We start from the raw sequence: 57469 nt of genomic DNA, 5'->3' as shown, positions 1-57469 counted from the left end.
GTCCTGGGCTATGATCCCTATCTCGACGCCACGGCCATGCGCGAAGCCGGCATCGAGAAGGTCGAGGCGCTTCACGACCTGTTGGCCGCGAGCGATTTCGTCTCGATTCATAGCGTCCTCACCCAGAGCACGCGGGGCATGATCGGCTCGGCGGAGCTCGCCTGCATGAGGCCGAACGCCGTCCTGATCAATGTGTCGCGCGGCGCGCTGATCGACGAAGCCGCCCTGGTCGATGCCGTCGTCGGAGGGCGCCTGGGCGGTGTTGGCCTGGACACCTATTCGCTCGAACCTCTGCGCAAGGCCGGCCATCCGATGAGCCCGCTCTACAGTCATGACAACGTCATCCTCCTTCCGCATCTTGCTTTTTTCACGGTCGAAGCCATGCAGCGCCTGGAGGCGGACACCTTGGCCCGCTGCAAGGAAATCTTTCAGGGCCGGCCGGTGACGGTTCGTTCCAACGACCCCCGCCTGCGAGCACAGCGCGTCGGCATTCGTTTTGCCTGAAGCGTTTTGCGATCTGGCGGCAATCACAAGGACATGTCGAAACAAGGAGTTGGGGCAGAGAACGCTCCTGATTGAGCATGCTTTGGTCCTTGAACTGCGCAACGCCGACGCCCTAGTTACCCTATAAGCAAAATCGTTCATTTCATAAGATAAATAGATTTTACTTATCGGACGCTTGAAAACACATTTCAGCAAGGCGTTCGGCTCAGGCCACGGCAAAACACAGGCAAAAACAAGAAAGCCGCCAAACGCTCACATCCGTCCCGAGAGGAGAACGTCATGAAATCCAGGTTCGCCCTGATTGCAGCCCTGATGTTAGCCGGCATGGCCGTACCGGCCCATGCCGATGGCGTGGTCACCATCTATAGCGCCGATGGGTTGCACGACGGCACGCCGAGTTGGTTCGGCGATCAGTTCGAGGCCTTCACCAAGGCGACCGGCATCGAGGTCCAGTATGTCGAGGCCGGTTCAAGCGGCGTGGTCGATCGCCTGGCGAAGGAGAAGTCCAACACCCAGGCCGATGTCCTGGTGACACTGCCTCCCTTCATGCAGAAAGCTGCGGCCGACAGTCTCGTCGAAGCCTACAACCCGGCCGGAGCCGACAAGATCGAGGCCCGCGACAAGGATGCCGAGGGACGTTTCTATGCCCTGGTGAACAACTACCCCAACTTCATCTACAACGCCGAGGTCCTCAAGCAGCCCCCGGCGAAATACGAGGATCTCCTCGATCCCAAATTCAAGCAGAAGCTGCAATATTCAACGCCTGGACAGGCCGGTGACGGCACGGCTTTCATGCTGCAGACCTTCCACGCCTTTGGCAGCAAGGAGAAGGGGCTCGACTTTCTCAAAAAGCTCCAGGCCAACAATCTCGGGCCTTCCGCCTCGACCGGCAAGTTAACCGCGCTGGTCAACAAGGGCGAGCTCTATGTCGCCAATGGCGACATGCAGATGAACCTGTCCCAGCAGGCCGACAACCCCAACATCCAGATCTTCGTGCCGGCAGGGCCAGACGGCAAGAAGACGCTATTCGCCCTGCCCTACTACATTGCCCTGGTCAAGGGCGCCCCCAACTCCGAAAATGGCAAGAAACTCATCGACTTCCTGCTTTCCGCCGATGCTCAGAAGCAGGTCAGCGTCGTCGCCAGGGGTCTGCCGGTGCGCAACGACGTCAAACCGGATGACGAGAACTACAAGAAGCTCCACGCCATGCTGCAGGGCGTCGAGATCTGGAGCCCGGATTGGGCGAGCGTGCTTTCCGGGTTGAAGGACAACGTTGCAGCCTACAATTCGGCCATTTCAAGCAATTGAGGGCCTACAGAACCATGGAAAGAGCGCAGCTGAAAAACGGTCCAGGCACCGAAGCCAAGGCTGCCGCTCCTGGCGGCAGCCGCATCGGATTCGAGAACGTCTCGGTTACTTATGGTAACTTGACTGTTCTACATTCCCTCACACTGACGGTGAACCCGGGAGAGATCGTCGCCCTGATCGGCCCCTCGGGCTCGGGCAAGACGACGGCGTTACGCAGTGTTGCCGGATTCGTCCGGCCCTCTTCGGGCCGGATCATGATCGGCGAGCGCAATGTCACGCATCTCGCCCCCTATGACCGCAAGATCGGCATGGTGGTGCAGAATTATGCCTTGTTCCCGCATATGCGCGTCGACGAGAACGTCGCCTTTGGCCTGCGCGCCCATGGCGCCCGCGAAGACACCATCCGCCAGCGCGTGCCCGAATGCCTGGGGATGGTTGGCATGTCAGCTTATTCGCGGCGCTACCCGCGCGAGCTTTCGGGCGGGCAGCAGCAACGCGTCGCCATTGCTCGCGCCCTGGCTCCCCGACCGCAGGTCCTGTTGCTCGACGAGCCACTTTCGGCCCTCGACGCCCAGATCCGGCGGGCCATGATCGACGAGCTCGCCAAGCTCCATACCAGCCTACCGAACCTGACGGTGCTCTACGTCACGCATGATCAATCCGAAGCCCTCACGCTGGCCAACCACATCGGCATCATGCGGGATGGCAAGTTGCGTGCCTTCGGCACGTCCCAATCCTTGTTCCGCAATCCCCCGAACCGCTTTGCGGCAGAGTTTCTGGGCCGTGCGAACCTGCTTTCGGTCAAGGATCTGCAGCCGACCGAGAACGGGCATGCCCAGGTCCGCTTCGGCAATACCTTTCTTTTCGCTCGCAACCATCACCGTCTTGCCAGCGGCGATGATTGCCTCCTGTGCGTCCGGCCGCATGACTTCCGCTTCACCCGCACGACCTCCGAGCCCAATGCCCTCGAGGCCATCGTACTCAGCGTGCAATGGCAAGGCGATGTCCAGAACATCACCTTCGAAACGGGCGGACATACCGTCCGCATGACGACGACGCCCATGGCCGATCCACCGCAGGCCGGCGAAAGCGTGCGCATCCATTTCGAGCCGGGTGATGTCACTTTGGTTCCGGAGGACCCCGCCCATGGCTGACATTGCGCTCGGCGCGGCCCCAGCGCGGCGCAATTTCGACGGGCTCTGGATCCTGCCGCCACTTATCGTATTGGCCCTGCTCTTCTTCTATCCCCTCGCCCTCATCATTCGCGCCTCGCTCGGGGACGGTCCACCCTCGCTCGCGACGTTCGAGCAGGTCCTCGGCTCCCGCCAGTTCGTCGACGGGCTCTACCACACCATCGTCATCGCCATCTGCTCCACCATAGGCTGCCTGCTGCTTGGGTTTGTCCTGTCGGTGGTGTTCGCCTTCGTGCCCTTTCCCGGCGCCAGACTTGCGGGTCGGCTGATTGATACGGTGATCGCACTGCCGACCTTCCTCGTCACCCTTGCTTTCACCTTCATCTATGGCTCGGCCGGCATTCTCAACGAAACGCTGATGCATGCCTTCGCCTTGCAGCTGCCGCCCATCGACTTTCTCTATTCGCAATGGGGCGTCGTGCTGGCGGAGGTGACTGTTTACACCCCCTTCGTCATGCGCCCGCTTCTCGCCACCTTCTCCCAGATCGACCATGCCCAGATCGAGGTGGCAAGCAGCCTTGGCGCCCGCCCCCTGCGCATCGTACGAAAGGTCATCTTCCCGGCCGCTCTGCCGGCCCTGGTCGCCGGGGGGAGTCTGTGCCTGCTGCTCACCGTCAATGAATTCGGCATCGTGCTGTTCATCGGCGCCAAGGACGTCATCACCCTGCCGCTGCTGATCTACAGCAAGGCGATCCAGGAGTTCGACTATGCGACCGCTTGCGTCATCGCTGTCGTGAACATCGCGCTCTCGCTCGGCCTCTACACGCTCTATCGCATCATCGTCGCTCATTTCGGAGGCAGCAATGCTGGTGTGGTCTAAAGCCGAGCGCGGCGTCCTATGGGCGGCCGTCGTGCCGCTCTTCCTTCTCGTCTACGGCCTGCCGATCGGGGTCATCGTCCTCGCCAGTTTCAGCGGGCAGTGGAACGACATCCTGCCCTCGCACCTGACTACCCAACATTATGCCGATGCCTTTCGCACGGCTTCCTTCGCATCGCTCAAGGCCAGTATCCTCACAGGCATCATCGCCAGCCTGGCGGCTCTCGCCTGCGGCACCTGGGCAGCTCTGGCCCTGCGCCGTTTCAAACCCTTGCCCAAGCGCGTGCTCGACCTTTTTTTCTTCGTGCCGAGCGCGGTTCCCTCTGTCTCCATCGGCCTTGGACTGCTGGTTGCCTTCAGCCAGCCGCCCTTCCCGCTCAACGGCACGAGGCTGATCGTGCTCATCGCGCATTTCATGCTGATTTCGGCCTTCACCTACGGCACCGTCACCGCTGGGCTCGCCCGTCTTCCGATCGACTGCGAGCAAGTTGCCGAGAGCCTGGGCGCCCGCCCCTTCTACCGGCTGCGACGCGTGACACTGCCATTGCTCACCCCCTATCTGATCGCCGCCTTCAGCCTCTCCTTCGCCTTGTCGATGGGGGAACTCGGGGCGACCGTCATGATCTATCCGCCGGGCTGGGTCACCCTGCCCGTCCGCATCTTCTCGCTGTCGGACCGCGGTGCGATCTTTGATGCCGCCACGCTGACGACGATATTGGGTGCCGCGACCCTGATCGTGCTGATCTCCCTGACGCGCATCTCGAGCAAGGTGCTGTCGAGATGACGCCGGACCTTGCCAAGCCATCCCCATCACTGCGCCAGATTGCGGCGTTGCCCCTCCGCATGAAGGACGGGCGCATCGAAACCTGCCTGGTGACGACCCGCAGCACAAAACGGTGGACCCTGCCGAAGGGCTGGCCGATGAAGGGACGCAAGGATGCCCACGCGGCAAGGATCGAAGCAAAGCAGGAAGCCGGCCTGCTCGGCAAGGCCGACAAGAAACCGATCGGCATCTATCCCTACTGGAAACGCCTCGATACGCATTTCGCTCTGGTCGAAACTACCGTCTACCGCCTCGAGGTCAAGGCGACCTTGAAGAAATGGAAGGAGCAGGGCCAGCGCGAGGTGCAATGGATGTCGTTGGAAGAAGCCGCGCTCCTCGTCACCGAACCAGGTCTTGCCGACTTGCTACGAGAACTTACGCATCGAGCCTGTTCATTCGGAACAACACCTTGAAGTCGCCAAGACTGTGATCTGAACGCTTCGAACTAGGGCAATTTTTTGGCTCAGGTCACCGCGGTCCCCATGATGTCGGTGCAATAGGCTCGGACTTATGTAAATGCTAACAATAATGGCAGTTATATTATAAAAAATTTTAATTCCTCAGGTAGCCTGTCCCGCAAAAGCGAGACAAGCCATCAGACCTTTATACAATATTCTATCTTGAATTCTGATAGTAATCGATTTTACCGTCGGGGCCCTTCCTCCAGGTATAAATTGCGTATCCAATCGTGGTAAGATCACCCTTCTTGTTGTAGGCTAGATCTCCACGAACCGTGTGAAAAGTCATGCCCGAATGCATGACTTCCGCCATCTTCTGAGGATCCGTGGATTTAGCCGCTTCGGCTGCCTGCGCGAAGATCTGCACCGCGGCATATGAGAAAAGAGTATAACCTTCAGGCGTGAACCCCATTGCTTTGAATTGACCGACAAGGTCGGCGTTCTGCGGTTCGTTTTCGAATTTTGGCGGGAAGGTCATCTGGGTTCCGATGACCGCATCACCACCAACCGTGGCAAAATCGGAAGACGTGATACCATCGCCTGACAACATGATCGTTTTCATGCCCTGGTCGCGAAGTTGCCTGAGGATAAGCGCTGCCTCGGTGTACAATCCGCCCCAAATCAACAAATCGATCGATTTATTCTTCATTTTGGTGACGATCGACGAATAATCCTTCTCTCCGGCATTCACACCTTCCATCAAGTCGGGCGTAATGCCGCGCTTGGCCAACTGTGCGACGGTATTCTTGGCAATATCCTGGCCATAGGTGGTCTTGTCGTCGACGACAGCTATTTTCTTGCCCTTGAAATGACTGGCGGCAAAATCTGCCCAGACTTGTGCTTGTTGGTCATCTCGGCCGCAGGTTCGAAAGACGTTCCAAAGCTTGCGGTCGGTGACCTTCTCATTGGTCGCCGAGGGCGTGATCAAAATCACCCCATTGTCCGCATATACTTCCGAGGCCGGGATGGTAACCCCGGTGTTGAAATGGCCGACGATCCAAGTGACGCCGTCGCCTACGAATTTATTGGCGACGGAGACGCCTTGCTTGGGATCTGCCTGATCGTCCCCGACCTCCACCTCAATTTTCTGGCCAAGAACTCCACCTTTTGCATTGATGTTCTGGACGGCGAGCTTGACGCCGTTCTTCAATTGGGCGCCGAACGCGGCCTGCGGTCCCGTCATCGGGCCGGCCACCCCGATCTTGATTTGAGCCTGCGCCGATCCTCCCAGAACGAAAGAGGCCGACAACATTACACCCACGAACCATTTCAGCTTCATATATATTCCTCCCCTGCGGTGGTTGTTCTCTTTGTTTTCAAGTTTCAACGACCTATAACAACGACCTTCCTTGGAAGATCGCCGAGAATATTCTCAAGTCTTCATGCGCGCCTCCCCGGCTCATCGTGGATTTCCCAAGCATCAAGACGCTCCACCGTCCGAAGACGCATCGGCCTGTCTTTTGACTTTCGAAAATTATTGACTGTCCGATCAATAATTGAACCGTGCTTTACCGAGACAGACACGGGCGCCAGAAATCATGGGGCCGCTCCAGCGCAATCTTCGAACTGCTAACGCTCCCCTCGATCAAACGTAGCGTCGCCGATGCCACGTTGCCTTAGGACGTTTCTGGCTATTTTTTCCGTTGGCGTTCGTGGAAGCGGTGTATCGGCGATCTCGATATAGCGTGGGACCATATGGCGAGGCGCCAGCGCCCTGAAATGGTCGAGCAGATCGGGCGGCTGCACCATGGATCCGGGCCTACGCAGGGCCACGATCATGATGTCTTCCTCGGTGAGCGCTGACGGAATGCCGAACGCAGCGCTCTCGACGATGTCGGGATGTTTGTCGGCAATGGTCTCGACTTCATAGACCGAGATGTTCTCACCCCGGCGTCGGACCGCCTCGTTGAGGCGGTGCTTGAAATAGAGCCAGCCATCCTCGTCCATGAAGCCGGCATCGCCGGAATGGTACCAGAGGTTGCGAAGCGTCTGCACCGTCTTGGCATCCGCCCGGTAATAGCCGGAAAACATGCTCCAGCTCTTGTTCGGGCGCGATACGATCTCGCCGATCGAACCGGCCGGGAGAGGCTGGTCCTTCTCGTCGACGATTGCCACGTCCCAATCGGGATGGGGACGTCCGCAGGAACCCGCCCTCGTTTCGCCCGCCGTGTCCAGGGTCACGAAACTGGTTTCGGTCTGGCCGTAACCCGTGACGAGGTGCACATCGAAGCGAGCTTCGAATGCTTGCTTGTCCGGGACCATGGGAATGCACTGGCATATTCTCACAGGATTGCTGGCGTCCTGCTCGGACGGTGGGGCACGCTGGAGTATGACAGCCATGGCGCCCAGCAGATTTGTCGCCGTGGCGCCGCTCTTGCGCAGTTGGTCCCAAAATCGTGAGGCGCTGAAGGCTTCGACCAAGGTCGCGCGCGTGCCGTAGATCAGCGGCAGGTAAACGCCGAACATCTGCGCATCGGTGTGAAACAGCGGCAGGGCCGAGAAATAACTGTCGCGGCCCGTATAGCCGAGATTGTGCGCCATGGCGGTGGCCCAGGAATAACAATGATGATGCGACATCAAGGCCCCCTTGGCCGGACCAGTGGTGCCGGATGTGTAGAGGATGGCCATCGGGTCGGAATAGTGGATGTCGGCCACGTTGAAATCCGGCAAAGGCGCGAGGCATTCCTCATAGCCGACGATGCGGTCGATCCGGATACCGGCGGCCCGTGCCTCACTCGCCTCGGCCCCGAGGAGGATCAGCGTGCGAAGATCAGGAAGGCTGTCCTGGATCCTGGCGAGTTCGGCCAGGGCATTGGCGTCCGCAACCAGAACCTCCGCTCCGCAATTATTGAGATTATGGCGGAGCAGATCTCCTTTCAGGCCCGGATTATTCGGCACCTCGATGGCGCCGAGGATCGAAGTCGCGAACCAGATCGCGACGAGTTCGAAGCAATTGGGCAGCAGCATCGCCACGCGATCGGATTTGCCGACACCCAAGCCGCGCAGGCCCCGGGCCAGCCGGCTGGAAATCTGCAGCATGTCCTCGAAGCTGGCGGACCGCCCGCATATCTCGATGAATTGCCGGCTGCCCAGGCGTTCGGCCTGCTTCAACAGGATTCTTGGCAGCACCCGATTGTCGACATCGTCCTCATGCCGGCCTGGAATGGTGAAGGGAGATGAGACCTCAAGCATTGTCATCAATACCGTCAGAACTGTTTTGCGCGTGCCTGCGCTTCTGCCGAGAGGAAGCCGCGCACCGTGGCCCTAGTCTCGAGCGCCATGGCGTCCGCGAGAGAGGAGTGAAAGCCTTCATTGATGGCGTGCTTGATGTCGGACACGGCGCTGGCGGGGCGCTCTGCGATGACCAAGGCCAGTTTCCTTGCTTCGTCGAGCAAGGCGGCCTCCGGAAAAAGCTTCCAGGCGATGCCGACCTCGACAGCCTTCGCGGCGTCATGGCGTTCACCCAGGATCATCAGTTCCTTGGCAATCTGCGGCCCGACCTGCTTTGTCAGGAGCGCCGTCACGCCACCGGTGACGAACAGCCCGTAGCTGACCTCAGGAAAAAACCAACGCGCATTCTCGGCAAACAACCTGAAATCGCAGTTAACCGCCCATTCGAGAGCTCCGCCCACGCACCAGCCATGCACCGCGGCGATGACGATCTTGCTCGATTGCATGATGCGCAGGGTGATGTCCTGGATGGCATCCACCCAGGCCTGCGTGGCCCCGTCGGAGGCGGTTTGCGCATCGAGATCCTTGAGATCGTCGCCGGAGCAGAAAGCTCGCCCTTCGCCGTGCAGAATGATGACGCGGGTGGCTTCATTGGCCTCGGCTCGCGCGAGAGCCTCGGCAAGCTCGTCCACCAGTTGCCGATTCATAGCGTTGAGCCGTTCCGGCCGGTTCAGCCTGATCCAGGTCAAAGGCCCGTCGTCACTGGAAATGACTGTGGTTGTCATGACGTGCTCCTCATACGATCATCGGTTCGGCGTAGGAGCCCCAGACGCCCCGCAAGGCGCCGCAGATCTCGCCGAGCGTCGCTCTCGCCTTCACCAACTCGATGGTCTTGGGCAGAAGATTGATGTCGTCGGACGTTGCCTGCTCGGCGAGTTCCCGCAGCAGATTCTGGACGCGGCTGTTGTCACGGTTTTTCCGCACGGCGTTCAGGCGGTCGATCTGGAGCTGGGTGCAGTGCTCGTCATAGGGGTGGATATCGACCTCGGCCGAGCGGCTTGCCTCGTCGACATGGCGGTTGACGCCGACCGAAATCTTCTCGCCTCTGTCGATCTTCTTGAAGGTGGCATAGGCCGAGTCGGCCAGCTTTTGCTGGAACCACCCCTCTTCGACCAGCTTGATGGCGCCGCCGCGCTCGTCCACTTCGCCCAGCATCTTCCAGATCTCGTTTTCCATGTCCCGCGTCAGACGCTCGACGAAGTAGGAGCCTCCGAGAGGATCGATCACCGATGTCACGTTGATCTCGTCGCGGATGATCTGCTGGGTGCGGATGGCGAGCTTCATCGCCTCTTCGGTCGGGATGGCAAAGGCCTCGTCGAGGCCGTTGGTATGCATGCTCTGGCAACCGCCCAGCACGGCACCGAGTGCCTGGATGGCCGTCCGCATCAGATTATTGTGATGCTCGACCTTGGTAAGGCTCATCGCCGCGGTCTGGACATGCACGCGAAGCCGCATGGATTCGGGCTTCCTGGCCTTGAATCGCTCCGACATGATCTTTGCGTAAACCCGCCGCGCCGCCCGGAACTTGCAGATCTGCTCGAAGAAGTCCTGGTGGCTGATGAAGAAGAAGGACAGCCTGGGCGCGAAATCGTCGATATCCATGCCTGCGCCGGTAACCTCCTCGCAATAGGCGATGGTAAAGGCCATGATGAACGCGATCTCCTGGATCGCATTTCCGCCGACATCGGACAGATGGTAACCGCTGAGGCTGATCGGGTTGAGTTTGGGCGTCGTCCTGGTGCTATGCATGATCAGATCACGCAACAGGCGAACGGCGGGGCGCACCGGATAGATCCATTCCTTCTGGGCGACATATTCCTTCAAGGGATCGGCCTGCAGCGTGCCTGTCAGTTTGCCGAGATCGCAGCCGCGCTGTTCGGCAACGGCAACGAACATCGCATAGATCACCCAGGCCGACGGGTTGATGGTCAGTGAAACCGAGATCTTTTCGAGGTCGATCCCGTCGAAGAGGCGATCGACATCATCGAGCGTATCGATGGCGACGCCTACCCGCCCGACTTCGCCGAACGCCATCGGGTCGTCGGAATCCATGCCAAGCAGGGTCGGCAGGTCGAAATCGGTCGACAGGCCTGTCTGGCCTGTTTGAATCATGTATTTGTAGCGCTGGTTGGTGGCCTCCGGGTTGCCGAAGCCCGCGACCTGCCGGATAGTCCATGGCCGCCCGCGATACATGGTGGCATAGACGCCCCGCGTGAACGGATAGGCTCCCGGGAACCCCAGCTCGCTCGCGGGAATGTCCGCGACGTCGGCGGCTGTATAGACACGCTTCAGCGCAATACCGCATTCGGTTTCATAGGCCGGTTTTTCCTCGGGCCTCATCGTCAAGGCTGCCGCGAGCTGGTTTTCCTCCCATTCGGCTTGCTTTTCCCGAATGGCACCGATCGCCTGTTCCGAGAATAGTTTCATATCGCCCCTACCTCGTTGTCCCAGCCCAGGAGCCGATAGGCGGCCACTGAGGGGTCGGTGTCCCTGTCCACCACGGCCCGCACATGCTTTTCGAGCTCTTCGGCTCCCTGGTTGAATTTGCTTTGGAAAAGATGCCTGGCGGTGGCCAGTATCCGCGCTCTCGACATGACGCGCTGACGCCCGGCCAACTCGCCGCTGTCCCTGAGATGCCGCCAATGCCGGTCGATCACATCCTTCAGATCCTGGACGCGCTCACCCGAAAGCGAGGAGACCGCGAGCACCGGAGGAGGCCAGTGCGCGCTCGTTCCCGTCGGCCCCAAGGCCATCATGCCCTTGAGCGCCGACACCATAGCTGCCGCTTCAGGCTTGTCGGACTTGCTCACCGCATGGATATCGGCGATCTCCAGGATGCCGGCCTTGATCGCCTGAATGTCGTCTCCAAGCCCGGGCGCCGACAGTACCACGATGGTATGGGCGGCCGTCACCACCTCCACCTCGTCCTGCCCCACGCCCACGGTCTCCACGATGATGGGCGAATAGCCGGCGGCATCGAGAATATCGACGGCCTGCAGGGTCGAACGCGCCAGGCCGCCCAGATGGCCGCGTGTTGCCATGCTGCGCACGAAACATTGGAAGGCGCAGGCCGCATCGCTCATCCGCACGCGATCGCCGAGAATGGCGCCGCCCGAAAAGGGGCTGCTCGGATCGACCGCAATCACCCCGACCTTGTGTCCGGCCAAAGCGAAGGCCCGGATAAGGGAAGAGACCAGGGTGGATTTGCCGGCGCCCGGCACGCCGGTAATGCCGACGATATGCGCCCTGCCCGTGTGCCTGTATATTTCGGCCAGGGCGTTCGATGCCTCCGGATAGCCGCCCTCCGCCCGCGAGATCATGCGCGCTATGGCGGGAACGTCGCCGGCGAGGACGCAGGGCACGAGTTCGCTCGAGGCGGTATAGGCCGCACGCTTTGCTGGTCTCGGAGGGGTTGAAATGGTCATAGGCGGCCACGAGCGGCAACCAGGTTGCGGATCGTCGTCACAATCAGATCGGCCCGCGCCTCCTGTGGCACGATCGCGTCGACACCGCTGTCCCATAGGCTGGCATAGTCCTGCTCGGGGATCACCCCGCCGGCGACGACCATGATGTGCTCGGCCTTCTGCTCGCGAAGGCAGCGACCCAGTTCCCGGAACAACGGAACATGGGAACCCGACAGGAGGCTGACACCGATGACATCGACGTCTTCCTGTATCGCGGCGCCGACCACTTCGCCCGGCGATTTGTAGAGGCCGGTATAGACGACCTCCATGCCGGCATCCCGCAGGATGCGGGCGACGATCTTGGCGCCCCGGTCATGCCCGTCCAGCCCGATTTTGGCGACAAGCACCCGGATAGTGTCCGAAGGGCGCGCCACGCTACCGCTATCGGTGTTCGGACCCTGGTCCGTTGGGATTGCCTCGGTCATGGCTGCGTTTCCTTTACTCTGCAGCAATGCCGGGGCGATCCGAGGTCGTGGCGAACACGGCTTCGATGGCGTCTGCAATGATGCCCAGTCCAAGGTCGAGTTCTTCTTCCGAAATCGTCAGAGGTGGCGCGATGCGGAACACGCCGCCCATGCCCGGAAGCTTGACGATGTTCATGCTGAGGCCGCGCCGGAATGCTTCGGCAGCGATCCGCGCGCCAAGCTCATGGTCGGGATCCTTGTTCTGACCGGGCTTCACGATCTCGACCCCCAGCATGAGGCCACGGCCGCGCACGTCTCCGATACAGTCATAGCGCAGCTTGAGTTTCGTCAGGCCGTCGAACAGCCTCGCACCCAGATATCGGGCCCGTTCGACAAGGTTCTCCTCTTCAACCACGTCGAGCACCGCGAGACCGATAGCTGCCGGCAGCGGATCGGACACATGGGTGGTGTAGAAAAGGAAGCCCCTTTCATGTGCTGCCTCTTCGATCTCCGTCGTCGTCATGACGGCCGACAGAGGGAGGCCTGCTCCGATGGTCTTCGATAGGGTGAGGATGTCAGGCGTAACGCCGTCCCTTTGGAAGGCGAACATGTCGCCGGTGCGACCGATACCGGTCTGTGCCTCGTCAAGGATGAGCAACATTCCGCGTTCGCGGCATTTCTGCTTCAGGGCGCTGAGATAGCCCTGCGGCAGCTCCAGCATGCCGCCGCTGGACAGGATCGGTTCGGCGATAAAGGCCGCCAGGCTGCCGGTCGACTGGCTGTCCACCAGATTGAAGGCATCGTCGAGCTCGGTGTGCCAGTCCAGTGAGCCATCGGCGTGCTTGAAGCGTGGGCGGAAGCTGTTGGGCGCGGGTATTGCGAGGGATCCAACCGCCGCAGGTCCATAGCCTCTACGCCCGGCACTGTAGGTCGCCGAGGCGGCGACGCCGGTCATGCCATGCCAGCTCTTCGAGAAGGCGACGATTTCGTGCCTGCCCGTCACCAGCTTGGCCATACGGATGGCGGCCTCGTTCGACTCTGCCCCGGTCGACAGCAACAACACCCTGTCAAGGCCGGGCGCCAGGACGGCGAGGCGTTCGGCCAATTCGACCACTGGACGAGACAGCATGCCGCTGAAGAGGTGCGCGACCGTCTCAACCTGTCGGCTAACCGTCTGGACGATCCGGGGATGCGCGTGGCCGAGCAACGCGCTCATCTGCCCGGACGTGAAATCAAGGATCGGCCTGGCATCGGCGTCGTAGACAAAGGAGCCTTCGGCACGCTCGATGATCGCGGGCTCGAATGTGCCGCCATATCGTATCAGGTGCTTTCCTGCCGACGCCCAGAACGTCTTATCCAAGTTTTTTGACATCTTGCAGCCTCATCAAAGCGCTGGAGCCATGATTACCGGCTGGCGGGATTGCAGTAAATTTGATAGTTGTTGGATTCCGATATCAATGGAATTGATATGCAACCCTCTCTTGACCTTAGGTTGCTGGCGACCTTCATTCGCGCAGCTCATTCGGGAACGCTCAGCGCGACGGCCATCCAGGTTGGTCGCACCCAATCGGCTGTTACGATGCAGATTCAGCGGCTCGAGGAAGCCTTGGGCGGCCAAAGCCTGTTTCACCGGAGCGGCAGCGGCGTTCGTCTCACGGGAAGCGGAGAGCGCTTCCTGGGCTATGCCGAGCGCATTCTCAAACTTCATGACGAAGCCGTCTCGGTGTTCTCGGGTAAGGGCCTGCATGGCTCGATCATCTTCGGCAGCCCGGAAGATTATCTGATCGCCTTCTTTCCGACGCTGCTGAAAAGTTTCGGAGCGATTTATCCCGATGTGGAGATCAAGGTCGTTTCAGCGCCGACGGTCGAGCTGCATCCGCTTTTACGCGCGCGCCAGATCGACCTCGCGCTTGTGTCGATTCCGGATGCGAATGCATCGAAGGACGTGGTGCGTGCGGAACCGCTTGTGTGGGTAGGCAGCAAGCCGACGCTGGAGCTGCATGATTTTGGCGATACGGTGCCGATGGCCTTACCGGCTTCGAACGCCATGGATCATAGGGCCGCATGCGATGCCATGGCCCGCACCGGACTACGCTTTAAAATATCATACGCGAGCAACAGTATTGCAGGCCTGATAGGCGTTGCACGATCGGGGCTCGCAATAAGTGTCATGACTCAAGAAGCCGTGCCTGCAGACCTGTTCATTCTCAAGGCACCTCTTCCGTCCCTGCCCCAGCTAGGCATCTTGATTGCGTTTGCCGAAGAAGAACGGTCGCCCGCGATCGAGGCTTTTGCTGATCACATCCGGCGGGTCCTTCCGTCCCTATAGCTCACGTTTTGGATAACAGTTGAATGCAGTAAGGCGTCATCATTGACCCTCCCTGCGCGAGCCGGCCGTTCTCCGATCGTTCTAACGACCGATCCAGAACCTCGGCGGCGATCCGTGCTTCTTGCAGTCCCTCATGGCTCGAAGATCGCAATCGTCGAATAGGCTGCTCTCAAAGATCCCGTCCAAGCCTCGCCTGTGCCTCCAGACCGAGAATAAGGGTTTCGATCAGGAAGTCGTAGCCCTCTTGGAGCGGAGCGGCATCGCCGCTCTTCCAGCGCATCACGAAAGCTCGATTGTACATTTGCGGCAAATGCCTTGTGATCAGCGGAAAGCGCGTCGCGTCGAGCTCACCCAGGCCCGCGTCGAAGGCCTGGACCCATTGCGAGCCCTCGCTCGCGCCATCGGCAGCGAGTTCCATGGTGATATAGCCTTCCAATGCCCCCACAACGGCGTTGAAGGCGTCGATCAGGCGCTGGCCTTCAAATCCGGCCTGGGTCAAGGCTTTCAGGATGATCTCGACCCAGGGCGCGTTCGGGGCACCGTTCGAGCGGATATGCGGGCCGAGCAGAGGCGCGGCATGCGGATGCTGGTGGACGCGCGCGCGAAAACGCCGGAATAGCAGCCGGATCGTCTCGCGCCAGTCGTCGGGAAGATCTGCCGGCGACATCAGGCTGGCGATCAGCGAGCCGGAGATTTCGGCGAGCAGGTCGGTCTTGTCGCCGCCGACATGCCAATAGAGCGCGGCTGGATAGACATTGAGGCGGCGGGCGAGGGCGCGGACGGAAAATCCCCCCAGCCCGTCCTCGTCGATCAACGCGATGGCGGCCTCGACAATGCGCTCCCGGGTCAGGCCGATGGCGGCAGCCCGGCCCACATGCCGTTTCTTTGCCGGAGGATGTTCGCTCACCGCCACCGCCTCTTGCTGTCAGGCAAGGCCGAGGGCGTGCCCGAGTTCGCGTGCAAATCGTTCATTGTCCCCTGCCGTTCCGATACTCACTCTGAGGAAGTTGGTATAGCCGGCCTCCCGCCATGGTTTGACGATTATGCCCTTCCGAAGCAAGGCGTTAGCCACAGATGCGGCCTCCGTTGCGAGATCAAGGAACAGGAAGTTCGTCTGCGACGGGATGACGCCCACACCCATGACGCGCAGGCGATCGGCCAGGAGGGTGCGATCACGGCGGATCTGCGCGACGGCCCCACGCATCCAACCCTCATCACCGAGGGCGGCGATGGCAGCCACTTGGGCGGCCGCGTTGACGTTGAAGGGTGTTAGGGTTGTGCGCATGCTACGGGCGATGCCGTCATCCGAGGTGATACCGTAACCGACGCGCAGGCCGGCCAGGCCATAAGCCTTGGAAAAGGTACGCAATACGACCCAGGACAGGCCTGCCCGATCGGCCAGCACGCCGAGCCCATCGGGATAATCGGGGTCGATCAGCTCGAAATAGGCCTCATCCAGCACGAACAGGGTTTCAGGCTGCACCGCGTCCAGCAGGCGGTCGAGTTGGGGCCGCGACAGGGCCTTGCCGACCGGATTGGAAGGTGAGGAGATGAAGACGATCTTTGGCCCGCGCGCCAGTTCGCGCACGAGCGCATCGACGTCATAGTCGAAGGCTGCCGTCATCGGCACCTTGGTCACCTGCGCTCCCGCTGCCATCGCCTCGATTTCGTGCAGACCGAAACAGGGGGCGATAGTGAGCACGGCATCGCCCTTGCCGAGATAAGCGCGGCAGAGGGCAGCGATCAACTCTTCCGACCCGTTTCCGCAGACGATCCGGTCGGAGTCAGCGCCGAGTTTCGCCGAAAGCGCCCGCCGCAAGGCGGTGCATGCCGAATCGCTGTAGCGCGACGGCACCAGGGAGCCCAGTGCCGTCGGCACCGCCGGCGAAGTGCCATGGGGATTTTCGTTGCTCGCCAAGGCCGCAATGTCCTGCCGCCCGCTGGCCAGTCGCGCAGCCGCGATCGAGATGCCCGCATTATAGAGGGGAAGCGTTGCGACCTCCTGGCGCGGCCTGAGTGCCTTCTTCTGAACCGAGTGCATGTTCCAACCTCCTGGTGAGGCGCCTTTTGATGGCGCTTTTGCGATGCCTTGTGCACCCGCCGGACGCAGCTGGTGGATCCGCGGGCTCCGCCCCCTGCCTCGACCAGCTTTTGATCAGCGCACAAAAAACATCATTGACATCGCAAAAAGTCTATACATATATTTTATTGTCCACTGAACAAAAACGGCTTCGAGCCCGGGACAGATGGATCGCCGTTGCTGCGTCTGCAACGCCGCACGCAAATGCCAGAGCCTCAGCGCGGATGAACGGCCAAACCGGGCCGGCATGCGGGACTCCGGCAACCAGGGGAGGAGTTCACATGTTTGTGGAAAAGACCGTCTTTCGCCCACGCCGCTGGCTCGTAAATGCGGCCGTTTCAGCGCTGCTCATGACCATGGCGCCCGCCCTGGCGGCGACGCCTGCCAACACGCTGGTCGAGGGTTTCGCCATTGACGAGATGATCACCATGGATCCCGGCGAGGCGTATGAGCTCTCCACCGCCGAGATCAGCGCCAATATCTACGATCTCCTGGTGCGTTTCGACGTGGCCGATCCGTCCAAGGTCAAGGGCGACCTTGCGCAGAACTGGACCGTCTCCGACGACGGATTGACCTATACGTTCAAGCTCAAACCCAATTTGAATTTCGCCTCCGGCAATCCGCTGACAGCCGAGGACGTGGCCTGGTCGTTCGAGCGCATCATCAAGCTGGACAAGAGCCCGGGCTTCATTCTCGGCCAGCTCGGCCTCTCCAGCCAGAATGTTGTCGAGAAGGCGAAGGCCGCGGCGCCCGACATCTTCGTGCTGACGATCGACAAGCCCTATGCGCCGAGCTTCGTGCTGAACTGCCTGGCCTCAACCGTGGCGGCCGTCGTGGACAAGAAACTGGTGCTTGAGCATGTCGTCCCGGTAACGCCCAGCGCGGACTACAAATATGACAATGACTTCGGCAATGACTGGCTGAAGGCGCATACGGCCGGCTCCGGACCGTTCACGTTGCGTGAATGGCGCGCCAACGAAGCCGTCGTCATGGATCGCAACGACAAGTATTGGGGCGACAAGGCCAAGCTCGCCCGCGTCATCTATCGCCATATGAAGGAGAGCTCAGCCCAACGGCTGGCGCTGGAGGCCGGCGATATCGACGTCGCCCGCAATCTTGCGCCCAATGATCTCGATGCCGTGGCCAGGAACGACAAGATTGCTCTCACCAGCGCACCGAAGGCGACGCTCTATTACATCGGCCTCAATCAGAAAAACGAGAAGCTGGCCAAGCCGGAAATACGCCAGGCCTTCAAATATCTGATCGACTACGACGCGATCGGCTTGACCCTGATCAAGGGTATCGGCGGAACCCACCAGACCTTCCTGCCAAAGGGTGTGCTGGGCGAGCTCGACGACAACCCCTTCAGGCTCGACGTTGCCAAGGCAAAGGCGCTCTTGGAGAAGGCCGGCCTGAAGGACGGCTTCTCGGTGACCATGGACGTAACCAGTATCCAGCCGGTGACGGGGATCGCCGAATCCATCCAGCAGACGGCCGGCGAAGCGGGCATCAAGATCGAGATCATCCCCGGCGACGACAAGCAGACGCTCACAAAATACCGTGCCCGCAACCACGACATCTATATCGGCCAATGGGGCCAGGATTATTTCGACCCGAATTCCAACGCCCAGAATTTCGCCACCAACATCGACAATTCGGACGACAGCAAGGACAAGACCCTGGCCTGGCGCAATGGCTGGGCCGTGCCGGAACTAGCCAAGGAAGCTGAGGCCGCTCTCCTGGAGAAAGACACCGCCAAACGGGTCGAAATATACCAGCGCCTTCAAAAGCAGGTGCTCGAAACCGGTCCCTTCGCCCTCATCTTCCAGCAGACCGAGGTTGCCGGCGTGCGCACCAACGTCAGGGGCCTCAAGCTCGGGCCGAGCTTCGACACCAATTTCGTCGCCGACATCACAAAGGAATAGAAGGTGGCATCGCCTCTTCTGGGTATCACGCAAACACAGGCGCTGCCGGCCAGCGGGGGTGGCCGCGCTCTCGCGCTCGCCAAATCCGTCGCACGCTTCCTCGTCATCGCCCTTACCACCTATCTCGGCCTGCTGGCGGTGACCTTCTTCATCGGCCGAGTAGTCCCCGTCGACCCCGTGCTGGCGGTGCTAGGCGACCGCGCGCCGGCCAGCGTAATAGAGCGCACGCGGCGCGAAATGGGCCTGGACCTGCCGCTGATCGAGCAGTTCTACATTTATCTCAAGGGCGTGCTTTCCGGCGATTTCGGCCGCTCGGTGCTGACCTCCAATCCTGTCATGGCCGATATCCGCCGCGTCTTCCCAGCGACCATCGAGCTCGCGACCCTCGGCACGCTGATCGGCTCGGTCGTCGGCATTCCACTCGGCGTGCTGGCGGCGGTCAGGCGAGGCAGCCTGACCGACCAGATCGTGCGCGTCGTCGGCCTGGTCGGCTATTCGGTGCCGATCTTCTGGCTGGGCCTGCTGGCGCTGGTGCTGTTCTACGCCAAGCTGCATTGGGTCGCCTTTCCCGGCCGCATTGACATCACCTTTGAATATTCGTTCACGCCCGTCACCGGCTTCTTCCTGCTGGATGCGCTCATGCAGGGTCAATGGGACGTCGTCCATGATGTCCTGCGGCACATCGTGCTGCCGGCTTCGCTGCTGGGCTATTTGTCGCTCGCCTATATCAGCCGCATGACGCGCTCCTTCATGCTAAACGAGCTTTCCCAGGAATATGTCGTGGCCGCGCGCGCCAAAGGCCTTTCGGAACCACGCATCATCTGGGGGCATGCGCTACGCAATGCGGCGGTGCCGCTGGTGACGGTGATCGCGCTCTCCTATGCCGGGTTGCTTGAAGGCTCGGTGCTGACGGAGACCGTGTTCTCCTGGCCGGGCATCGGCTTCTACATCACCAACTCGCTGCAGAACGTGGACATGAATGCGGTGCTGGGCGGTACCGTGGTGATCGGCTCGGTGTTCATCGCCATCAACCTGTTCGCGGACCTGCTCTACCGACTGCTCGATCCGAGGACGAAGACGCCATGAGCGCGGCAGAACGATTGACGATATCCCGTCGCGAATGGCTGCTTACGGAGCGGCCGAGTTCACGCTGGCAAGCCAGGCTTGGCCGTGCCTATGTGACGTGGCAGCGCTTCCGCGCCAACCGGCTGGCGGTGGCCGGGCTTGTCATCATCCTGGCCCTGCTGTTCGTGGCCATCTTCGCCGACCAACTCGCGCCCTATTCGCCGGTGATCGGCGACTTGAAGCATGCGCGCCTCCAGCCCCCCTCCCTCCAGCATTGGTTCGGCACCGACGATCTTGGCCGCGACATCTATTCGCGCCTCGTCTGCGGCTCGCGCCTGACGCTGTTCGTGGTGGTGCTGGTGGCCATCATCGCTGCACCGATCGGGCTCCTGATCGGTACGGTGGCCGGCTATGCCGGCGGCTGGACCGATGCGGTGCTGATGCGCATCACCGACATCTTCCTCGCCTTCCCCCACCTCATCCTGGCGCTAGCTTTCGTCGCCGCCCTCGGCCCCGGCATCGAAAATGCGGTGCTGGCCATCGCCATCACCTCCTGGCCCCCCTATGCCCGCATCGCCAGGGCCGAGACGCTGACGGTGCGCAATTCCGACTACATCAAGGCGGTGCAGCTGATGGGTGCCTCTCCCCTTCGCATCGTACTGCGTCATATCATGCCGCTGTGCACGTCCTCGCTCATCATCCGCGTGACGCTGGACATGGCCGGCATCATCCTCGTCGCCGCCGGCCTCGGTTTCGTCGGGTTGGGTGCGCAGCCGCCCCTGCCGGAATGGGGCGCGATGATCGCCTCCGGCCGTCGCTTCATCCTGGACCAGTGGTGGGTGGCCGCGGCACCGGGCCTTGCCATCCTCGCCGTCAGCCTCGGCTTCAACCTGCTCGGAGACGGGTTGCGCGATGCGCTCGATCCGCGCAGTGCCGACCAATGAACACGGATGCCAACAACATGACGAATACGACGATGACCGCAATGGCCGCGGCGGGCCGCCCTCTGCTCGAGGTTGAGGATCTTCGCATCACCTACCCCACCCGCTCGGGCACGGCCGAGGTGGTGCGCGGCACTTCCTTCTCACTCAGACGTGAGCGGCTTGGCATTGTCGGCGAGTCCGGCTCCGGCAAGTCGCAGACCGGCCGAGCCATCATGGGGCTGACGCCGCAGGCCTGCATCCGTGCGGCAAAGCTCACCTTCGACGGCATCGACCTTCTCGCCGCATCGCCTGCCGAGCGACGGGTCCTGCGCGGCAAGCGCATCGCCATGATCCTGCAGGATCCCAAATACTCGCTCGATCCCGTCATGAGCATCGGCCGGCAGATCGTCGAGACACTGCGGACGCATGAGGCGGTCTCCAGGGCTGAGGCCCGCGAGCGGGCGCTCGACATGCTGGCCGCCGTGCAGATCCGCGACCCCGGACGTGTCTTCGACCTGTATCCGCATGAAGTGTCGGGCGGCATGGGCCAGCGCGCCATGATCGCCATGATGCTGATCGCCAGCCCCGAACTGATGATCGCCGATGAGCCGACCTCGGCGCTCGACGTCACCGTGCAGCTCGACGTGCTCGCCATCCTCGACCGTCTGGTCGCCGAGCGCGGCATGGGCCTGATCTTCATCTCGCACGATCTGCGTCTGGTCTCGTCCTTCTGCGACCGTGTCGTTGTCATGTATGCCGGCAAGGTCGTGGAACAACTGGCGACCTCCGACCTCACCCGCGCCCAGCATCCCTATACGCGCGGCCTCATCGACTGCATGCCCAGGATCGGCGCTGACCGCCACCCCCTGCCTGTATTGGATCGCATGCCGGAGTGGGCCCTATGACGACAGCGCTTTGCGTCGCGGGATTGGAAGTCGTCTTCGACCGTTTCCGCGCCCTCAAGGGCGTGAGTGTGGACGTACAGCCCGGTCAATCCTTCGGCCTGGTCGGCGAATCCGGCTCGGGCAAATCGACCCTGCTGCGCGCCATTGCCGGGCTCGCGCCCGTCGCCGCCGGTACCATAACGGTTGGCGGCAGGCTGCTCGACCATCGCCGCAACAAGGCGTTCTACCGCCAGGTGCAGATGGTGTTCCAGGACCCCTATGGCTCGCTCAACCCGCGCCAGACCGTCGACCGTCTGCTGCAGGAGCCGCTCGCCATCCACGGCATCGGCGAGGGCGAAAGGCGCATCCAGCGTGCGCTGGACGAGGTCGGGCTCGGCAACGGCTTTCGCTTCCGCTATCCGCACCAGCTCTCCGGCGGCCAGCGCCAGCGCGTCGCGATCGCACGCGCCCTCATCCTCGAACCGTCGATCCTGCTGCTCGACGAGCCCACTTCCGCGCTCGATGCCTCCGTCCAGGCGGAAGTGCTGAACCTCCTGGAGAATGTGCGGCGCTGGCGCAAGCTCACCTTCCTGATGGTGAGTCACGATCTCGGCGTGATCCACCACATGTGCGAACGCCTGATGGTGATGCAAAACGGCGAGAGCGTGGAAGAACTCGCCGCTGGGGATCTCGTCGCCGGTCGCGTCAGCCAGCAATACACCGCCAACCTTCTACGCGCCAGCGAGGGCTTCGTGCGCCGACAATCCGATTCTGACTGAACAAGACTTTCGCAGACTAAAACAACGCCAATAAAGACATGGGTGGGAACATGCTTAGACCAGGCTTGGTTCTGGGGACGTTGAGTGCCGTCTTTTTGCAAGGGTCAGATGCGTACGCCGAAAGCCTCTCGGCATGCCGCGACTATGGCGAGGGCTTCTTCCTGCTTCCCGGCACCGATACCTGTCTGCAGATCGCAGGCGAGGTGCGGGCCGACTATCTCTTGCGTGGTGGCACCGCCTTTGCCAGGGACACCGACAGAACCGAGTTCAGGAGCCGGGCGGCCCTCGATTTCGACGCCAGGACGAAGACCGAATGGGGCACGCTGCGCTCCTTCATCACCATCTACGGCTATGGCGGCGCCCAACATGCCAAGGACGGCAGAAGCACCGTTCTCGACACCGCATTCATTCAATTCGCCGGCCTGACCGCGGGCTACGCCCACTCGGTGTTCGGCATGTATGATGACTTCTATTCCAGCACGATGTTCGCCGACTATTTCGGCGAACAGGACGTCGTCAATCTCCTGGCCTACAAGGCGACATTCGGTGACGGGGTGACGGGCACGATCGCGCTCGAACACGGCGAGAACCGGCAGGAAGCCATTCTGCGCTTCGAGGAGACCGATAAGGCCGAGGGCATTGGGCATCAACGCCTGCCCGATCTCGTCGCCAATCTGCGCCTCGACAAGGATTGGGGAGCAGCCATGCTCTCGGCCGCCCTGCATGAAAACCATGCCAGCCGCCAGAGGACGAAATCGACCCTGGGCTATGCCCTCGGTGCTTCGCTCAGCCTCAACGTTCCGGCCACGGCCGGCGGTTATGTCGTCACGGAGGTGACCTATGCCAAGGGCGCCTCGCGCTACACCACGGGCGGCATCGGCATGCTGCGCGACTCCATCGGCGCCGCGCCCGACGCCTATGTCGATGATGACGGGCGCCTGACGAATGTGGCATCCTGGGCGGTCAGCGGCGAGATCGGCATGAATCTGACGCCCAAGCTGACAGGCGCCGTGTTCGGCAGCTATCTCAATGTCGGCCGGACCGCTATCGACACCACCGGCTTTGGCGAATACCGGGCCGGCTGGCTCGGCACCAATCTCAAATATTCGCTGTCCAAAGATGTGCGGTTCAGCGGCGAATTTGCCTGGAGCCGGGAGACAATTCCGGCCTCCCTCGCGGATAACCGGGCCGGCCGCAGCCTCGACAGCTGGCTTGCCGGCATGCGCATCTCCCGCTTCTTCTGACCGGAAACAGCCATGGCCCGCGGCTACGGCGCCGCCGACGCAGCCGTCATCCCGCGAGCCTTGAAGCCTGAATCACTTCCTCAAGTTCCAGCACCCAGACCTAATCAGCGGCAAAGCCGCCAGACAGGAGTATCGACCATGATCTCGACGCGACGTTCATTGCTCAAGATGGGATTGGCCGGGCTTCTCATCCCCCAGGGATATCTTGCCCTGGCCGATGACAAGCCGAACAAGTCATTCGATGCCTGGCGCTTCGATTTCGAAGCAAGCATTCCCGCACGCATGAAGGCCGCCAATGTTTCGGGAGTGGCCGTGGCGATAACCGCCAGGGGTCATTCGACACGCTATAAGGCAGCCTTCGGCTTTGCTGATCTGAAGCAGGACCGCAAGCTTACCGTCGACACGCCCCTCCATCTCGCCTCGGTCAGCAAACTGGTCACCGCCTCGGCCCTGGTCCAGCTGTTCGAGCGCCGCGGCTACAATCTGGACCATGATGTCAACAAGTTCATCGATTTCCCGGTGAGGAACCCTAATCATCCCAATTTGCCGATCACACCGCGCCAACTTCTCACCCACACATCCAGCATCTCGGATGAGGGCTATGAGGATTTCTCCAGCGAGGGAGATCCGACGCAAAGCCTGTCGAGCTTCCTCAAGGATTATCTTGTGGAGGGCGGGCGGGCTTATTCGCCGGACAAGTCGTTCCTCAAAGCCAAGCCTGGCAGGAAATGGGACTATTCCAACATCGCCATCGCCTTGGCCGGCTATGTCGTCGAGCATGTCAGCAAGCGGAGCTTTTTTTCTTATACCGAGGCCAACATCTTCGAACCACTCGGCATTCGCAACGCTCATTGGTATCTGAAGGAATTCAAGCCGGACATGCTGGCCAAGCCTTACAAGTTCGAGAACAATGCCTTCGTCGAACTGCCGCAGGAAGGCTATCCAGACGTCCCCGCCGGCATGCTGCGCTGTTCGGTGGCTGATCTTGCCACCATCCTGCATGCCATGCTCGGTGGAAAAACCGATGGGCACCTGATCTTATCCCCGCGTGCCGTCTCAGCCATGTTGCGCCGCCAGGTCGATCCGAAGATCACACCCTATCAAGGGCTGGGCTGGGTCTCGGAGGAGATCGACGGGCACTCCTTCGTCGGCCATTCCGGCCGTGATACCGGCGCGACGAACATGGTGGCGCTGAGCAAGGATCGCAGCCATGCCGTCGCGGTGCTGATGAACATCGACAAGGCAGACGCGAACGACAAATTCAGGAGTTCCGTGACCGAAGATCTCCTCGCTGGCGCGAAGCTTTCGGGATGAGCTTTTCGCGGTATTCAGGACAGGAATGGATCGGAGGCCAGTTGCCGGGACAGCTTCGCCTTCGAAAGAACTGCGATTCATCGAAACGCCTTTTCTCCGTCGAAGACGCATCAATTTTCGAAGAAATGCATCACACGGATCGATCATGACCCAAAACAATCTCGTCACCGTCTTCGACGGTCATAACGACGCGCTGCTTAATCTCTATCACGCGCCGGAGCCCGATAAGATGCGGATCTTTTCACAAGGCGCACCGGCAGATTGGCATATCGACCTGCCACGCGCCCGCAAAGGCGGCCTTGCCGGTGGTATGTTCGCGATCTTCGCCCCGCCGCAGGAGGAAGGCGCGGCCAAGGCCGGAGCGGCCATCCCGATCCCCAGCAATGACGAGCCCCTACCACCACCCCTGCCGATGGAGGAGGCGCGCATCGCTACCCTCGGCATGGCCTCGATCCTGTTCAGGTTGGAGCGTGCCGGGCTCCTGAGCGTGTGTCGCAACGCAGCGGACATCCGCAACGCCATGTCGCAAGACACCCTCGCCGCCATCTTCCACATCGAGGGTGCTGAAGCGATCGATCCCGATCTTGCCATGCTGGACGTGTTGCACGCCACCGGCCTGCGCTCGCTTGGCCTGGTCTGGAGCCGGCCGAACATCTTCGGCCATGGCGTGCCATTCCGATATCCATCCTCGCCAGATAGCGGCCCGGGCCTTACCGACGCCGGCAAAGCCCTGGTCAAGGCCTGCAATCAGCTGAGGATTATGATCGACTTGTCGCATCTCAACGAAAAGGGCTTCCGCGATGTTGCCGCCCTTAGCGATGCCCCGCTGGTGGCAACCCACTCCAATGCGCATTCCATCTGCCCGCATGCGCGCAACCTCACCGACTGGCAACTCGGCGCCATCCGCGAGACGCATGGCATGGTGGGCCTGAACTACGCCACGAGCTTCCTCAATCCCGGGGGACCAACCGCCGAGGGTGCTGATCTCGAGATGATGCTGCGCCATATCGACACTTTGCTCGACAAGGTGGGCGAGGACGGCGTCGGCCTGGGCTCGGATTTCGACGGAGCGCCCATTCCACCCGAGATCGGCGACGCATCGGGGCTTCCACGGCTGATCGAAGCCTTCCGCCAGCACGGCTATGGAGAGGAGCTGATCGCGAAAATCGCTTGGAAGAACTGGGTTGGCATATTGGAGCGGACGATTGGCTGAACGCTGAGGCTCAGCATCGGCACTGGTACGTTGCCTAAATTTGAGGGCAGCCAGACAAAACGGGAAGCCATTACGACCTCTGACAGCGAAGCCGTCTGCTGGATCGTTCCCACCGCCGGTTGAAACCAATCCGCATCCGCCAGAACCAATATCCGAGCAACCCCATCCAGCAGGATCATCAGCGCGTCAAGCGCGGCCATGCTCGGGTTCAAGTCAACCATCTGCGCGGCGATAATCGTGCCCTGTATCGAGATGATTCACATGAAGCGCCAACGACAGGCCAGATATGCCTATAACCCAACATCCGCGCTTTGCGAGCAGTTCGAAATCCTCGCCGCCGCATCGACAGGGCAATCGACTTTTACGTCAATACTTTGAGTTTGCGACAGACCCCTTTTGCACGAGCGATGGTTTCATGAGCGTCCGCACTCAGCTTTAATAAGCCAATCCTGAACAAGCCATTGACCGACTAGATTAGCTCATCTAGCGTTTGAGATCGCCTACGACGATAGTGCTGCTTGAAAGGCAGGTTGCCCCATTTTCGTGCGATGGAGTCTTACACAATAATGACAAGGGATCGACCAGTTCATATTGGGGTATTATTCTCGAAAACGGGTTGGACCGCGGCAACTGAGCGCAGCATGCTGTCCGCCACCAAATTCGCCATTGATGAAATCAATGAAGCCGGGGGAATAAACGGGCGCCCGCTCGTTCCTATCTATGGCGACCCGGAGGGAAAGCCATCAGCATATCAGGATATGGCGCGCGAACTTCTGTCGGAAAGGAAGACAAGCATTATCCTCGGATGCTACACTTCCAGCCAGCGTAAGGCGGTCTTAAGTGTTTTAGACAAAGAACATGGATTGTTGTGCTATCCAGCACAATATGAAGGCTTTGAATATTCAAGAAATATCGTATATTTTGGCGCCGTCCCTAATCAAAATAGCTTTTTCTTGGGATCATATCTTTTAGAAAACTTCACGCCGAGACTATACATCGTCGGATCGGATTATGTGTGGCCTCGTGAGTCCGGGCGGATAATGGCCGATCTTATCAGTTCGTGTGACGGCGAGATCGTTGGCCAACGCTACCTTCGAGAAGAAGCGCCATTTGAAGAATTCGACGCCCTAATCAAGGATATGAAAAACCGCAAACCGGATATCGTATTCAACAATTTCGTCGGCCACTCGAACGTGAAATTCTACAAGGCCTATGCCGACAATGGCCTCGATGCGTATCAGATGCCCGTGGCGAGCTTGACGACCAGTGAAACCGACATCCGGGAGATCGGGATAGGCGCGGCATCTGGCCATATTACGGCTGCCACATATTTCCAGTCACAAACCAATCTGGCAAATCGATCGTGTCTCGAGCGATATCAGGCCGCGCACGGCGAACCGCCAAATGCGAATATGGGCTGGGAGGCCGCATACACTCAAGCGCATGTGGTCGCGCAGGCAATGCGGCGATGCGATTCAGACAACGTCAATCTCGTGCGTGCGCAAATTCTTGGTACGACCTTCGATGCGCCGCAGGGCGTAGTCACGATCGACCCGCTGAATTCTCACGCACATGTCTGGCCAAAGATCGGAGTCGTGCGAGACGATGGGCAGTTCGAGATCGTTGCCGAAACCAGCCACGCCGTCTCCCCGGACCCCTATCGGACCGCTTATTTTCTGGATGACGAGGACGGACCAGTGCAGACCACCGACCTACCGAAAACGCTTCGAGCTGACTCTTTCGGCACTCAGGAGTGATCCAGTGATGCCTGGGGGGCCTCAAGCGCTTGGACAGGCGGGCCGCTCTCGACAAACAGGTGCCGATGGGAGAGTCTGATCATGCGGGGTTCCCATTCTTCCAGTGGCAAGGAGAGGGATCAGATGCTTCTGGTCAAGGACTTGCGATCTTTGCGTGTCCTGCTCGTCCAGCCCAAGAATACCGAGGGCGCGGCTCTCCGGTCCCACCTGATGCGGATCGGCTGTCACGTCGAAGAAATCTGGCCCCCGCCGGGTGCCTTCAAGAACATCGATATCGTTTTCGCGATGTTCGATCAGATCATAGAACATAAACTGACGTTTGAATGGCAGGCTGACGACCCTCCCGCAGTCTTGATCGGGGTTATCGATTATGAAAACCCGCTTGCGATCGACAGATTGCTGCGAATGCAAGCGAATGCTGTCATCGGATTGCCGATCCGACCCTTCGGAATTCTCACCAATCTCCTGGTGACGGTCAATAACTTCCGGCGCGAAAAGCGGCTTTGCGCAAACCTCCAACGCATGCAGGCCAAGCTCGAAACCTGCCGTACCATTGAGCGTGCCAAGCTTGCGATGATGCTTACAAACAGTCGCTCGGAACATGAAGCCTATGGCAGGCTGCGGAACCTGGCGATGAGGCGGCGAACCACGGTGGAGGTCGTTTCCGGCGAGATTTTGAACGCACTCGACTGGTGCGACGAGGACGAACAGGCGAGCCTCAAAGAATGGTGCGATCGTGAATTTCCGTAAGGCATAGGTGGTCATGCAAGGCGGGCTGCACCGAAGGCGCAGCCCGCAATCGTAACTTACGTCACCGAGCTGCGTTGAGGGTCGAGCATGACAGGCTCGCAGCGTCCGGCATATGTTCTTGCCTCTGCCCGAGCCGCCAGCAGGAATTCGCGGCGGTCAGATGCACATGCAAGGCAAATCGGTTCATGACGGAATGAGGGGTCGCGATCCATTTCGTGGGCGATATAGGCTTGCGCACAATGACTACAGCGGATCCTCGCGGTCCATGGATCGTCGACTTCGCTCCGCGGATCGTGAGGCCGGTTCACGATATACCAGTTCGCGCGCGCTATCCCCAGTGACGCCGCATAGATGAGGACGGCTATAGCCAGGGTGATCGGCGGTGCCCAGATGCCACCAAAGCTGCCGCCAAACACCAGCAGAAGACAGCCGACGGCCGATGCGACGACCCAGGCTCCAAGTCCGCCCGGATTAACCAGCGGAACTCGACCGGGACGAAACTCAAGCATGTCAGCCCTGATCCCGCGTCGATAGCACCAGCCGATATGGGTAATGGCGACACCGACCCAGGCGACGATGATTACGCCCTGGAACTGGAGCGTCTGCAGAAGGTAGCCGAAGACATTCGTGAGCATCACAAGGAAGATCACGACCGACATGATCGCCACCCACATGGTACGGGGCAATGAAATCTTGAACGCCCGTGCAAAGAAGTTCTGCATATTCGTGGACGAAAGATAGAAGTTGATCGTGTTGATCCTCGTCTGGCTGACCCAGACCAGAAGCACTCCGAATGGCCCCATCAGTGCCACGATGCCGATGATCGCTGAAGTCTCCGACAACGGCCCCACGATCGGAATGGTTTGAGCGATGAAGATCCCGACCGCGCCGTTGATCAGCAATGTGACGACATAGAAGGGAATGCCAAAGCTCGTGCTACCGTTGGCGGCGGCATCCTCCTTGCGGCCGAAGCGGGCCACATCCCATGTCATCATCACGACGACCCACACACCCATATAGACCGTGAAGGCGAACCACCAGCCGGGGACACCCATGTCAGCGCTTCTTACCGGAAGATGGGTTAGCCAGTTATTTGAATAACCGTGCGTAACAATTGCCCAAATCACACAGGCGATAAGCCCAACGACATATAAAGGAAGTAGAACCCCGTTGATCCGATCGAGCCAGGTGCGTATGCCACGCATAACCAAGGGGGCGCTATAACAGCAGACGATGAAATACCACAGGCTCATCGGTCCGCCGAAATAGTCCTGGAGAGCGATCGCGACGATCGTGCCCTCGGCAATAGCGTAGTAGGTAATCGTCACGCCAAACAGCAGTGCAGCGAAAGTCGCGCCTACCTGTCCGAAAACCGCTCGGGAAAACAGCGCCACATTCGTTCCGCTTCGTGCCGCAAAGCGAGCGGCGACGTTGCACAGGACCCCATAAACCACAGTCGATAACGCGATACCGATCAGCGTATCGATCGTGCCGACGGACAGGGCAACGGTACTCCCGACGACGACCCAGAACATGGCGCTCATCAGGCCGAACCAAGCCATCGCGAGTGAAAAACGCGAGCTTCGCCAGGTCGGCGGCACGATATGCAAAGAGAAGTCTTCGGCAGCTGCCTGGCGCAAGACTCCAGGTTCGTCCTGATAGATGATATCCGGTTTTGGAATGCTACTGGCTGTATCCATGGTGTCCCCTCCTGTGGTCGCGGTCGTACCAATGTCAGCTGGGCAGCCAGGTTTCAGTGGCCCGTCCGCAGGATGTGAAATGCCAACCGTCTTTTGTCGCAGATGGCTATTTGCCTACACGTGAGAACCGCCTTGAACAGGTTCATGCGCGACTGTGCTCTCGCCCAGGAGGCGAACGGAGGAGAGCCAGCATTATCGAGAATATGCGCATTGCCCTGAACGTGATGGCATTGGCGTTCCTGGCCAATCCATCACCGTTTCCAGCCGCCTCGCCTAGCGGCACTCGTGGGGAGGCGGTGCGTTCGTGCGCTCCGCCTCCCGTGCCCAGCCACCTTAGGCGGCCCGAGATCTTTGGGTTGCTTCCTTGCCTAGGACTGCCAGCGTCTTGCCCCAATAGGGCACGGCCCTGCGCTTAAGCATCTGACGAAATTGATTGGTCGTATTGGGCAGAAGCGTGCCATCCCCCCAATCGAGGATAACGCCGTATTGCCGGATACAATCCATCTCGTTGAGCTTTCCGGCGCGATAATCTGCGGCTACCCTCTCTGCATCTTCATCGAGCCAGCCCAGGCGAGCCGCAGCGATGTGCTGGCGCTCCCTCTCTGTTGCCTCGACGTCGACCTCGTACTGAGCCAGATCGCGGTCGATCACCCCGATGACAACGCCGTAGTCAATTCTTGCCCGCTCAATACTGACATATTCGTCAGCCACGTCCTCGCGGACAAGCCGCGGGTCGCGTAGCAGGGGATCGCCGACGCCTCCGCCGCCGGCGGATGGACGCGTGAACACGTCATCCAGCTCAATCGGCAGATTCGAGAAGATGGAGCCGAGATAGCGCTCCTTCTCCGTCCCTTTGTTAAGCCACACACCGTGTGGGATCGAGGGCAGACCGCCCCACATACCCCATGTGACAGAGCGCTCGCGATCGCAGCAATAGGACACCACGATGCGCTCACCTTCAAAGACGGAGCCGCCCTTCTCGGCACCGAGTCCCCCTCGGGACTCCCCAGGTCCGGCCGAGTCCTGAACGAAATCGTGGCATTTCGTCAGCACGGGGGCGAGGCGCTCCTGGCCTTCGAGTGGCTGAATGCCATATTGCGCGCCGAACACCGGGGCGGTGGCATTGAAGCCATCACGACCGTTGCGGCCGCCCCAACCGCCTGCCATCCAATCATACCACATGAAATAAGGACGCCCCTTGATCCTGGTGTCACGCCCTCCGACCAGCAGATATTCGAGATTGAAGGCGCAACCCATGGTCCGTTCGGGCAGGATTTCGGCCCAAAGGCCGAACACCGAGTTCATGAGCTTTTCGAACGGACCCGAACAGAAGCCGGCGCAAGGGCTCGGCCAATCGGCGTTCACAACGGTTCCCGGCTCTCCCACATTTACGGTTACCGCCCGGTAGAGGCCGGAGTTCAGTGGTAGATCCGGGAACTGATACTTAGTTCCCGCTACGATGCCTGCGAACGAGCCTCCATAGGCCGCATTCAGGAATGTGGAAATTTGCGGATGCGATCCCGACAGATCGTAATGGGCGTGATTGCCATCGATCGTGAACTTGATCTTGATCGGGATCAGGCCCTCCTCGAGCTTGGGATCTTGGTCAATATAGTCTTCAGCGTACCAAGTGCCGTCCGGCAATTCGGCAAGACGCGCGCGCATGAGTACTTCAACATAGTCTTGCACTTCCTGAAACGCGGTCTTGATGGTCTCGGCGCCGTATTTGTCGCAAAGCCGGACGATCTCACGCTCGGCTACGGCGGTCGCCTCGGCCTGCGCCTGCATGTCACCGATGACATCGCCGGGATTGCGCGTATTGGCAGCGATCATGCGGGCCACGTCTTCGAGCCAGACCCCCTTGCTCCAAACCCGCACCGGCGTGATGCGTAGCCCTTCGCCCATGTGGTCGAGCGCATTGATGTTGAAGGACCCGGGTGCCGCTCCCCCCATATCAGCCCAGTGCCCGTTCGCCTGCGAGTATCCGATCAACTCGCCCTTGTAGAACATGGGGCGCAGGATCCGCGTGTCGTTGAAGTGACTGCCGCCCCGGAAGGGGTCGTTGATGATGAAGACGTCGCCCGGGTGGATATCGTCGCCGAACGCCTCGATCACCGCCTTGCACGTATAGTGGAGTGTTCCCACATGCGCGGCGATGTCGCCCGTTCCCTGCATCACCAGGTTACCCTGGGGATCGCTCAACCCCGACGAGAAATCGCGGCAGTAAATCACGAATGAATAGCAGGTTCTCAGCAACTGCTCGGCCATCTGATCGACGATGTTGACGAAGGCGTTGCGTAGAACTTCGAACGTGATCGGGTCGAGTGTGGTCTTGAATACCGTCTTTCGGTCCGCGGGAAGTGGCGGATGCTGAATGCCTTTGTCGGACAGCCCCGCATATTTGCTCAAGTTGCTCATGCTGTTCTTCCTCTCCATGTTCCTATGCCAGGCGTCGCTTAGGCGGCGTCGAGCTTGATCTGGATATTGAGCCACTCGTCGATATGGGCGACGCAGTCGGGGGGGATGACGGTGGTCGAGTCGAGCTGATCGATGATGGCAGGTCCCTTGATGGTGACACCTGCCGCCAAATGATCACGATCATAGAGGTTCGTGGTCATTGCCTGGGGCTGGCCGTGGAACCAGACCTCGCGCGTTCCCTTGGGTGTCGCCTTTGCGCCCTTGTCGATCTTGACTTTCGGGAAGGACGGTTTGGGCGTGACGCCGATCGCGCGAACGGTCAAACGATAGATCTCGACCGGAAAATCCTCACGGCGGAAGTTGTGGGCTTTCTCATATTCACTGTGGAAGATTGCGATCGCTTCTTTCATCGATTTGATCTGGCCGGGAACCGGCACCGCCAGCGAACGCCACTGGCCACGATAGCGCATGTCGACCAGACGCTGGAACGTCATGTCCTTTTCGTCGACACCATCGGTTTCCAGCCGTGCGCGCCCTTCGGCTTCGATCTCCTTGAACGCCGCCTCGATGTCGGCCGGATCGGCCTCGACGGCATCCTTGAAGAACATGCGGGTGACGTCGTGCTGGACATCGACAAGCATGCACCCGACCGCGGAGGTCACGCCAGGGTTTGGCGGAACCACCACCACTGGAATGTTGAGCTCGCGAGCAATATCCACGCCGTGCAAGGGGCCGGCGCCTCCAAAAGCCACTAGTGCGAAATCACGAGGATCGTGGCCCCGGGCAATGGAGATCAGGCGAACTGCATCTGCCATATTGGCATTTGCGACCCGGAGCGTCGCGAGCGAGGCCTCTATCACATTGAGCTCGAGCGGCTCGGCGATCTTTTTCATCACCTCGAGTGCGGCATCGCGATCGAGCTTCATGCTGCCGCCGGCCAACTCGGTGCCGACGCGCCCCAGAATGATATTCGCATCGGTGTTGGTCGGTTCGGTCCCCCCGGCCTTATAGCAGGCGGGACCAGGCACGGAGCCGGCCGATTGTGGGCCGTTGCGCAGCGACCCCGCCTTGTCAAGCCAGGAGAGCGAGCCGCCGCCCGCGCCAATGGTGAGAACCTCGACCGAGGGGAAACAGATCGGGTGGCCCCAATCGACCTCCCATTTGTCGGTCATTCGCAAATGTCCGTCTGCCGCGAGCGAAATATCGGCCGATGTTCCACCCATATCCAGGCCGATTGCATTCTTGTAACCGCACAGGCCGGCGAAATGCCTGCTTGCAATCGCACCCGCCGCGATGCCTGAAGCCGCAAGGCGGGCGGCGTATTTCTCCGCCGTCGCCGGCGTAATCACCCCACCACCCGAATGCAGGAGCAGCACGTCGGCTTCGTAACCGGCTTCGGTCGTTCTGCGATCTATGTCACGCGCATAGGGTCGGATGATCGGCGCCAATATTGTATTGGCGACTGTCGTCGAAAACCGGTCGTCCTCAAAGATCTCTGGGTGAGTTTCGTGCGAAGTCGTGATTGCGACGTCCGGCCCAAGCTCCTCAGCAAGTATTTCGGCCATTCGCAGTTCGTGAGCACCGTTGACATAGGCGTTGATGAAACATATCGCGACCGCGGTCACTTCCCGCTTGCGCAGGATGCGCGCTACTTCGCGAGCCTCGGCCTCGTTGAATGGCTCAATGACCTCGCCGCGATAGTTGATGCGCTCGGTAACGGCGAAACGGTCGCGCCGCCGAACATAGGGTGGGGTGCCTTCCTTATATGCATCCCAGGGGTCTTCTCTGGTACCGCGCCCGATTTCGAGAACGTCTCGAAAGCCCTTGGTCGTCACCATGGCTGCGGGCTTGAAATTGCGTGTTATCAGCGCGTTTGTCGCGATCGTCGTCCCGTGGGTAAACAGTTCCACGTCATGCCAATCAATCCGAGCCGCCGCTGCCCCGTTCATGACAGCGTCAATTGGATTGGCCGTGCTCGGCACCTTTGCAACGGTTTGATTGCCGTTGGAGTCAAGAATGAAAACGTCGGTGAATGTTCCTCCGACGTCTATGGCAACTCGAACACGCGATCCCTTGGACGCATAGCCGCTCAGTCTTCCGTCTATATTCATAGGCGGATTCCTCCCGATTTATGTTGGACAGTGTGAGGCGGACAGCACAACTCGCGTCGTGCAGTACGATTGTCTTTTATGTTTGGGGGGATGGTCACGCACAGTACATGTTGCGCAGCGCGCAATGTGCCGTGACCGCGTTCTCTGTTGAACGTAACTGGTAGCATACGCATAAAATACTCAATTCGCCAAACATTTTTTTCATAGGCAATTGGCCAGCGCGTCAGGACTTCCCAACGCGGATATGCTTTCGGCCACGATGGGGAATTGCTTCTAAGAGGCGGTCAATCGGGCGGCAGGCGCGGTTCAGGCGGCTTGTCGCCAGCCGAATGGCAATCTATGTCCGGCAATGAAGCCCTCCGATTTTCGAGGGGCTTGCGATGTTCAGAGGGCGCCATTTCGACCGCTCGGTAATCCTGCTTTGCGAGTGCTGGTACCTGGCTTACGGCCTGAGCCTGCGCGACTTGAAAGAGATGGTGGCGGAACGCGGCATCACCGTCGATCACTCGACGATCCATCGCTGGGCCCTTCACCTCTCGCCGTTGCTTCCGAAACGCTTCAACCGGCGCAAACGAGCCGTGACCGGCAAGTGGCACATGGACGAGCCGAAGGCCAGCGCGGGCCGTTACACCATCGACCACAAGACGATGCCAGCACGCATCGCCTCGCGCGCCTCAAACATCACGCGAGTGGAGTTGTTCCTAAATTATGGCCGCGGGCAGATCTCGCGGTCCGGCATCCTCCGGGAACCGATTTACGCAGAAACTGTTCCTGTGCAGCCTCAAGAGTGGGCAAACAAAAACACCTTTCCAGCAAGGCGGGGAAATGACCGAACGAGACGATGACCACAAGACGAGGGCGGAACGCAGCCCGGCCGGAGAATCCAGCAAGCCTCGAATATTGAGCGTACTAGGACCAGGCTTGATCACAGGCGCCTCCGATGACGACCCAAGCGGTATTGCCACTTATTCGCAGGTAGGCGCGCAATTTGCCTATAGCGCGAGCTGGACACTGATATTTTCTTATCCGCTCATGAGCGCGATCCAAATGATCAGTGCCCGCCTCGGGAGAACCACAGGGCGAGGAATAGCTGGTAACTTGCGTAAGTATTATCCTAACTGGCTGGTCTATTCAGCTATCTTCCTACTGATTGTCGCGAATGTCATCAATATCGGGGCTGATATTGGCGCAATGGGAGACGCCATTAAACTCATCGTAGGCGGCCCCACCCTGATCTATATCATCATCCTCGGCATCGGATGCGCCGTCGCCCAAGTGTTTCTTCAATATAAGCAGTATGTTCGTCTCCTTAAGTGGCTCAGTTTGGCACTGTTGGCGTATGTCGCCACGCTTCTCATCGTGAAGATCGATTGGGCCACGTTAGCGTCCGGTCTTTTCATTCCACATATCGAATTTACCGCTGACTATCTCACCGCGGTCGTGGCGATTTTCGGGACAACCATCAGTCCATACCTTTTCTTCTGGCAAGCCTCACAGGAGGTTGAGGATTTGAAGGAAAAACCCGGGCGCGAGCCACTGAAGGACTGCCCGGAACAAGCAGAAGACGCCGAGCAGCGGATTGAACTGGACACCTTGGTTGGCATGGGCGTCTCAAATTTCATCGCACTGTCCATCATGGTCACGGCGGCAGCAACGCTGAACACTCACCATGTCACCAACATCGAAAGTTCGGCCCAGGCAGCTGAAGCATTGGAGCCTGTAGCGGGGAAGTTTGCCGAACTGTTATTCGTTGTCGGCATTGTCGGAACGGGCCTGCTGGCTGTTCCAGTGCTTGCCGGATCGGCCGCTTATGGCCTCGGCGAAGCCCTGCGTTGGCCCACCGGACTGGCTCGCAAGCCCAAGGACGCGAAAGCGTTCTATGGAACAATAGCTATCGCAACCATGCTTGGCGTAGCCTTGAACTTCACGCCGATTAATCCGATCCAAGCGCTGTTTTGGAGTGCTGTCGTGAATGGAGTCGTAGCGGTCCCCATTATGGTCATCATGATGCTGATGTCGACGAACAAGAAGATCATGGGCGATGAGACCATTGGCGGCTGGTTGATCGGCCTGGGTTGGCTCTCGACGGCAGTTATGGCTCTTTGCGCGATCGGAATGGGCGTATCGGTTTTCCTAGGATAATCATCTGGAACCATGGTCGATACGAGAAACCTGATCATCGCCTGGAACGGCGGCGGGCAACGGGCACATTTTTCGTGTTACCGCTGTTCAAGGCGATGGCATTGAGAAAAATTGAAAGCCTGCCGTAAAGACGCCATCAACGGTGGAAGGTGGCAGCATCTATCGGAACATCGTGGTGGGATTTTCACAAAAGTGCCCGACGCCAATTTTGACATCGGGCAGGTAGGAACGTTTGGAACCTGTCGGACAACGACCTGAGGCTCGGTTGCCAACTGTCTGGCTAAATGGTGCTTAGAGCTGGAAAAAGAAGCTGGACCAGCTCTCATTCATTCGCCTAGGTGGGGACTGGGGAAGCGTCAAATGGCAGGTAAATTGTCGCGAATTCGGCCGCCGACGGTTGCCATATAGGACGCCGACAGACCGCCTATCAGAAGCGCAACAAAAGCCCAAAGCGCGGTATAAACACCGGTCTTGCGCGCGACTTCCGCCGCAGCTTTTGCCTTCTCAGCTGTTTGTGTTGCAGCCTGCTTTGCCGCAGCCATAACACCATCAATCCTCTTTGTGGCATCGGATTGGCTGATGCCGGTCTGGCGCGCGATCAACTGGGCCGCGTAGTCTTTGTCGTCATTGCTCAACTGCCCGGCTGCCAGCGAGCGAGCTGCAATCCGACCGATCTCTGCCTTCGCCCCCGAATCGTTGCTCTGTGCTTGTTGCTGCGGCGATCGGAACAAAACGTCCGTGAAGTATGCGTTCCATCCATTGCTCGGCGCTTCGTCAGCCGAGGAAGTCACGGCGCGGGTGGCCGCCGTTACAGCACTCGCTCCCACTTGCACGACACCCTGCCCTGCCCAGGAAAGAACCGTCCCTAACAACAATGCGGAAAACAACGTCCCGATAGCCCACACGAGCATGCCGTGGGCGGTGTCACGAAAAAAGACCTCGTCGGAATGGAGGCCGACCCATTGAGTCCGCAGCCGGCCCGCCAGATAGCCGCCCACCGCATACGAAAACAAAGGAACTGCTACCGACCAGGCGATAGCGAGCATGCCCACAGTCGTTGCTGAAGCACTGCTGTTCTGCCATGGCGAGATAAAGGCAAGGCCTATGCCCGTTCCGATGAGGATGAGTATCAACGAAAACACAGCGGCACTTGCCGCCCCAGCGAAAATCGCAGCCCAGGAAACCGCCGATGCGGACGCCTCGACCCCATCTTCGACGAGTACGCCGGTTTGAGCCATCACCAATCTCCCTAATGATAAAGCAGCGCGATCAAGATAATGATCGGGATCGGCACCCCGAGAAGCCAAAGTAAAATCCCACGGCCCATGACTTTTGCTCCCGTATGTTTGGCGCAAAGCTGCACCTGCGATTATCAAACTGAAGAAAAAGCTGGTTGTTCCGTTCAGGGCTCGGTGAGGGTGCATGCCATAGCACAGCCTCATATCGTTCCTGATCTCAGCGACACGCCGACACTGACGCAAGCGGCCATCAGGGAGCAGCTAATCTGGATAGAGGAGTCAACAGAAGCGTCTGGCTCTCGGCGTCTGGATCGCTATTCGGACCGCGGAAACACCGAATGGACCCGCTCAAGCATGATTGCGTTACAGAACAGCATGCACCTCCAAGACAGCCCGCCGGTGTAGGACGCCGGCAACTCATTTTTGCAGCCACGGCGCAATTCGCCCCTGACTTGCTTGATCTCATGTAGAATAAACGCTTCAAGCGTATCGAGGCCGTAACCGAGTGCTCGAACTTGCGCTGATATGCTAGGACGGCGTTGCTTGCATGGCGAAGCTATCCCCCGCCCAGATCCGTGCGCTGGCTGCCCTGAAGGCGGGCATAGAAGTCAGGATGACTCCAGGAGGCGTGCCGATTGGTCCCATGCCCGAAGGAGTTCGATCGCAACGAACCTTTTGGCGCCTGCGCATTCTGGGATTCGTAGCTATCAAGCCCCGCCCGGCGGCCAATTATTGGGAGATCACGGAAGCCGGCGAAGCCGCGATACAGGAGATCGAGAAACTACAAAATTGATGTTGGCAGGTGCGATGGTAAGCCGAGCCGGTAATCCCGCCAATAATCATGTTTAGATCAACGCAAGGTACTCTCGCATTCTGTCTAGCTACTAGGGATGCGACGCCGCGTCCGCTCTAGTGATTAAGCTGGGTTGCCATCTTTCCCATTTCGAAGTCGGACATAAAAGTCCCTTTCGGCAAGCAAGCAATCCCGGTCACGGCCGACACTTGCTACTGCGACATCAATCCCATCCTTCCAGTACCGCAATAGAGCATTGCGTTTTTGGAGATCTCCCTCGATCGTTACCGCGTCCCATTCCCTGGCGTGGCCGATATAACGGAACGAGAGATCAAAAAATTTGCTCCAGAAGAAAGGCACCAATCTCAATGGCTGCTGGCTCCCCAACATATTGACCGCAGCCGTCTGTCCCTGTCTTTGGGCGACGACCCAATGTTCCGTTCGGATCCTCTCTTCCTTGATCCGGTATGGCCAACTGACGATATCGCCAGCAGCATAGATATTCTGAGCGGACGTGCGCAAATACTCGTCGACCACCACACCTTGGTCGATCGTTATGCCAGCGGAGCGCGCGAGCCCGATTCTCGGAGTGACACCGATACCCACGAGCATGAAGTCGGCTTCCAGGCTATCCCCCTTGTCGAGCGTTATCCAATTCCCCTCGATCCTGGCTGGCTTGCATCCGAAATGGAACTCGACGCCCTTCGCCGAGAGTGTTTGGATTATAAGATCCGACAACGCACGGCCCAGCAGCTTTTCCATTGGATGGAATTGAGGCACCACGACCGCCACGGAAATTCCTCGGCTCGTCAGGGAAGCGGCCGCTTCAAGCCCAATGAAGCTGCCACCGATGATGACCGCGCGTCGGGCATGAGACACGGCAGCGAGAATGCGGCGACAATCGGCGAGAGTTCGAAGCGTAAAGACGTTTGAGCCGGCTCCACCCGGTATGTCGAGGCGCTTGGGTCGAGAGCCGGTCGCCAATAGCAGCTTGTCATAGATCTGTGTTCGTCCCTGGCTGAAGCGAAGCAAATTATCGGCAGGCTCAATCGCCTCGACTTCGACGTCGAGTTCAAGATCGACACCGAGCTTCTCAAATGCGTTCTTGGCGATCTCGAGACGATCATCGCCGAAATGCCCGTCGAGATAATCCTTGGTCAGCAGCGTGCGGTCATAAGGTGCTCGGCTATCGGCCGAGTACATGAGGATCCGGCCAGGCCAGCCGTCTGCACGCAATGCATGCGCCGCGGCAAAACCCGCGGCCCCGCCGCCAATAATAGCAAAGGCGCCCTGATCGGGATTCCGAGACTGCGATGCGACACCCCGAGGTTCGGCTGCCGGCATTTGCTTGGTGACCCTCACCGTGCCGTCTCGCACGTCCACGTCATAGCGCTCCAGGGGATTGAAGGCAGGTGCCGCAAGGGCTCTTCCGCTCTTGAGTTCGAAACACGCGTGATGCCAGGGACAGCGCACATGGGCCCCGTCAACCAAACCGTCCTGCAAGGGACCACCGAGGTGGCTGCACAGGGAGCTGAAGGCGTCGACAGAGGATTTCCGCTTGAGCACATAGACAGGAGCATCGCCGACCCTACCGAAGAAGGGGTGCCCTTCTTCGAGAGACGACAAAGGCAATCCGTTTGACAGATCAACCAACGCCCGGTTGTGCGGCATGTGCTTCGTCCGTTGTTATTCCATCGCAATTCCCGAGCCCATGACGGCTCAAACCATAGCCGGTAACCTTTGTTCCGGTACCCGCCCGGTAGAAGGCGAGTTTGAAGGGTGATGCTTCAGCCACGCCCGGCTTTCGGCTGGAACGATTTCGTGCCGCCACGTGTTGGACTCCGAGAACAGCGGCGAGGAACAATAAAAATGCGGGCGAGTGCGGCCACGAAACTGCCTAGTGAAACTGGTCGCAGCGAGGGGCATGGTTCATGGGCTGATCGTCTTGCCGGCTTCACCAGGCTTTGTGAAGAACGAGCCGCGGAAGCGGATGAAACCTGCCATCTCGATCCGGCAGTAACGAGAGCCTTGCATGAAATGGGCATCTTGGCGGAGCCGCTTCCAGAAAACCGGGACGGAGGCGGGCTTCTCGGGGCGCCGCACTGGCCCCGGCTGCATGAGGCCCTTCGCTCGCTGGGAGCGGCCGATCTTTCAATTGGACGGCTGTTTGAAGGCCATTGCAACGCGATCGATCTCCTTCAGCGTTACGGCACCTCCGCGCAAATGGATAGTCTGGCCTCATCGGTAAGGCGCGGTGCCATGACAGGCGTGTGGGGCGCGGATGGAAAAGATCCCCTCTGCATCGAGCGCAGCAAGGGGGGCTGGATATTGCGGGGTGGAAAGATCCTCGCTTCCGGGGCCGATTTTCTTTCGAGGCCTTTGGTCACGGCGAACAGCGAAGCGGGTCAACGCATCGTTCTTCTGGAACTCCAGGGCGAAGAGGCTCGCGTAGACCTGTCAAGATGGACCCCGCAAGGGATGCGCTCCAGCGCGACCGGATCGATCGACCTGTCTGGGATCACCATCCCCGACGAAAATCTGATCGGCGAGCCAGGCGATTTCATGCGCCAACCGTATTTTTCAGGGGGCTCCTGGCGCTTTTGCGCCGTCCATCTCGGCGCCATCGAAGGGCTTGTCGATCTCTATCTTTCGCAATTGCGGGCACGCCAGCGCGGTGAGGATCCCTATCAGCTTCAGCGCGTTGCCATATGCCTCGCCGCGGCTCGAACCGCGGCCTCGTGGACGAGAGCAGCGGCTCGGCATCTGGCGCTAAGAGCAGACGACGCTCAAGGTTGCGTGGCCCTTTCAAATCTGACGAGAGGCGTGACGGAGCGAGCCGCGCTCGACGTCATGGATACCATACAGCGAGGTATTGGCCTGGCCTCCTTCATGCGCCCTGACCCCATCGAGCGTATATCACGCGATCTTAGAACCTATTTGAGGCAACCGGTTCCCGATCTTGCAATGGCCGATGCGGCACGGTTCGCGTTGACCGCTTCCGTCCCGGTTCATGAACTGTGGAACGCCGATGAGAATTAGCGCCTATCTCGCAAAGGTCGCCAACCTGCCCTATGCTGGCCTCGACAAGCTTGGTGGCGGTGCCGTAACCATTCTGGCCCCTCACCCGGACGACGAGGCTTTGGGCACCGGTGGCCTGATCGCTGCATGCCTTCAAGCGGGCATCGATGTGAATGTTGCCGTCTTGACGGACGGTGCTGGTTCTCATCCAAATTCGCAGCGCTTTCCAAAGGCGCGCTTGATCGAGCTACGACGCCAGGAATGTCGCACGGGTTTGGAAGCCTTAGGTCTTTTGCCGGCAAACATAACTCATTTCGACGTGCCGGACACGTCCGCCCCGACGTCCGGGGCATTGTTCGATCAAGCCGTGCAGCGTCTATCCCAACTGGTCGTCAGGAGTGCTTCGACCAGTCTCTTCGTCAGCTGGGACAAGGACCCCCACTGCGACCATTTGGCAGCAGCAAGGATCGCGGAGGCCGTCGGGCAGGAGCTCTCTCATCTCCTCTTGTGGCATTACCCGATATGGGGCTGGTATCTTCCCAGCTCGATGTCCATCGAACGACCTCCTCCGGAAGGTTTCCGTCTCGATATCTCACCCTGGATCGGCCAAAAGCACCGAGCTATTGCTGCGCACGCGTCACAGATGACGAAGCTGATCGATGATGATCCGGAGGGCTTTACGTTCAGCGCAGAAAAGCTCCGCCGTTTTCTCGAACCGACGGAATATTTTATCCGGAGCCAAACATGAAACATCAGCACACAATCGGCCGCGAGTATTTCGAGGCGCTCTATAGATCGGATTCCGACCCGTGGAACTTTGCGACGAGCGAGTACGAGGATCGGAAATATCAGGCAACCTTGCGGGCGCTCGCCCGAGCCTCCTACCCAAAAGCATTGGAGATCGGCTGTTCAATCGGCGTGTTGACCGCACGCCTGGCTGCTCACTGTGATGCGCTCGATGCTGTCGACATCTCGCCCACTGCCATCGCAAAGGCCAGGATCGCCTGCGCTACCTTGGACAATGTGAACTTTCATATCGCCGCGGCGCCGGACGGGCTGCCTGCAGGTCCCTTCGATCTCATCGTGCTGTCCGAGGTCCTGTATTATCTGGACGTCACGGATCTGTTGTCACTCGCCGCCTGGTGCCGGGCCAACGCAAGCTCCGCAGCCGAGATCGTTCTCTGTCACTGGCTTGGTCCGACGAACTATCCCCTGGGCGGTACGGAAGCGGCCGCGTTATTCCTGGACGCGCTGCAACCTCGCCTCGAATGCCACACGGTCCTCCATCAGGAGATCTATCGCCTCGAGTGGATTAGGCTGGGACCGAAGGAAAGTCAGTAGGATTTCGGCGCGCCTGATCTCCGCTGCCAGCATGGAAGGTCTCAAGGGTTCGCCATAGCGCAGAAAGGTGCTGGCAGCGCTTAACTCCTGCCAGAAGACTTCAAAGCACGATCGACGAAGGGTTGTGAGAAGCCTCCCAATCTCTTCCGACCCCAGTCCCAATGCTGCGAGGACTGCAGACTCTTCCATGAAGCCGATGTTGCTTGACCGGCGCAAATGCCCCTTCAGCCACGCCTTCTTGGTCACCGCGAAAACGGATTCCAGCTCCTGATCACAAGGTGCGTCGGGCTCTGCATGGCGTTGCTTCATGGCGTCAGCCGCCCCACCCACAGCCCGACCGTCTAGCCGGCAGGATGTCGTCACGCAAACATCCATGGAATGACGGACTTTTCCACCCAGGCACTCTACGGCCAGCGCGAGCGCGGCATCTTCGCCGGTCGCCTTAGCTGGCAAACCGCCGATTGCGCGGTACATCTTCAACGTAACGGCCAGACTGGCACCTGAGCTGACCTGGTGATTGGGCCATGGATCATGAGGCCGTGGATCCAACAACGCGAAAATCTCGGCAACGAGCGCGTGATAGTGCTCCTCGAAGAAACCGCGATACTGGAAACTGCGACCGAGCTCTATGAACTCGTGCGGATCCGCGTCGATATAGCCGGCAATGCAATCGGCGCCTTGCGAAAACTCCTGCCAGCTGCTCGCAAGCCACGACGGCGAAACGATGCTGTCTGCATCCGTCGTCAAGATGACGCCGTTATGCAAATCCGCCGTTTCGAGTTGCTCAGCCGCAATGTCCATGGCAGCTTTGCGCGCAAGACCAGCCGAGGACAGTTCCTCGGAACAGGTAACACTGACAACATCGATCCGCACGCCCGTGCCATTGCGTATGTCGGCCGCCCTTGCCGCGGTCGCATCGGTGCAATTATTGGCATAGACAAGCACCTGATAGGCTTCGAAGGGAATGCGCTGGCCCCTCTTGTCTCTTTGGACGGCGAGAGCCGCGAGACAGCGCGAGATCCGTTCCTCCTCGTTGCAAGCGGGGATGGCAATGACCGCAGGACGCATTTCTTCGTGCTGCTGCGGATGACCGGGCAAAGAAGAAAGAAGGGAAACGAGCGCGCTATCCATTGAAATCCAAGGATTAAACAGATAGAAATTATCTGCTATTTCTTGATATTAACCTTCAACAGCCGCAAATGTTCCAAATTATTATCAATATAAATTGAATATTCGATATTAAATATATACCCGGAAACATGAAGAGCAGATGTTAGATCCACCCGCTCTTCCACGTTAACTGTGCTCATTGCAAGAAACGGAACGCTTTAGGCGACCTATCCGCCACGCCGTTTTTTCCCGGGACCAGACTTCAGTCCTGGTGTTCGGGCATTGCCTTGAGCTGGTCTTTCGTCCACGAGGTCACCGCGTGTACCTCGCCATTCTCGTCCCGCATGAAATCGAGGTCAGCGACCCTCACGGCCACGGGCTTGGCACCTATTCCCAGGAAACCGCCGACATCGATCACGACAATGGTGTCCGTGCCTATGCCGTGGACATGGGAGACACTGCCGATATTCTCATCCTCCGGGCCGTAAATCGTCGCGCCTTCCAAATATTCGGGTGTGAGTTCGCTGTCGGCAAGCCTGGTGTGTGTGCTGTGGTCCATACTCGGCCTCCTGTAAGTTTCCACCGCATATAACCGCCGCCTTCGTCGCCTGTTCCCTAATTATTTTCCCGGCCTGGAAGTAACATCTCGGCAACATCGCTCGCGACCGTTCCGAAATTCCCAGCACCGTCTCCCGCTTCACTGGGATCAATCATATGAACGATCGGGAGGTTATTTCTTTAGAGGTCTGCTCATATCCGGAACGTCCTCTCCCAACGCGGTGGCAAGATCAATCTGATGGTCTTGTTCGTCTACGAGGATCTGACGAATCTGTTCGGCAAGGGCAAACTCACCCAAGGCTTCGCACTGGCGAACCCGCTCCCTGTAATTGCGAACTGTCTCATTCTCGTTGTTCAGATCAAATCGCAACAACTCACGGGCGACCTTCGATGTCTGAACCGGCTTCGGCACGACGGTCGGCATCTTGCCGAGATAATCGATTTGTCGGGACAAGATGAGGGCATGCTTTAGCTCATCATGCGCATGGGTCTCCAATTGTTCCGCGATACTCATATACTCGGGACCCTTGATTACCTGCGAGTACACAACGTAGGCAATGATCGCCTGATATTCACGGGAAAGGTCCTCGTTCAGCAATTCGGCAAGACGATCGCGAGAAATCGCCTGCCCGTTGTCTTCCTTCGTAGAACCTGCCATTTTGCTCATCCTATCTGCCTATCTGCGAATCCCGGTGCCAAACTCAAGCCTGGGAATTTTGTTCCTCGATGGATCGCTTCGGAACATCTGGACCAGATCGCTGCCCGGCGCTGGATTGTGAGCGTGTCAGGGCTTTTGTGTGGGCATGATGATTGCACCTTCGATGTACAGGCGGCTTCCTTCCATCGAGGAGCACTGGTGCCGGCTCTCGTCCTTCCGCTGGACGGGTCGGTCTCACCCGATCGACAGGCTCTTGCTCGGTATCTCGATGACGACAGATGCGCCGGCGCCCTTGCCGATCCGCATCTTGCCGCCGGTCACCCCAACGATGGATTTGAGCATGAACGCGCCAAATCCCCGGGCGGGCATGCCATCGAGCCCGTGCGGCATACCAACGCCGTCATCTTCAACCATGAGCCGGCATTGATCAGCCGCTAAGGTCAGCCACACGCGTACGTCGCCCACCCGTTCACCCGGATAGGCGTATTTGAAAGCGTTGGTAACGAGTTCGCAGACCAGTAAGCCCAGATGCTTGGCCAACTGGGTTGGCACGGAAACATGGGCGGCAGTGACGATGACCTGCCTGACATTGTCCGGCCTGTTGCCCGCCAGCAATTCGCCGAGCCGGGTCAGAAGCTCACCAAGGTCGACACAATCTTCGGTGGCGCAGCCATGGAGCTGCTCGTGCACCATGGCAATGGTGTAGATCCGGTCCTTGGCGGTGTGGAGCGCGTCGGCGGCCTTCTCATCGATGGTATTGCGAGCCTGGAGCGAGAGCATGCTCGCCACCAATTGCAGGGAGTTACGGATGCGGTGATCGGCCTCTCCGAGCTGGGCTTCACACTGCTCGAGGCGCTGCAAGGCTTGCGCCAGTTTGTGCTCGAGCTGGCGATAGTCGGCCTCACTACGCACGGCCGGGCATGTCCCGCCAAGCTCGATCGGTGCTGGTTTCAACGACATCGCGAGGAGGTCGCCGGAAGCGGAAATGAGATGATGCTCCGCACGCAGCGTTCTGACATTCGCATTCATTTGGCACTCCCGCTTATCGTTATGGAGGGAGGCTCAGCGACCTTCCCCGGCATAAGAGCTTAGGTCGGACAGTGCGTGCGAACCAGATTTCCACGGATCAGATTTGCTGATGCAAATGCATCATCTCGTTGAGCTTCTTCCCTGGCGGTGGCTGGGAAGCCGCCCAAGATCGGGAACCATCGCGTCTGCGCCGGGTTGGGTTCCTAGGAGGTAAACCATGGCCCACACTGCCTTTTCCCGCCCGCTCGTGATCGAGGAGATCGTTATCGCTGACCTCAACCAGGCTGCGGAATATCTGGTGGAAGACTGGCCGATCGAGCACGGCGATCACTACGAGTTAGCCAGGCGGTTCTGCCTCGAAGTGATCGAAGGCAAGCGTGACCCGGAGGATGCGAGGCAAGCTTTCGTACTCGCGGCCGGGGAGGCCGGCATCACCATCGCAACCTGAGTTCGCGAGCCCGAGCATCGCAACAGTGCAATTTGAACGCTGCCGGGTTCCCCATTCGTCCCCATGTGTCCTTAGATATGGGGCTTCGCCTGCAGGTCGGGGAGAGAGTTTCAGGGGCAGCGGTGCGCATCCCCCTTTCAGCATGCAGCCGCGAACAATATCTCTACAATCAAAGCCGAGCAGGCGAGATGGCAACCGGCCGTCGCGCGGACAGCTATCTCGAGGTGCTCTTCAAAGTTTGACGCTTGCTTCACGTGACCACAGGCGCAATTTACGGCAGACCTTCACGAAACCAGCGATTGCCCCCTCATCGCCGAGATATATGAGCCCTTCGTCAGCATCGGCGGCGACGCCCGATCTCAACAAGAGGGTCTCGGCCCCATGGCTGAAGCCGATGAACTTGCAATGCGTAAACGCATCCGCCACAAAATCTCGCGCCGCCGCCTCGCCCGTCAATGCTTCTGCCCCCCCCTCCGACAGCAACAGCACCACAGCGTCGAAAAGGACTGAAGGGCCGCCGTCGATCATATGATGTGCCGGAATGAGCGACCCGTCTTTTGCCTTCACCCCACCCACCTTCGGCGCGATCACCTCCAGAATTGCACCTTCCTTTTCAAGGGCGGCCTGCAGCGTCTTGAGCATCGAAGCGTCCGAGCCATTGCCGACCAGGACGCCAACCTTGCGGCCAGCAAAGCTTGCGGGGCCATTCTGGATGATGCTGAGAGCGGGCGATGATGGAAGATCCCTTCGAGGCGCGACGGCGGCATTCGCAGGTGCGGGTAATTTGCCGATCCCAAGCTTGTCACAGACCGCTACACCAAGCTCTTCATCGATGTTCAATAGATGTGAGACCATACGCTCGCGGATGAGGGGATTTTGGCACTTGCTCAGTTCGAAGGTCAGCGCCATCCCGATGTGCTTTTGCTCGGGAGCGGTTTGACTGATGTAGAACTGCCGCGCCTGGCTGTAATGGTCGGAAAAGCTCTCGGCACGCAGGCGGACCTTCGGCGCATCGATGTCCTCCCGGAAGGAGCGAAAGCCGCGAACGGGATCTTCTCTCGGCCCTTGTCCCCATGAATTCGGCTGATAGTTGGCGCGGCCGACGGGATTGCGCATTGCCATATGCCCATCCTGCTGGAAATGCGCGAAAGGACATTTCGGTGCGTTGATGGGGATGTGGGTAAAGTTCGGGCTTCCAAGCCTCTTCAGCTGCGTATCGAGATAGGAAAAGTTGCGGCCCTGCAGCAGGGGATCATTGGAAAAATCGATCCCAGGCGGCACGTTCTGCGTCATGAATGCAACCTGCTCGGTCTCGGCGAAGAAGTTATCCGGCATCCGATCCAATACCAGACGTCCCACCGGAACGGGTTTGATGACTTCCTCCGGTATGAGCTTGGTCGGATCAAGCACATCGAAGTCGAAACTGTCGGCGAACGCTTGATCGAAAAGCTGCACGCACAGTTCCCATTCAGGGAAATTGCCGGACTGAATTGCATCCCACAGATCGCGACGATGAAAGTCGGGATCGGCGCCATTGATCTTGACCGCCTCGTTCCAGACGACGGACTGCAGGCCGAGTTTTGGCTTCCAGATGAATTTGACGAAAGTGGAACTGTCCTGGACATTGAGGAAGCGGAACGTGTGGACGCCGAACCCTTCCATGAAGCGGAAAGAACGCGGGATCGCCCGATCCGACATGACCCACATGATCATGTGCATGGATTCCGGCGTCAGCGAAATGAAATCCCAGAAATTATCATGCGCCGACTGGGCCTGGGGAAAAGCACGGTCGGGCTCTGGCTTCACCGAATGAATGATATCGGGGAACTTGATGGCGTCCTGGATGAAGAAAACCGGGATGTTGTTGCCGACCAGATCCCAGTTGCCCTCTTTTGTATAGATCTTGACCGCGAAACCGCGCACGTCACGCGCCAGATCGGACGAACCCTTGGAGCCGGCGACCGTCGAGAAGCGCACAAAGGCCGGCGTCTTCTCGCCAGCACGCTGAAACAAATCGGCACGCGTATATTCCGCCAGGGACTTGTAGGTCTCGAAATAGCCATGCGCTCCATAACCTCGAGCATGAACGACACGCTCGGGAATGCGCTCATGATCGAAATGGAAGATCTTCTCCCGGAAATGGAAGTCCTCGAGGAGGGTTGGACCACGCGGTCCGGCTCTGAGGCTGTTCTGGTCATCGGCAACCGGATTGCCCTGCGCCGTCGTAAGCACGGGCGTATCGCCCTCGGCGATCTGATGCAGTTCGCCGCCATTGCCACGCATCAGGGTTTGCTCGTGGATTCTCGCGGTCTTTTCTCGGGTTTTCTTTGCCATCGGGATATCTCCTCCCAGGGTTCGCCCCGACCATTCACGCTGTTTACGCTGCAAGGCCTGCTTGTCGCGCCTGCGCGCCAACATGGCGATCGGGCCGTCGATGTGTTCAAGCGCCAGCATCGCCTCAGGCATCGGTAGGAAAGCCTGGGCGCTATTCCCGCAGCGTTAAACCGTCATGTCAGTAATAGTTTCCGATCGATCAACCGTCTCATGGGATTCTTCCCCCGCGATCGCCGCCCGGCAAGCCCAGCCTCGTCACGATCGAACGGAGAAGCCGGAACCTGGATTCCGGCCCCTCTCGATCAACGATACTATGGACGCTGATCCAACCTCGGATCGAGAGGGTTACCGCTCCACAGCGCGCCGTAATATGCATCAACGGCACGGGGGCGATCGGGGTTGTCCCAGTCCCACTCATCGTCGGATGAATATTTCGGACCACCTTGCAATTGGCTGTCCGTCAAAGCGGTCTGATAGCCGCCGAGCTCGGTGTTGTAGGTCAGTGAGTTCCAAGACAGCGGATAATGCTCGGTACCAATGCCGAGAAAGCCACCGAAGCCCAGCACCGCGTAAGATACCTGACCAGATTTCTTGTCGATCATGACGCGCTCGATCGAGCCGATTTTCTCCCCGTCCGCGCCATAAACGGCCGTGCCCTCAACCTTGTCGCTGCCAATTAGATTGCCATATTCCGTGCTCTCGATAGCCATGTAGAAATCCTCCTTGTGTGCGCCTTTGACGAAAGGTCGCAATGAAGTTGCGGGGGTCCACCTTCTCCACCTCGTTGTTGCAAGCGAGCAAGCAACGGGGCCGATCTGATCGGACTGCTCTTGGAGACCCACCGAACGATTGGCGATATCATTCGTTCCCGCCACCACTCTTCCGTGGGCACAGTGCCTTCTCGAAACTCCCCGTCAATGGAACCCGGGCCCTGGGCGAGGTTCGAAAGCACCCTTCCCATTTGCGCTGGAGACCCGTATGTCCAGGAGTCAGCCCCCCAAGTCACCGACAACAAACCCTGTCGAGAAGTATCCAAAACCGCCCTTCAAGCGCCAGGTTCAACCCTGGCCGGGGTTGGCTTCGAAAATGAACCCAAGACCGGATCACTGCGAGCAATCTTATCGCGGTTCCGGACGGTTGGCTGGCAGATAAGCCCTTATTACCGGCGGCGACTCCGGAATGGGCCGTGCCACAGCCATCGCCTATGCCATGGAGGGAGGCGGCGTCGCCATCAACTACCATCCCAAAGAAGAAGAAGATGCCAAAGAGGTTATCAAGCTGATCGAGGCCGTAGGCCGCAAAGGGCTCGCCCCGCCCGGCGATCTCATGGACCAAGACTTCTGCCGAAAACTCGTCGAGGACGTCGTGAAGGGGCTCGGTGGCCTCGTGCGGTTTGGCGCAAAGCTGCACCTGCGACTGCCAAACTGAAGAAAAAGCGTGTTATTCCCATCATTGAGCGGCTGTCGGAGGGCGCTTCTCACACTACGACACGACGTTCCAATATTTTCGGCTTAGCAAACACCTATTGCCAATCTGCAGATAATAAACGGGATTGTACAAGTCCCCGGCGTTCATGCAGTTGGTCGCCGGGCATGGCGGACTTCAGAAGTGCCGCCTGGATGGAACGAGCTGCCTGATGAGGGGCAGCCGTGCAGCCGGCTCAAGCGCGACGACCGTCTTTCAGACCAGGCGTCATTTCAAAGCTCTTTAGCAATTGACTCATCTGAAAGCCATACCACGTCCAATATAGAAACGGCTCCTCATTTGAATTTAAAGGTCTGCGTGGCGCTTCATTTCCAGTTGAAAAAATTTTCCTTCCTAATAAATATGCAATTCTCTTTTCAGAAAAGGCCTCTTTAATTTTCATATTATCTACCTTTTGTTTATTATTATTGGCAGACCATATCACAATTAAATAGCGATGTAGCGATTAAATACCATGCAAGAGATGCCGCCCAGAGGGAGTGGCTCCTCCGTCAGAATTCTTGTCGCGAGGTCCTGGGCGGAATGACTTGAGAGAACACGCAGCAATGTCCGCACAACGGGCAGTGCCTGAGATCGGCTGCTGTCGCGAACCTGGGCTGTCGCTGCGTCGCAGTGGGCTGGTCGTCGCTGCCCAATCGCTCACCGTGCATTTCATGCCCTGCCGGTCCTTCCCGACTGTCAAATGATTTCTTCCGCCTGCATAACCCGTGCCCGGCCCCGGCCCCCAATGCTGGCGAACCGAACATCCCATGTCTTTCAAGGAAAACCTCGCCCTCCGAAAGGGCGAGGTCGGTGCCGTCCTGGCTGTTATTTCGCCCAACGGCCCTCATATTTGAACTCCGGGGCGGCCTTGAGTTGGTCCTTGGTCGCGTCCATGGTTGCCGACCACTTCTTGTCGGCCTCGGAATAGTTCACCGATACGCTTTTCGGAGAGACGACGACGTAGTGTGTGCCGATGCCGAGGAAGCCCCCGGCAGAAACGACATATCCCGATAGTGCTCCCTCGGAAATCACAAGATCCTTGATCTCGCCGATATTGTCCTTGGCACTATTGGAAATGTTTAAGCCGATGAGGTTGCTGCTCAGGACATCGGTCGGCTTTGCCAGAACAAATGTCTCTGTTGTCGTAGCGGTGGCGGTTTGGGCAAGCGCAGGAATTGCAAACAATGGAAGCATGGCGGCGGCAATAAACATCTTACGCATATATAACTCCTAGTTTTATGCATCTAATGAGAATACATAAACCATTGCATAAGGTAGAAAGTTCCAAATTATTTTCAATTTTATTTGGAGAGGACTCAAATCGGCCGGAAGCCAGCTGGCGCCGCATCGCGTGCCTTCGGCTCGGCGTCAGCCAGGGATCGTTAGGCGCGTTTCGAACGCTTGCCCCTCTGCTCCATCATGAATTCGGCCATCCAGGCTCATGTTTGAATTTCAATGCAACCGCCCCGACGAGAATCCCCGTTGTTACTCACGTCAAAAGCGTGGGCCTGAAATAGGAGAACATTCATCGTTTGGAGAGGGCGAGACCCTTCTCGAGCAGCAACCCGCCCTAATCTGAAAATGTCACGCCAGCTGCAGATCCTGTCTCGGCTTCGAAGCGCACATGTCCATTCTTGGTCTATTTGAGGTTTGGATGTCAGAAGTGGCCTTCCATCACCCGATTTCGTTCAAGCTTGGACACCGTTGGGCTGTCGTCATCTGGTCGGTCTAACAGGCTTTGGATTTCCTTGACAATCGCTGGCCCGAAGGGGGTGAAGATCTCTGCGTAGTGACGCGCTCAGCCTGCTCGAGGGCTTGAACGGCGGGCGAAAAACCAAGGAAGCTCGCTATGCATTCATCGATCATCGATGCGCTGGGTGAGGCAGGGCTGGAGCCAGCGTTCGAATTCGGGTTCATGTCGGCGATGACCGGCAACTCGCGCCAGGGAATATCTACCTAAAAAGCAAAAAACGGGGAGGCACGGTTTGACCTCCTCGCATTCGGATGCTCTCACGGCATTACACGCATATCCGCTTCTTTGCACGCCTCGACGAAAGCCCCGCGAGCTTGGTCTGGCTGGGCAGCGCCTGCCATGACATCGAGGCACGCTCGCTGAGCGTCGATGCAAGCGAGCTTGGCCAGTTCGTAACACTTACTTTCGACAACGGGCCAATACTCGAAAAGATAGGTCGCGGCCTGATCAGCGCCTGCGATCGCAAGAGCTTTCACCTCGACAGGTTGAGAGAAGCTGGCATGTTCCATATCGCACCTCCTGGTAGCCAACACCGGGGAGAGGCGATCGTTCCTGGGAGCGGCTGGGGCTAGAGCATGCCAGCTTCGCGCCTGCGTTCAAAATCCGCTGCATTGAGCATGGCGAGAAGATCACCGGCTTCCTCCACCTCGAAACCTGTGGCTTCGAAGCCGTCGACCATTGCTGGCAAGCCTGTAAACACGTCGAAAAACAGTCCACGTGTCGTCTTCTTCGGCCCGAAGATCGTAGCGTCGTTCCATAATCGGCAACATGGCACGAATGGCGGGAAGGTCTAGTGCCCTAAATCGTATTTCTTTTGTGACCCGCTTGAAACCTAAGGCAGAAGGTGCATGGCTGCCGCAATAATTGCTGCAGCAATGCATAGGGCGAGAAGCATCAAAGCAAAAGACACCTGACGAGCCGCTTCCTTTCTCGAAACACTTATGAATGACACGGTCTTCGCCAGCTTTCGCGCGGGCGGCAAATCAACAGGCATAAGGCCTCGCTAGTGACGGGCTACAAGATTGCAATCCCAGCCGGCCATACCCTAATAAGGACCTTGCTCGCCTTATAGCCTAGGCATTTACCTAGATGTCGCTGAGGCTTCGATATCCACCCGGCGTTGGCTTACCGATACTGGCAGACGCGTTTCCCAAGCAAGTTGCTATAATGGCACCTGCTGCCGCGATGTCGTGGCCTGGTTACGTCCGCGACGACAGCGCCAGCCGCAGCGCCGATAGCTCCGCCAACAATCGCACCGCCGGCAGAACGAGTAGCGACACCACCGATGAGCGCGCCACCCGCGCCGCCGAGAAGCGCGCCCTTGGACATACGCGTATCTCTGGCATTGGCACACGCAGCGACAGACAGCGCTACAACGCACAGTATGATGATATTTTTCATGTCGGTCTTCCGGTCAAGGCATCGAAATGCACATGCGCGGATCATCAATATCGAAATGCACATGCGCGGATCATCAATCCGATCCGCTCTGAGACGACTTTATCCCCGAACCGATGCCCGGGAAGAGGATCGGAAACTACTCAGAGCAACCCCGATCCGCGTCGACCAAGGATCCGAGTTCATCTCCCGCCACCTCGATCTCTGGGCCTACCAGAAGGACATCGTGCTCGACTTCTCGCGGCCGGGCAAACCGACCAAAAACTCGTTTATCGAGTCATTCAATGGCAAGTTTCGTGCAGAGTACCTGAACGCCCATTGGTTCCGGACGCTTGACGACGCCCGCCAGAAGATGGAGCAATGGCGTAGGAACTACAGCGAAGTTCGTCCTTATAGCGCCATCGGCACCAAGGTGCCGATGGCGCTGACAAATGGCTCTGGCGCATCCCATCCGCCATGAGCCTCAGCCCGGAAAATCTTCCAGCTGGGCGGTTCAAATTCTGGGAGCACCTCACCTACTCATACGGATCGTCTGTCACATTCTTTCAGAAGATGTTCGGACTCCTCCAGCGAAATACGCAGGCATCAAGGGCAACTGTGGCGGGCCCCATCATATCCCAAATAGGTGCCAGTGGCCCTGTTATACGATCTGAAGCGGGCAGCACAGGAATTTCCGGGCGCTCCATGGTGGTCCATCGCTCTACCCATCAGGGCACCTGCAGCCAACCCCAGAATGCCGGCCCCAACGATGGCGCCGGTATTATCATCTTCGCCGTCGTAATACCCCCCGCCATAGTAGCCCCCTCCTCTCCTGCCATAATAGCCTCGTCCGCCTCGATAATGATGCCCGCCCTGAAGGAACCTCTGACCTTCGCTGTGAAATCCATGACCTCCACCGTGGAACCCATGACCACCGGGCGCATGCCTCAATATGCCGGGATCGCGAGCCTCTGCCGGAGCCGGGCTCATCAAACCGGCGATACCGATGGTCGCGGCGAAAACGCTCGTGAGTATTTTACGCATCACTCAGATCCTTTCATATAAGATAATTATAAAGCCATATTATTACTTATTGATACAGGGATTCTTTCTAATATATACTAGATATAACCCTTTATTGCCAAAAAATCATCAGCAATATTAAATATATTACCCGTATCAATTTAAAATAATATCACAAAAGTACTAAAAATTGAGATCAATAATACGTTACTTTCTGTATATTTTCCGCCTAAATTTTTGCGAATATTAAGTTATGTTTACTTGGATATCGTCCTGACGGTCCCCCTCTCGGATAAGCAGTTGGTCGACACGCCGGGAGGACCCAGGCGCTTGAGCAGTAATGGGAGCCTGGCGAGCCTATTTGGGAACGCGTTGGCTAGCCGCACCTATATCGAGAAATGACATCGGGAATACTACCCAGACGGTCATCGCCTCGCCTATCTGATCCACTCACCCGCCACAACTTCGGCGGTGTCCTCGATGAGGCATGTACCGCAATGCCCGCGGCGTGGAGGCATGCAGATCCCGGCTTGTCCCTCGACGCTTCGAGACCGCGACTGTCGAGTGTATGTCGTTGGCAAAAACGATTGCAGGATCGGAAATTACCCAGATACGCCTGCCAGCGTGCTTGATCGCAGTTACCTCTGCATTGATGCGGCAGGCCTTCGATCCAAGCGAGAGATTGACGAGGAACCGGCGTTTTCATGAGATCTTCGAGAGCGTGCCGGAATGAATAATTTGCGATTCTACCCGTTGGCTCTTGGTGCTCGGAGGAGGACCGACTCCTCATCGCGGAACCTGAGAGCCCTCGCGCGCTTTAGGTAGATTCCGATTCTGTGATATTCGAGAGTTTACGAGTATACTTAGTTTTTTGGAGGTCACCGCTCCATCGCCGATCAAAATACAAATACTTGCTAATTCCTCTCTTGCTTGAAATGCATCTGTATACATTCTTCACGAATATTTTCTCGCCGTCACGGTACGGGATAGCTTCAGCCGATAGTCCCGGTTCCAGGACCCGGCGGGGACGCAAGCCCTCTCCCCATCGTCGCTAGGCTTAATCTATCAGGGCTGGCCTCGATCCGGTTCGTAACCTCGACGAAAGCACAGGTAGATGCTCTCTGCCTCGGATATTTGGTGCCCCTAGTCGCCTTTTTCCAGCCACCCAGCGGTGCTCGCCTTCCCGCTGCCACGTCACGGAGCATCGGCGCGGCGTCCGAAATCCGCAACGGTTTGGAGGAGGAGTGAAATGGATCTCCGCCTTTGTTTGCCGGTTGCGGCCGTCATCGCCACAGTTTCGACGTTCGGATATACGGCTCATATACTTCGAGTATCGGCCACAGACCGAGTCAATCTCAAGGCCGAGAGAACGCATAGTGTCGTCGTAGAAAAGACCGCACAGTCGCGTGAGGTCGCTGCCAAAGTCTTGATGATTGCGACAAGGCCAGCGTCATGCGTGACCTTCAGAAGCGCGGCATTTTCTAATTCGATAATGCGACACACGGCCTGCTCAAGAAAAGAATGCACAGAGACCATCAGGGGAGCGAGCGGAGTTTCACATGGCCAGGACAACCCTTGGATCAAGCCGTTCCGATATTCCCAACGGTAGAGATATGACAGTCACATGCAGCCCCTACTATAGGATGAGAGCTGATGTACAGAGATCTATGAAGAATCTACCTCCCGTTATTTCCATAAATAAAAATACAAGCCGCATCGGTACTGCTCTGGTCTGGCGTGAGATGAATAACTTGACTGTCGAGGATCTCGCTCGCAACGCGGATATTTCAATTGAAGAGGTCGCGAGCATCGAAGGTGGAAGTACCGACGCCCCACTCACCACCTACATCAAGATCGCCAAGGCTCTCAGGATCAACGTGGCTAAACTTCTTGACTTGGACAGGAATTCAAATTCCTGACGCACCCCGATCTTCTTGCTTTTTGAGCTTTTCCTGGCCCTTAGCAAGTGTCCGGCGCAGTCATGTTGACATCCCGATCGGAATTTCCAGCCAGATCAGCAGGTTCTAAGATTCGGGGCCCCCCCCTGACCCGCAGCACTCCTTCAGCCAGACCATGATCCGTCACTTCGGCATGGCAAGGCGCTGCTCTTCCACGTTAAAAGCCGCATCGACAGGGAAGGGGTGCCAGGAAAGAGTTATCTTAAATGAAGACGCTGATCGTAATACGCCTCATGCTAAAGATCATGGTGCAGGACTGAGTGCGATTGTGGGAATAAGCGAACCTACAGAGGTGGCTCTCGAATTTTCTGCTTGCCTGCCGTGTTCTTGGTAATTCGCCAACTTGAAGGGATACGTCCCGTTGAACGCAGGCTATCGCAGTACGGTCCTGAAGCGGTCTGCCGTCTGGGCAGTCGTGGTTGCACTGCCACTCTCGGCTTGCGCCGATCACGCAAACCTGTCGGTGGCCGCCGGCTCAGGCCCCTCCCCACAATTGCCGCCGCAGAAAACCACACTCCTGCCGACACT

At 58.8% G+C, this 57469-nt stretch carries 50 protein-coding genes and 5 pseudogenes (2 of these 55 only partly in view); 30 read left to right on the top strand and 25 right to left on the bottom strand.

Annotated features, from left to right (window positions below; genetic code table 11):
• The 6 genes from ACZYTC_RS31235 to ACZYTC_RS31210 all read left to right on the top strand — a co-directional run.
• On the top strand, window positions 1-504 hold the end of the coding sequence (locus ACZYTC_RS31235) for an NAD(P)-dependent oxidoreductase (protein WP_441773562.1). 510 nt of this gene lie to the left of the window's left edge; 504 of the gene's 1014 nt are visible here — the last part of the coding sequence; its start codon lies beyond the left edge, outside the window; it ends in the stop codon at window positions 502-504.
• 279 nt (window positions 505-783) lie between these two features.
• Window positions 784-1812, top strand: a complete 1029-nt coding sequence (locus ACZYTC_RS31230) for a 2-aminoethylphosphonate ABC transporter substrate-binding protein (RefSeq protein ID WP_441773561.1) — start codon at window positions 784-786, stop codon at window positions 1810-1812.
• 119 nt (window positions 1813-1931) lie between these two features.
• Window positions 1932-2966 carry an ABC transporter ATP-binding protein gene (locus tag ACZYTC_RS31225; RefSeq protein ID WP_488991382.1) on the top strand — a complete coding sequence of 345 codons (1035 nt, stop codon included), beginning with the start codon at window positions 1932-1934 and terminating at the stop codon, window positions 2964-2966.
• Complete coding sequence (locus ACZYTC_RS31220) at window positions 2959-3825, top strand: 2-aminoethylphosphonate ABC transporter permease subunit (RefSeq protein WP_434960382.1); 867 nt, start codon at window positions 2959-2961, stop codon at window positions 3823-3825. Before ACZYTC_RS31225 ends, ACZYTC_RS31220 begins: the two co-directional genes overlap by 8 nt.
• Entirely contained in the window at window positions 3809-4606 is a 798-nt protein-coding gene (locus ACZYTC_RS31215) for an ABC transporter permease subunit (protein WP_441773559.1), read from the top strand. The genes ACZYTC_RS31220 and ACZYTC_RS31215 overlap by 17 nt, the downstream gene beginning before the upstream one ends.
• A complete protein-coding gene (locus tag ACZYTC_RS31210) occupies window positions 4603-5058 on the top strand; it encodes an NUDIX hydrolase (RefSeq protein ID WP_434960380.1) in 456 nt (151 codons plus the stop codon). Before ACZYTC_RS31215 ends, ACZYTC_RS31210 begins: the two co-directional genes overlap by 4 nt.
• A gap of 202 nt (window positions 5059-5260) precedes the next feature.
• Here the strand turns inward: ACZYTC_RS31210 and ACZYTC_RS31205 are convergent, their stop codons facing one another.
• The 7 genes from ACZYTC_RS31205 to ACZYTC_RS31175 form a co-directional block, all read right to left on the bottom strand.
• Entirely contained in the window at window positions 5261-6382 is a 1122-nt protein-coding gene (locus ACZYTC_RS31205) for a branched-chain amino acid ABC transporter substrate-binding protein (RefSeq protein WP_441773558.1), read from the bottom strand.
• Window positions 6383-6672: 290 nt separating this feature from the next.
• Complete coding sequence (locus tag ACZYTC_RS31200; protein ID WP_441773557.1) at window positions 6673-8301, bottom strand: AMP-binding protein; 1629 nt, start codon at window positions 8299-8301, stop codon at window positions 6673-6675.
• Window positions 8302-8309: 8 nt separating this feature from the next.
• Entirely contained in the window at window positions 8310-9059 is a 750-nt protein-coding gene (locus ACZYTC_RS31195; RefSeq protein WP_441773556.1) for an enoyl-CoA hydratase/isomerase family protein, read from the bottom strand.
• Window positions 9060-9069: 10 nt separating this feature from the next.
• The gene (locus ACZYTC_RS31190; protein ID WP_488991381.1) at window positions 9070-10761 is read right to left on the bottom strand and encodes a methylmalonyl-CoA mutase family protein; all 1692 of its coding nucleotides are present in this window, start codon (window positions 10759-10761) and stop codon (window positions 9070-9072) included.
• Complete coding sequence (gene meaB, locus ACZYTC_RS31185) at window positions 10758-11759, bottom strand: methylmalonyl Co-A mutase-associated GTPase MeaB (RefSeq protein ID WP_441773554.1); 1002 nt, start codon at window positions 11757-11759, stop codon at window positions 10758-10760. The genes ACZYTC_RS31190 and meaB overlap by 4 nt, the downstream gene beginning before the upstream one ends.
• The gene (locus tag ACZYTC_RS31180) at window positions 11756-12223 is read right to left on the bottom strand and encodes a cobalamin B12-binding domain-containing protein (RefSeq protein WP_441773553.1); all 468 of its coding nucleotides are present in this window, start codon (window positions 12221-12223) and stop codon (window positions 11756-11758) included. Before ACZYTC_RS31180 ends, meaB begins: the two co-directional genes overlap by 4 nt.
• A gap of 13 nt (window positions 12224-12236) precedes the next feature.
• Window positions 12237-13574 (bottom strand): aspartate aminotransferase family protein, encoded by a 1338-nt coding sequence (locus ACZYTC_RS31175; protein ID WP_441773552.1) that lies wholly within the window; start codon window positions 13572-13574, stop codon window positions 12237-12239.
• A 96-nt stretch (window positions 13575-13670) separates the two neighbouring features.
• Here ACZYTC_RS31175 and ACZYTC_RS31170 point away from each other — a divergent pair, with 96 nt between their 5' ends.
• Complete coding sequence (locus ACZYTC_RS31170; protein WP_441773614.1) at window positions 13671-14531, top strand: LysR family transcriptional regulator; 861 nt, start codon at window positions 13671-13673, stop codon at window positions 14529-14531.
• 169 nt (window positions 14532-14700) lie between these two features.
• Here ACZYTC_RS31170 and ACZYTC_RS31165 read toward each other — a convergent pair whose 3' ends face one another.
• On the bottom strand, window positions 14701-15438 hold the full coding sequence (locus tag ACZYTC_RS31165) for a TetR/AcrR family transcriptional regulator (protein ID WP_441773551.1): 738 nt from the start codon (window positions 15436-15438) through the stop codon (window positions 14701-14703).
• An 18-nt stretch (window positions 15439-15456) separates the two neighbouring features.
• Entirely contained in the window at window positions 15457-16572 is a 1116-nt protein-coding gene (hisC, locus tag ACZYTC_RS31160; protein WP_441773550.1) for a histidinol-phosphate transaminase, read from the bottom strand.
• Window positions 16573-16892: 320 nt separating this feature from the next.
• Here hisC and ACZYTC_RS31155 point away from each other — a divergent pair, with 320 nt between their 5' ends.
• From ACZYTC_RS31155 to ACZYTC_RS31105, 11 genes and pseudogenes are all read left to right on the top strand, one after another.
• Window positions 16893-18536, top strand: a complete 1644-nt coding sequence (locus ACZYTC_RS31155; protein WP_488991380.1) for an ABC transporter substrate-binding protein — start codon at window positions 16893-16895, stop codon at window positions 18534-18536.
• A gap of 3 nt (window positions 18537-18539) precedes the next feature.
• Window positions 18540-19622, top strand: a complete 1083-nt coding sequence (locus tag ACZYTC_RS31150; RefSeq protein ID WP_434960369.1) for an ABC transporter permease — start codon at window positions 18540-18542, stop codon at window positions 19620-19622.
• The gene (nikC, locus tag ACZYTC_RS31145; RefSeq protein ID WP_441773548.1) at window positions 19619-20545 is read left to right on the top strand and encodes a nickel transporter permease; all 927 of its coding nucleotides are present in this window, start codon (window positions 19619-19621) and stop codon (window positions 20543-20545) included. The genes ACZYTC_RS31150 and nikC overlap by 4 nt, the downstream gene beginning before the upstream one ends.
• 17 nt (window positions 20546-20562) lie before the next feature.
• Entirely contained in the window at window positions 20563-21429 is an 867-nt protein-coding gene (locus ACZYTC_RS31140; RefSeq protein WP_434960367.1) for an ABC transporter ATP-binding protein, read from the top strand.
• Window positions 21426-22187, top strand: coding sequence for an ABC transporter ATP-binding protein (locus ACZYTC_RS31135; RefSeq protein WP_441773547.1), 762 nt, complete (start codon window positions 21426-21428; stop codon window positions 22185-22187). Before ACZYTC_RS31140 ends, ACZYTC_RS31135 begins: the two co-directional genes overlap by 4 nt.
• Window positions 22188-22237: 50 nt before the next feature.
• Entirely contained in the window at window positions 22238-23431 is a 1194-nt protein-coding gene (locus ACZYTC_RS31130) for a porin (protein ID WP_488991379.1), read from the top strand.
• A 138-nt stretch (window positions 23432-23569) separates the two neighbouring features.
• Complete coding sequence (locus tag ACZYTC_RS31125) at window positions 23570-24745, top strand: serine hydrolase domain-containing protein (protein ID WP_441773545.1); 1176 nt, start codon at window positions 23570-23572, stop codon at window positions 24743-24745.
• Between the two features lie 145 nt (window positions 24746-24890).
• On the top strand, window positions 24891-25958 hold the full coding sequence (locus ACZYTC_RS31120) for a dipeptidase (RefSeq protein WP_488991378.1): 1068 nt from the start codon (window positions 24891-24893) through the stop codon (window positions 25956-25958).
• 42 nt (window positions 25959-26000) lie between these two features.
• Window positions 26001-26336 (top strand): annotated as a pseudogene (locus ACZYTC_RS31115) (IS6 family transposase); the annotation flags it as partial.
• A gap of 170 nt (window positions 26337-26506) precedes the next feature.
• A complete protein-coding gene (locus ACZYTC_RS31110; RefSeq protein WP_488991403.1) occupies window positions 26507-27715 on the top strand; it encodes a transporter substrate-binding domain-containing protein in 1209 nt (402 codons plus the stop codon).
• A 123-nt stretch (window positions 27716-27838) separates the two neighbouring features.
• Window positions 27839-28465, top strand: coding sequence for an ANTAR domain-containing response regulator (locus tag ACZYTC_RS31105; protein ID WP_434960362.1), 627 nt, complete (start codon window positions 27839-27841; stop codon window positions 28463-28465).
• Window positions 28466-28521: 56 nt separating this feature from the next.
• On the opposite strand, the gene ACZYTC_RS31100 is transcribed toward ACZYTC_RS31105, so the two are convergent.
• The 3 genes from ACZYTC_RS31100 to ACZYTC_RS31090 form a co-directional block, all read right to left on the bottom strand.
• Window positions 28522-30165, bottom strand: a complete 1644-nt coding sequence (locus ACZYTC_RS31100; protein ID WP_488991377.1) for a purine-cytosine permease family protein — start codon at window positions 30163-30165, stop codon at window positions 28522-28524.
• 333 nt (window positions 30166-30498) lie between these two features.
• On the bottom strand, window positions 30499-32583 hold the full coding sequence (locus ACZYTC_RS31095; protein WP_488991376.1) for a hydantoinase B/oxoprolinase family protein: 2085 nt from the start codon (window positions 32581-32583) through the stop codon (window positions 30499-30501).
• 38 nt (window positions 32584-32621) lie between these two features.
• The gene (locus tag ACZYTC_RS31090; protein WP_434960359.1) at window positions 32622-34694 is read right to left on the bottom strand and encodes a hydantoinase/oxoprolinase family protein; all 2073 of its coding nucleotides are present in this window, start codon (window positions 34692-34694) and stop codon (window positions 32622-32624) included.
• A gap of 380 nt (window positions 34695-35074) precedes the next feature.
• On the opposite strand from ACZYTC_RS31090, the pseudogene ACZYTC_RS31085 reads away from it, so the two are divergent.
• Together ACZYTC_RS31085 and ACZYTC_RS31080 are read left to right on the top strand one after the other, a co-directional pair.
• Window positions 35075-35299, top strand: a pseudogene (locus ACZYTC_RS31085) (IS6 family transposase); the annotation flags it as partial.
• Window positions 35300-35519: 220 nt separating this feature from the next.
• Window positions 35520-36836 carry an NRAMP family divalent metal transporter gene (locus ACZYTC_RS31080; protein WP_434960358.1) on the top strand — a complete coding sequence of 439 codons (1317 nt, stop codon included), beginning with the start codon at window positions 35520-35522 and terminating at the stop codon, window positions 36834-36836.
• A gap of 356 nt (window positions 36837-37192) precedes the next feature.
• Here ACZYTC_RS31080 and ACZYTC_RS31075 read toward each other — a convergent pair whose 3' ends face one another.
• On the bottom strand, window positions 37193-38074 hold the full coding sequence (locus ACZYTC_RS31075) for a hypothetical protein (protein ID WP_434960357.1): 882 nt from the start codon (window positions 38072-38074) through the stop codon (window positions 37193-37195).
• 547 nt (window positions 38075-38621) lie between these two features.
• Here ACZYTC_RS31075 and ACZYTC_RS31070 point away from each other — a divergent pair.
• Window positions 38622-38867, top strand: coding sequence for a hypothetical protein (locus tag ACZYTC_RS31070; protein ID WP_434960356.1), 246 nt, complete (start codon window positions 38622-38624; stop codon window positions 38865-38867).
• A gap of 123 nt (window positions 38868-38990) precedes the next feature.
• On the opposite strand, the gene ACZYTC_RS31065 is transcribed toward ACZYTC_RS31070, so the two are convergent.
• Window positions 38991-40538, bottom strand: coding sequence for an FAD-dependent oxidoreductase (locus tag ACZYTC_RS31065; RefSeq protein WP_488991375.1), 1548 nt, complete (start codon window positions 40536-40538; stop codon window positions 38991-38993).
• Between the two features lie 111 nt (window positions 40539-40649).
• Between ACZYTC_RS31065 and ACZYTC_RS31060 the strand changes: the two are divergent.
• The 4 genes and pseudogenes from ACZYTC_RS31060 to ACZYTC_RS31045 form a co-directional block, all read left to right on the top strand.
• Window positions 40650-41084, top strand: a pseudogene (locus tag ACZYTC_RS31060) (hypothetical protein); the annotation flags it as partial.
• Window positions 41085-41345: 261 nt separating this feature from the next.
• Window positions 41346-41906, top strand: a complete 561-nt coding sequence (locus ACZYTC_RS31055) for an acyl-CoA dehydrogenase family protein (RefSeq protein WP_488991402.1) — start codon at window positions 41346-41348, stop codon at window positions 41904-41906.
• Window positions 41896-42633, top strand: a complete 738-nt coding sequence (locus ACZYTC_RS31050; protein ID WP_488991374.1) for a PIG-L deacetylase family protein — start codon at window positions 41896-41898, stop codon at window positions 42631-42633. Before ACZYTC_RS31055 ends, ACZYTC_RS31050 begins: the two co-directional genes overlap by 11 nt.
• Window positions 42630-43226, top strand: coding sequence for an SAM-dependent methyltransferase (locus ACZYTC_RS31045; protein ID WP_441773539.1), 597 nt, complete (start codon window positions 42630-42632; stop codon window positions 43224-43226). Before ACZYTC_RS31050 ends, ACZYTC_RS31045 begins: the two co-directional genes overlap by 4 nt.
• On the opposite strand, the gene ACZYTC_RS31040 is transcribed toward ACZYTC_RS31045, so the two are convergent.
• The 4 genes from ACZYTC_RS31040 to ACZYTC_RS31025 all read right to left on the bottom strand — a co-directional run bounded on the left by ACZYTC_RS31040 (window position 43122) and on the right by ACZYTC_RS31025 (window position 46581).
• Window positions 43122-44357, bottom strand: a complete 1236-nt coding sequence (locus ACZYTC_RS31040; protein WP_441773538.1) for a glycosyltransferase family 2 protein — start codon at window positions 44355-44357, stop codon at window positions 43122-43124. The genes ACZYTC_RS31045 and ACZYTC_RS31040 overlap by 105 nt on opposite strands.
• 241 nt (window positions 44358-44598) lie before the next feature.
• Complete coding sequence (locus ACZYTC_RS31035) at window positions 44599-44895, bottom strand: PRC-barrel domain containing protein (RefSeq protein ID WP_434960350.1); 297 nt, start codon at window positions 44893-44895, stop codon at window positions 44599-44601.
• A gap of 171 nt (window positions 44896-45066) precedes the next feature.
• Window positions 45067-45552, bottom strand: coding sequence for a ferritin-like domain-containing protein (locus ACZYTC_RS31030; RefSeq protein ID WP_434960349.1), 486 nt, complete (start codon window positions 45550-45552; stop codon window positions 45067-45069).
• 234 nt (window positions 45553-45786) lie between these two features.
• Window positions 45787-46581, bottom strand: a complete 795-nt coding sequence (locus ACZYTC_RS31025; RefSeq protein WP_441773537.1) for a sensor histidine kinase — start codon at window positions 46579-46581, stop codon at window positions 45787-45789.
• A 217-nt stretch (window positions 46582-46798) separates the two neighbouring features.
• Here ACZYTC_RS31025 and ACZYTC_RS31020 point away from each other — a divergent pair, with 217 nt between their 5' ends.
• A complete protein-coding gene (locus ACZYTC_RS31020) occupies window positions 46799-47029 on the top strand; it encodes a DUF982 domain-containing protein (RefSeq protein ID WP_488991373.1) in 231 nt (76 codons plus the stop codon).
• Window positions 47030-47260: 231 nt separating this feature from the next.
• On the opposite strand, the gene katE is transcribed toward ACZYTC_RS31020, so the two are convergent.
• Window positions 47261-49363: a catalase gene (gene katE, locus ACZYTC_RS31015; protein WP_441773612.1), complete on the bottom strand. Its 2103-nt coding sequence runs from the start codon at window positions 49361-49363 to the stop codon at window positions 47261-47263.
• Between the two features lie 311 nt (window positions 49364-49674).
• Window positions 49675-50073: a PRC-barrel domain-containing protein gene (locus tag ACZYTC_RS31010; protein ID WP_434960346.1), complete on the bottom strand. Its 399-nt coding sequence runs from the start codon at window positions 50071-50073 to the stop codon at window positions 49675-49677.
• A 268-nt stretch (window positions 50074-50341) separates the two neighbouring features.
• On the opposite strand from ACZYTC_RS31010, the pseudogene ACZYTC_RS31005 reads away from it, so the two are divergent.
• A pseudogene (locus ACZYTC_RS31005) lies at window positions 50342-50749 on the top strand (SDR family NAD(P)-dependent oxidoreductase); the annotation flags it as partial.
• 274 nt (window positions 50750-51023) lie between these two features.
• Here the strand turns inward: ACZYTC_RS31005 and ACZYTC_RS31000 are convergent.
• The 4 genes from ACZYTC_RS31000 to ACZYTC_RS30985 all read right to left on the bottom strand — a co-directional run bounded on the left by ACZYTC_RS31000 (window position 51024) and on the right by ACZYTC_RS30985 (window position 53984).
• Window positions 51024-51230, bottom strand: a complete 207-nt coding sequence (locus ACZYTC_RS31000; protein WP_441773535.1) for a hypothetical protein — start codon at window positions 51228-51230, stop codon at window positions 51024-51026.
• A gap of 425 nt (window positions 51231-51655) precedes the next feature.
• A complete protein-coding gene (locus tag ACZYTC_RS30995) occupies window positions 51656-52051 on the bottom strand; it encodes a PRC-barrel domain-containing protein (protein WP_488991372.1) in 396 nt (131 codons plus the stop codon).
• 789 nt (window positions 52052-52840) lie between these two features.
• Window positions 52841-53092 carry a DUF982 domain-containing protein gene (locus ACZYTC_RS30990; RefSeq protein WP_441773534.1) on the bottom strand — a complete coding sequence of 84 codons (252 nt, stop codon included), beginning with the start codon at window positions 53090-53092 and terminating at the stop codon, window positions 52841-52843.
• Window positions 53093-53708: 616 nt separating this feature from the next.
• Window positions 53709-53984: a YMGG-like glycine zipper-containing protein gene (locus tag ACZYTC_RS30985; protein ID WP_488991371.1), complete on the bottom strand. Its 276-nt coding sequence runs from the start codon at window positions 53982-53984 to the stop codon at window positions 53709-53711.
• A gap of 154 nt (window positions 53985-54138) precedes the next feature.
• On the opposite strand from ACZYTC_RS30985, the pseudogene ACZYTC_RS30980 reads away from it, so the two are divergent.
• Window positions 54139-54441: pseudogene (locus ACZYTC_RS30980) on the top strand (integrase core domain-containing protein); the annotation flags it as partial.
• 125 nt (window positions 54442-54566) lie between these two features.
• Here the strand turns inward: ACZYTC_RS30980 and ACZYTC_RS30975 are convergent.
• A complete protein-coding gene (locus ACZYTC_RS30975; RefSeq protein ID WP_441773611.1) occupies window positions 54567-54677 on the bottom strand; it encodes a BA14K family protein in 111 nt (36 codons plus the stop codon).
• 1865 nt (window positions 54678-56542) lie between these two features.
• Between ACZYTC_RS30975 and ACZYTC_RS30970 the strand changes: the two genes are divergently transcribed.
• Both ACZYTC_RS30970 and ACZYTC_RS30965 read left to right on the top strand, forming a co-directional pair.
• On the top strand, window positions 56543-56902 hold the full coding sequence (locus ACZYTC_RS30970) for a helix-turn-helix domain-containing protein (RefSeq protein WP_488991370.1): 360 nt from the start codon (window positions 56543-56545) through the stop codon (window positions 56900-56902).
• A gap of 400 nt (window positions 56903-57302) precedes the next feature.
• On the top strand, window positions 57303-57469 hold the start of the coding sequence (locus ACZYTC_RS30965) for a PQQ-dependent sugar dehydrogenase (RefSeq protein WP_441773532.1). The gene runs 1150 nt beyond the window's last position; the window shows 167 of its 1317 coding nt (coding positions 1-167); it begins with the start codon at window positions 57303-57305; the stop codon falls past the right edge of the window.

The organism is Labrys sp. F242 (assembly GCF_057813875.1).
Note: the sequence above shows the minus strand (reverse complement) of the source record. Positions and strands in the feature narration are given on the sequence as shown.

What these genes read in the sequence shown, in the direction of transcription:
- ACZYTC_RS31000 (WP_441773535.1), bottom strand. Translation starts at nt 51,230, where the DNA reads ATGAAAATTAAAGAGGCCTTTTCTGAAAAGAGAATTGCATATTTATTA.
- ACZYTC_RS31120 (WP_488991378.1), top strand. Translation starts at nt 24,891, where the DNA reads ATGACCCAAAACAATCTCGTCACCGTCTTCGACGGTCATAACGACGCG.
- ACZYTC_RS31055 (WP_488991402.1), top strand. Translation starts at nt 41,346, where the DNA reads ATGCGCTCCAGCGCGACCGGATCGATCGACCTGTCTGGGATCACCATC.
- nikC (WP_441773548.1), top strand. Translation starts at nt 19,619, where the DNA reads ATGAGCGCGGCAGAACGATTGACGATATCCCGTCGCGAATGGCTGCTT.
- ACZYTC_RS31050 (WP_488991374.1), top strand. Translation starts at nt 41,896, where the DNA reads ATGAGAATTAGCGCCTATCTCGCAAAGGTCGCCAACCTGCCCTATGCT.
- ACZYTC_RS31030 (WP_434960349.1), bottom strand. Translation starts at nt 45,552, where the DNA reads ATGGCAGGTTCTACGAAGGAAGACAACGGGCAGGCGATTTCTCGCGAT.
- ACZYTC_RS31020 (WP_488991373.1), top strand. Translation starts at nt 46,799, where the DNA reads ATGGCCCACACTGCCTTTTCCCGCCCGCTCGTGATCGAGGAGATCGTT.
- ACZYTC_RS30985 (WP_488991371.1), bottom strand. Translation starts at nt 53,984, where the DNA reads ATGAAAAATATCATCATACTGTGCGTTGTAGCGCTGTCTGTCGCTGCG.
- ACZYTC_RS31025 (WP_441773537.1), bottom strand. Translation starts at nt 46,581, where the DNA reads ATGAATGCGAATGTCAGAACGCTGCGTGCGGAGCATCATCTCATTTCC.
- ACZYTC_RS31010 (WP_434960346.1), bottom strand. Translation starts at nt 50,073, where the DNA reads ATGGCTATCGAGAGCACGGAATATGGCAATCTAATTGGCAGCGACAAG.
- ACZYTC_RS30970 (WP_488991370.1), top strand. Translation starts at nt 56,543, where the DNA reads ATGGCCAGGACAACCCTTGGATCAAGCCGTTCCGATATTCCCAACGGT.
- ACZYTC_RS30990 (WP_441773534.1), bottom strand. Translation starts at nt 53,092, where the DNA reads ATGGAACATGCCAGCTTCTCTCAACCTGTCGAGGTGAAAGCTCTTGCG.
- hisC (WP_441773550.1), bottom strand. Translation starts at nt 16,572, where the DNA reads ATGCACTCGGTTCAGAAGAAGGCACTCAGGCCGCGCCAGGAGGTCGCA.
- ACZYTC_RS31040 (WP_441773538.1), bottom strand. Translation starts at nt 44,357, where the DNA reads ATGGATAGCGCGCTCGTTTCCCTTCTTTCTTCTTTGCCCGGTCATCCG.
- ACZYTC_RS30995 (WP_488991372.1), bottom strand. Translation starts at nt 52,051, where the DNA reads ATGCGTAAGATGTTTATTGCCGCCGCCATGCTTCCATTGTTTGCAATT.
- ACZYTC_RS31075 (WP_434960357.1), bottom strand. Translation starts at nt 38,074, where the DNA reads ATGGCTCAAACCGGCGTACTCGTCGAAGATGGGGTCGAGGCGTCCGCA.
- ACZYTC_RS31180 (WP_441773553.1), bottom strand. Translation starts at nt 12,223, where the DNA reads ATGACCGAGGCAATCCCAACGGACCAGGGTCCGAACACCGATAGCGGT.
- ACZYTC_RS31045 (WP_441773539.1), top strand. Translation starts at nt 42,630, where the DNA reads ATGAAACATCAGCACACAATCGGCCGCGAGTATTTCGAGGCGCTCTAT.
- ACZYTC_RS31220 (WP_434960382.1), top strand. Translation starts at nt 2,959, where the DNA reads ATGGCTGACATTGCGCTCGGCGCGGCCCCAGCGCGGCGCAATTTCGAC.
- ACZYTC_RS31155 (WP_488991380.1), top strand. Translation starts at nt 16,893, where the DNA reads ATGTTTGTGGAAAAGACCGTCTTTCGCCCACGCCGCTGGCTCGTAAAT.
- ACZYTC_RS31210 (WP_434960380.1), top strand. Translation starts at nt 4,603, where the DNA reads ATGACGCCGGACCTTGCCAAGCCATCCCCATCACTGCGCCAGATTGCG.
- ACZYTC_RS31135 (WP_441773547.1), top strand. Translation starts at nt 21,426, where the DNA reads ATGACGACAGCGCTTTGCGTCGCGGGATTGGAAGTCGTCTTCGACCGT.
- ACZYTC_RS31200 (WP_441773557.1), bottom strand. Translation starts at nt 8,301, where the DNA reads ATGACAATGCTTGAGGTCTCATCTCCCTTCACCATTCCAGGCCGGCAT.
- ACZYTC_RS31125 (WP_441773545.1), top strand. Translation starts at nt 23,570, where the DNA reads ATGATCTCGACGCGACGTTCATTGCTCAAGATGGGATTGGCCGGGCTT.
- ACZYTC_RS31035 (WP_434960350.1), bottom strand. Translation starts at nt 44,895, where the DNA reads ATGGACCACAGCACACACACCAGGCTTGCCGACAGCGAACTCACACCC.
- ACZYTC_RS31100 (WP_488991377.1), bottom strand. Translation starts at nt 30,165, where the DNA reads ATGGATACAGCCAGTAGCATTCCAAAACCGGATATCATCTATCAGGAC.
- ACZYTC_RS31205 (WP_441773558.1), bottom strand. Translation starts at nt 6,382, where the DNA reads ATGAAGCTGAAATGGTTCGTGGGTGTAATGTTGTCGGCCTCTTTCGTT.
- ACZYTC_RS30975 (WP_441773611.1), bottom strand. Translation starts at nt 54,677, where the DNA reads ATGGACCACCATGGAGCGCCCGGAAATTCCTGTGCTGCCCGCTTCAGA.
- ACZYTC_RS31090 (WP_434960359.1), bottom strand. Translation starts at nt 34,694, where the DNA reads ATGAATATAGACGGAAGACTGAGCGGCTATGCGTCCAAGGGATCGCGT.
- ACZYTC_RS31195 (WP_441773556.1), bottom strand. Translation starts at nt 9,059, where the DNA reads ATGACAACCACAGTCATTTCCAGTGACGACGGGCCTTTGACCTGGATC.
- ACZYTC_RS31070 (WP_434960356.1), top strand. Translation starts at nt 38,622, where the DNA reads ATGGCGAAGCTATCCCCCGCCCAGATCCGTGCGCTGGCTGCCCTGAAG.
- ACZYTC_RS31105 (WP_434960362.1), top strand. Translation starts at nt 27,839, where the DNA reads ATGCTTCTGGTCAAGGACTTGCGATCTTTGCGTGTCCTGCTCGTCCAG.
- ACZYTC_RS31065 (WP_488991375.1), bottom strand. Translation starts at nt 40,538, where the DNA reads ATGCCGCACAACCGGGCGTTGGTTGATCTGTCAAACGGATTGCCTTTG.
- ACZYTC_RS31080 (WP_434960358.1), top strand. Translation starts at nt 35,520, where the DNA reads ATGACCGAACGAGACGATGACCACAAGACGAGGGCGGAACGCAGCCCG.
- ACZYTC_RS31175 (WP_441773552.1), bottom strand. Translation starts at nt 13,574, where the DNA reads ATGTCAAAAAACTTGGATAAGACGTTCTGGGCGTCGGCAGGAAAGCAC.
- ACZYTC_RS31130 (WP_488991379.1), top strand. Translation starts at nt 22,238, where the DNA reads ATGCTTAGACCAGGCTTGGTTCTGGGGACGTTGAGTGCCGTCTTTTTG.
- ACZYTC_RS31110 (WP_488991403.1), top strand. Translation starts at nt 26,507, where the DNA reads ATGGAGTCTTACACAATAATGACAAGGGATCGACCAGTTCATATTGGG.
- meaB (WP_441773554.1), bottom strand. Translation starts at nt 11,759, where the DNA reads ATGACCATTTCAACCCCTCCGAGACCAGCAAAGCGTGCGGCCTATACC.
- ACZYTC_RS31230 (WP_441773561.1), top strand. Translation starts at nt 784, where the DNA reads ATGAAATCCAGGTTCGCCCTGATTGCAGCCCTGATGTTAGCCGGCATG.
- ACZYTC_RS31140 (WP_434960367.1), top strand. Translation starts at nt 20,563, where the DNA reads ATGACGAATACGACGATGACCGCAATGGCCGCGGCGGGCCGCCCTCTG.
- ACZYTC_RS31190 (WP_488991381.1), bottom strand. Translation starts at nt 10,761, where the DNA reads ATGAAACTATTCTCGGAACAGGCGATCGGTGCCATTCGGGAAAAGCAA.
- ACZYTC_RS31170 (WP_441773614.1), top strand. Translation starts at nt 13,671, where the DNA reads ATGCAACCCTCTCTTGACCTTAGGTTGCTGGCGACCTTCATTCGCGCA.
- katE (WP_441773612.1), bottom strand. Translation starts at nt 49,363, where the DNA reads ATGGCAAAGAAAACCCGAGAAAAGACCGCGAGAATCCACGAGCAAACC.
- ACZYTC_RS31215 (WP_441773559.1), top strand. Translation starts at nt 3,809, where the DNA reads ATGCTGGTGTGGTCTAAAGCCGAGCGCGGCGTCCTATGGGCGGCCGTC.
- ACZYTC_RS31095 (WP_488991376.1), bottom strand. Translation starts at nt 32,583, where the DNA reads ATGAGCAACTTGAGCAAATATGCGGGGCTGTCCGACAAAGGCATTCAG.